At 60.6% G+C, this 57272-nt stretch carries 50 protein-coding genes, 1 pseudogene and 1 riboswitch; of the genes and pseudogenes, 20 read left to right on the top strand and 31 right to left on the bottom strand.

From position 1 onward, the window contains the following. Positions 1–59 precede the first annotated feature (59 nt). Entirely contained in the window at positions 60–1610 is a 1551-nt protein-coding gene (locus tag OKC27_RS13795) for a sensor domain-containing diguanylate cyclase (RefSeq protein WP_270806399.1), read from the top strand. 34 nt (positions 1611–1644) lie between these two features. Beyond that, the gene (locus OKC27_RS13790; RefSeq protein WP_270806398.1) at positions 1645–2514 is read left to right on the top strand and encodes a patatin-like phospholipase family protein; all 870 of its coding nucleotides are present in this window, start codon (positions 1645–1647) and stop codon (positions 2512–2514) included. 72 nt (positions 2515–2586) lie between these two features. On the opposite strand, the gene OKC27_RS13785 is transcribed toward OKC27_RS13790, so the two are convergent. Then, positions 2587–3948 (bottom strand): sodium-dependent transporter, encoded by a 1362-nt coding sequence (locus tag OKC27_RS13785; protein ID WP_201932530.1) that lies wholly within the window; start codon positions 3946–3948, stop codon positions 2587–2589. Between the two features lie 200 nt (positions 3949–4148). Then, positions 4149–4415: a helix-turn-helix domain-containing protein gene (locus OKC27_RS13780; RefSeq protein ID WP_040094449.1), complete on the bottom strand. Its 267-nt coding sequence runs from the start codon at positions 4413–4415 to the stop codon at positions 4149–4151. Between the two features lie 257 nt (positions 4416–4672). On the opposite strand from OKC27_RS13780, the gene OKC27_RS13775 reads away from it, so the two are divergent. The 4 genes and pseudogenes from OKC27_RS13775 to OKC27_RS13760 all read left to right on the top strand — a co-directional run bounded on the left by OKC27_RS13775 (position 4673) and on the right by OKC27_RS13760 (position 9172). After that, entirely contained in the window at positions 4673–5269 is a 597-nt protein-coding gene (locus OKC27_RS13775; protein WP_270806397.1) for a hypothetical protein, read from the top strand. A gap of 308 nt (positions 5270–5577) precedes the next feature. Next, on the top strand, positions 5578–6600 hold the full coding sequence (gene ompA / locus OKC27_RS13770; RefSeq protein WP_270806396.1) for a porin OmpA: 1023 nt from the start codon (positions 5578–5580) through the stop codon (positions 6598–6600). Between the two features lie 307 nt (positions 6601–6907). Next, positions 6908–7906: pseudogene (ompA, locus tag OKC27_RS13765) on the top strand (porin OmpA). Between the two features lie 228 nt (positions 7907–8134). After that, positions 8135–9172, top strand: a complete 1038-nt coding sequence (locus OKC27_RS13760; RefSeq protein WP_270806395.1) for an OmpA family protein — start codon at positions 8135–8137, stop codon at positions 9170–9172. An 85-nt stretch (positions 9173–9257) separates the two neighbouring features. Here the strand turns inward: OKC27_RS13760 and OKC27_RS13755 are convergent, their stop codons facing one another. After that, a complete protein-coding gene (locus OKC27_RS13755) occupies positions 9258–10952 on the bottom strand; it encodes an NAD-dependent malic enzyme (protein WP_042058867.1) in 1695 nt (564 codons plus the stop codon). A gap of 69 nt (positions 10953–11021) precedes the next feature. Then, a complete protein-coding gene (locus OKC27_RS13750; protein WP_270806394.1) occupies positions 11022–11879 on the bottom strand; it encodes a helix-turn-helix transcriptional regulator in 858 nt (285 codons plus the stop codon). Positions 11880–11999: 120 nt separating this feature from the next. On the opposite strand from OKC27_RS13750, the gene OKC27_RS13745 reads away from it, so the two are divergent. Both OKC27_RS13745 and OKC27_RS13740 read left to right on the top strand, forming a co-directional pair. Beyond that, a complete protein-coding gene (locus OKC27_RS13745; RefSeq protein WP_042058872.1) occupies positions 12000–13379 on the top strand; it encodes an MATE family efflux transporter in 1380 nt (459 codons plus the stop codon). 123 nt (positions 13380–13502) lie between these two features. Next, positions 13503–13751, top strand: coding sequence for a YciN family protein (locus OKC27_RS13740; RefSeq protein ID WP_042058875.1), 249 nt, complete (start codon positions 13503–13505; stop codon positions 13749–13751). Positions 13752–13784: 33 nt separating this feature from the next. Here the strand turns inward: OKC27_RS13740 and OKC27_RS13735 are convergent, their stop codons facing one another. Further along, complete coding sequence (locus OKC27_RS13735; RefSeq protein WP_201932553.1) at positions 13785–14906, bottom strand: GGDEF domain-containing protein; 1122 nt, start codon at positions 14904–14906, stop codon at positions 13785–13787. A 235-nt stretch (positions 14907–15141) separates the two neighbouring features. Here OKC27_RS13735 and OKC27_RS13730 point away from each other — a divergent pair, with 235 nt between their 5' ends. Both OKC27_RS13730 and OKC27_RS13725 read left to right on the top strand, forming a co-directional pair. Further along, a complete protein-coding gene (locus OKC27_RS13730; protein WP_234602003.1) occupies positions 15142–16539 on the top strand; it encodes a nucleobase:cation symporter-2 family protein in 1398 nt (465 codons plus the stop codon). A gap of 101 nt (positions 16540–16640) precedes the next feature. Beyond that, positions 16641–17357, top strand: a complete 717-nt coding sequence (locus tag OKC27_RS13725; RefSeq protein WP_201932559.1) for a lipoyl protein ligase domain-containing protein — start codon at positions 16641–16643, stop codon at positions 17355–17357. A gap of 115 nt (positions 17358–17472) precedes the next feature. Here OKC27_RS13725 and OKC27_RS13720 read toward each other — a convergent pair whose 3' ends face one another. Next, the gene (locus OKC27_RS13720; protein ID WP_270806393.1) at positions 17473–18849 is read right to left on the bottom strand and encodes an alanine/glycine:cation symporter family protein; all 1377 of its coding nucleotides are present in this window, start codon (positions 18847–18849) and stop codon (positions 17473–17475) included. A 250-nt stretch (positions 18850–19099) separates the two neighbouring features. After that, positions 19100–19215, bottom strand: a riboswitch (glycine riboswitch). A 507-nt stretch (positions 19216–19722) separates the two neighbouring features. Between OKC27_RS13720 and OKC27_RS13715 the strand changes: the two genes are divergently transcribed. Further along, positions 19723–20889: a type III PLP-dependent enzyme gene (locus OKC27_RS13715; protein ID WP_270806392.1), complete on the top strand. Its 1167-nt coding sequence runs from the start codon at positions 19723–19725 to the stop codon at positions 20887–20889. A gap of 89 nt (positions 20890–20978) precedes the next feature. Here OKC27_RS13715 and OKC27_RS13710 read toward each other — a convergent pair whose 3' ends face one another. Both OKC27_RS13710 and OKC27_RS13705 read right to left on the bottom strand, forming a co-directional pair. Next, positions 20979–21947, bottom strand: coding sequence for a calcium/sodium antiporter (locus OKC27_RS13710; protein ID WP_042058886.1), 969 nt, complete (start codon positions 21945–21947; stop codon positions 20979–20981). 126 nt (positions 21948–22073) lie between these two features. Next, complete coding sequence (locus tag OKC27_RS13705; RefSeq protein WP_201932565.1) at positions 22074–22547, bottom strand: peroxiredoxin; 474 nt, start codon at positions 22545–22547, stop codon at positions 22074–22076. 156 nt (positions 22548–22703) lie between these two features. On the opposite strand from OKC27_RS13705, the gene OKC27_RS13700 reads away from it, so the two are divergent. Continuing rightward, the gene (locus OKC27_RS13700; RefSeq protein ID WP_197929161.1) at positions 22704–23630 is read left to right on the top strand and encodes a phenylacetate--CoA ligase family protein; all 927 of its coding nucleotides are present in this window, start codon (positions 22704–22706) and stop codon (positions 23628–23630) included. A 91-nt stretch (positions 23631–23721) separates the two neighbouring features. Here the strand turns inward: OKC27_RS13700 and yfcD are convergent, their stop codons facing one another. After that, on the bottom strand, positions 23722–24204 hold the full coding sequence (yfcD, locus tag OKC27_RS13695) for an NUDIX hydrolase YfcD (RefSeq protein WP_075113410.1): 483 nt from the start codon (positions 24202–24204) through the stop codon (positions 23722–23724). Positions 24205–24409: 205 nt separating this feature from the next. Between yfcD and OKC27_RS13690 the strand changes: the two genes are divergently transcribed. Beyond that, positions 24410–24628, top strand: coding sequence for a DUF1107 family protein (locus OKC27_RS13690; RefSeq protein ID WP_111805429.1), 219 nt, complete (start codon positions 24410–24412; stop codon positions 24626–24628). A 52-nt stretch (positions 24629–24680) separates the two neighbouring features. Here the strand turns inward: OKC27_RS13690 and OKC27_RS13685 are convergent, their stop codons facing one another. The 11 genes from OKC27_RS13685 to OKC27_RS13630 form a co-directional block, all read right to left on the bottom strand. After that, positions 24681–24995 carry a DUF2845 domain-containing protein gene (locus tag OKC27_RS13685; protein WP_005343911.1) on the bottom strand — a complete coding sequence of 105 codons (315 nt, stop codon included), beginning with the start codon at positions 24993–24995 and terminating at the stop codon, positions 24681–24683. Between the two features lie 188 nt (positions 24996–25183). Then, positions 25184–25795, bottom strand: a complete 612-nt coding sequence (locus OKC27_RS13680) for an FKBP-type peptidyl-prolyl cis-trans isomerase (protein ID WP_139708705.1) — start codon at positions 25793–25795, stop codon at positions 25184–25186. 278 nt (positions 25796–26073) lie between these two features. Then, positions 26074–26799: a copper homeostasis protein CutC gene (locus OKC27_RS13670; protein ID WP_075113412.1), complete on the bottom strand. Its 726-nt coding sequence runs from the start codon at positions 26797–26799 to the stop codon at positions 26074–26076. Between the two features lie 41 nt (positions 26800–26840). Beyond that, positions 26841–27743 (bottom strand): ROK family protein, encoded by a 903-nt coding sequence (locus OKC27_RS13665; RefSeq protein WP_005338407.1) that lies wholly within the window; start codon positions 27741–27743, stop codon positions 26841–26843. 107 nt (positions 27744–27850) lie between these two features. Beyond that, positions 27851–28357 (bottom strand): GNAT family N-acetyltransferase, encoded by a 507-nt coding sequence (locus OKC27_RS13660; RefSeq protein ID WP_234601480.1) that lies wholly within the window; start codon positions 28355–28357, stop codon positions 27851–27853. Beyond that, positions 28345–29151 (bottom strand): M48 family metallopeptidase, encoded by an 807-nt coding sequence (locus OKC27_RS13655; protein ID WP_234601481.1) that lies wholly within the window; start codon positions 29149–29151, stop codon positions 28345–28347. Before OKC27_RS13655 ends, OKC27_RS13660 begins: the two co-directional genes overlap by 13 nt. A 180-nt stretch (positions 29152–29331) precedes the next feature. After that, on the bottom strand, positions 29332–30306 hold the full coding sequence (locus tag OKC27_RS13650) for a PstS family phosphate ABC transporter substrate-binding protein (protein WP_075113414.1): 975 nt from the start codon (positions 30304–30306) through the stop codon (positions 29332–29334). A 342-nt stretch (positions 30307–30648) separates the two neighbouring features. Further along, positions 30649–31944, bottom strand: a complete 1296-nt coding sequence (gene phoR / locus OKC27_RS13645; protein WP_270806391.1) for a phosphate regulon sensor histidine kinase PhoR — start codon at positions 31942–31944, stop codon at positions 30649–30651. An 8-nt stretch (positions 31945–31952) separates the two neighbouring features. Then, positions 31953–32642, bottom strand: coding sequence for a phosphate regulon transcriptional regulator PhoB (gene phoB, locus OKC27_RS13640; RefSeq protein ID WP_005338414.1), 690 nt, complete (start codon positions 32640–32642; stop codon positions 31953–31955). Between the two features lie 101 nt (positions 32643–32743). Beyond that, the gene (locus tag OKC27_RS13635; protein ID WP_182969531.1) at positions 32744–33154 is read right to left on the bottom strand and encodes a VOC family protein; all 411 of its coding nucleotides are present in this window, start codon (positions 33152–33154) and stop codon (positions 32744–32746) included. A 62-nt stretch (positions 33155–33216) separates the two neighbouring features. Next, positions 33217–34014 (bottom strand): AraC family transcriptional regulator, encoded by a 798-nt coding sequence (locus OKC27_RS13630; RefSeq protein ID WP_182969532.1) that lies wholly within the window; start codon positions 34012–34014, stop codon positions 33217–33219. A 98-nt stretch (positions 34015–34112) separates the two neighbouring features. On the opposite strand from OKC27_RS13630, the gene OKC27_RS13625 reads away from it, so the two are divergent. Next, positions 34113–35012 carry a DMT family transporter gene (locus tag OKC27_RS13625; protein WP_270806390.1) on the top strand — a complete coding sequence of 300 codons (900 nt, stop codon included), beginning with the start codon at positions 34113–34115 and terminating at the stop codon, positions 35010–35012. A gap of 76 nt (positions 35013–35088) precedes the next feature. On the opposite strand, the gene OKC27_RS13620 is transcribed toward OKC27_RS13625, so the two are convergent. From OKC27_RS13620 to OKC27_RS13605, 4 genes are read right to left on the bottom strand one after another with little or no spacing between them, the layout of a single operon-like run. Next, entirely contained in the window at positions 35089–35784 is a 696-nt protein-coding gene (locus tag OKC27_RS13620) for a response regulator (RefSeq protein WP_042058521.1), read from the bottom strand. 3 nt (positions 35785–35787) lie between these two features. After that, on the bottom strand, positions 35788–37356 hold the full coding sequence (locus tag OKC27_RS13615; protein ID WP_270806389.1) for an ATP-binding protein: 1569 nt from the start codon (positions 37354–37356) through the stop codon (positions 35788–35790). Positions 37357–37373: 17 nt separating this feature from the next. Continuing rightward, on the bottom strand, positions 37374–38924 hold the full coding sequence (locus OKC27_RS13610; protein ID WP_182939116.1) for an NAD-dependent malic enzyme: 1551 nt from the start codon (positions 38922–38924) through the stop codon (positions 37374–37376). Between the two features lie 24 nt (positions 38925–38948). Beyond that, on the bottom strand, positions 38949–40265 hold the full coding sequence (locus OKC27_RS13605) for a 2-hydroxycarboxylate transporter family protein (protein ID WP_058052769.1): 1317 nt from the start codon (positions 40263–40265) through the stop codon (positions 38949–38951). A gap of 986 nt (positions 40266–41251) precedes the next feature. Between OKC27_RS13605 and OKC27_RS13600 the strand changes: the two genes are divergently transcribed. From OKC27_RS13600 to OKC27_RS13580, 5 genes are all read left to right on the top strand, one after another. Then, a complete protein-coding gene (locus OKC27_RS13600) occupies positions 41252–41764 on the top strand; it encodes a MarR family transcriptional regulator (protein WP_270806388.1) in 513 nt (170 codons plus the stop codon). A gap of 1 nt (position 41765) precedes the next feature. Beyond that, positions 41766–42821, top strand: a complete 1056-nt coding sequence (locus OKC27_RS13595; protein ID WP_270806387.1) for an HlyD family secretion protein — start codon at positions 41766–41768, stop codon at positions 42819–42821. Next, complete coding sequence (locus OKC27_RS13590; protein WP_270806386.1) at positions 42811–43902, top strand: DUF2955 domain-containing protein; 1092 nt, start codon at positions 42811–42813, stop codon at positions 43900–43902. Before OKC27_RS13595 ends, OKC27_RS13590 begins: the two co-directional genes overlap by 11 nt. A gap of 163 nt (positions 43903–44065) precedes the next feature. Further along, positions 44066–44824 carry a substrate-binding periplasmic protein gene (locus OKC27_RS13585; RefSeq protein ID WP_270806385.1) on the top strand — a complete coding sequence of 253 codons (759 nt, stop codon included), beginning with the start codon at positions 44066–44068 and terminating at the stop codon, positions 44822–44824. A 147-nt stretch (positions 44825–44971) separates the two neighbouring features. Further along, a complete protein-coding gene (locus OKC27_RS13580) occupies positions 44972–45328 on the top strand; it encodes an MliC family protein (RefSeq protein ID WP_270806384.1) in 357 nt (118 codons plus the stop codon). Positions 45329–45384: 56 nt separating this feature from the next. Here OKC27_RS13580 and OKC27_RS13575 read toward each other — a convergent pair whose 3' ends face one another. The 4 genes from OKC27_RS13575 to nrdD form a co-directional block, all read right to left on the bottom strand. Continuing rightward, on the bottom strand, positions 45385–45777 hold the full coding sequence (locus OKC27_RS13575) for an energy transducer TonB (protein ID WP_234601488.1): 393 nt from the start codon (positions 45775–45777) through the stop codon (positions 45385–45387). Positions 45778–45954: 177 nt separating this feature from the next. Continuing rightward, entirely contained in the window at positions 45955–46125 is a 171-nt protein-coding gene (locus OKC27_RS13570) for a YqaE/Pmp3 family membrane protein (RefSeq protein ID WP_005338440.1), read from the bottom strand. A gap of 64 nt (positions 46126–46189) precedes the next feature. Next, positions 46190–46699: an anaerobic ribonucleoside-triphosphate reductase-activating protein gene (nrdG, locus tag OKC27_RS13565; protein ID WP_270806383.1), complete on the bottom strand. Its 510-nt coding sequence runs from the start codon at positions 46697–46699 to the stop codon at positions 46190–46192. Positions 46700–46799: 100 nt separating this feature from the next. Continuing rightward, complete coding sequence (gene nrdD / locus OKC27_RS13560) at positions 46800–48917, bottom strand: anaerobic ribonucleoside-triphosphate reductase (protein WP_270806382.1); 2118 nt, start codon at positions 48915–48917, stop codon at positions 46800–46802. Between the two features lie 445 nt (positions 48918–49362). Between nrdD and OKC27_RS13555 the strand changes: the two genes are divergently transcribed. Beyond that, positions 49363–50337 (top strand): ABC transporter substrate-binding protein, encoded by a 975-nt coding sequence (locus OKC27_RS13555; protein ID WP_270806381.1) that lies wholly within the window; start codon positions 49363–49365, stop codon positions 50335–50337. 87 nt (positions 50338–50424) lie between these two features. Here the strand turns inward: OKC27_RS13555 and ligA are convergent, their stop codons facing one another. The 3 genes from ligA to OKC27_RS13540 form a co-directional block, all read right to left on the bottom strand. Further along, positions 50425–52431 carry an NAD-dependent DNA ligase LigA gene (ligA, locus tag OKC27_RS13550; protein ID WP_270806380.1) on the bottom strand — a complete coding sequence of 669 codons (2007 nt, stop codon included), beginning with the start codon at positions 52429–52431 and terminating at the stop codon, positions 50425–50427. A 99-nt stretch (positions 52432–52530) separates the two neighbouring features. Beyond that, on the bottom strand, positions 52531–53700 hold the full coding sequence (zipA, locus tag OKC27_RS13545) for a cell division protein ZipA (protein WP_270806379.1): 1170 nt from the start codon (positions 53698–53700) through the stop codon (positions 52531–52533). A 15-nt stretch (positions 53701–53715) separates the two neighbouring features. After that, complete coding sequence (locus OKC27_RS13540) at positions 53716–57090, bottom strand: AAA family ATPase (protein ID WP_270806378.1); 3375 nt, start codon at positions 57088–57090, stop codon at positions 53716–53718. Between the last annotated feature and the right edge of the window lie 182 nt (positions 57091–57272).

Here is a 57272-nt window from a genome sequence, read left to right as displayed (position 1 = left end):
TTTCCCGCCCTCTTCGCTTACACTCACGACTCTCTCTTTTCCATGCCCGATCGTTGCCTATGCCCAATGTGTCAGCCACCCCTTTTCTCACCCGCCTGACCTGGCTGCTGTTTGCTCTGGTCATCCTGCTGGTTGGTCTGACCCTGCGGCAAAGCCTGAAACAGATAGAACGCCTCTACCAGAGCGATACCCTCAACAGCGCCATCTACCTGCGGGATCAGTTCAAGCAGATTGAGGTCTTTCTGGAGGCGATGCGCGGTCAGGCCGAGGAGCGACTGCGCAGCGACCCCCAGTCGGTGCTGACCCGCCAACTCTATGGCCACATCGAGGCACTGCGGGATGGACTGGCGCTGGACACGCTCCCCGCAAACCTGCCCGCAGGGCTGGCAGGCAACCTAACCGGTACGGGGCCAATGCCGCCCCCGGGCAGCGAGCGGGAGGCGCGCATGCATCTGGCCCTGAGTCTCTCCCCCCTGCTGGCTACCGCCAGCGAACACCTGGCAAAGGAGATCGCCTGGGTTTACTTCATCGGGGTGGACAACTTTATCTACCTCTACCCCTGGCAGCCCTCCAGCCGGTTTCGCTTCTACCCCGCCCTTTACCAGAAGTACTTCTGGCAAGATGCGCTGACGACCCGCACGCCGGACAAGGGAACGGTTCTCTCCCGCCCTTACGAAGACTTTCTCGGACTCGGCACCATGATCACCATGTCGCAACCCCTCTACAAGGACGGCACCCTGGTGGGGATGATCAGCATGGATGTGCTGCTCGCCCGCCTGCAACAGCAGCTCAATCAGCTGACGCCGGCGTTGGGGGAGTATCTGCTGCTCAATCAGTATCATCAGGTGCTGGCCAGCAGTGCGCGCCAACCGGTGATCCCGCAAGACCCCGCGCCCACCGGTGAGTACCGCTGGCGACAGGGGCGATTGCAACTGACGATGGCGATCCCCGATACCCCGTTGCGACTGGTACACAACGTCACTCTGCTACCGCTGGCGTGGGCCATGCTCTGCCAATCCGCACCGACCCTGCTCGCCATCCTCTTTATGCTGCTGGCGGCCCTCTCCAACCTGAGGTCCCACCGTCTCAACCTGCGACTCAACTACCTCTCCTGTCACGATGCCCTCACCGGCGCTTTCAATCGCCACTATCTGGAGCGCCTGGAGCAAGGGGGCGAGCTGGCGCGACTGCAAGCCGGGATCCTGATGTTCGATGCGGATCACTTCAAACGGGTCAACGACACCTTCGGCCATGCCGTTGGCGATATGGTGCTGATCCGGCTGGTGCAGCTCTGCCAGCAGCAGCTCGGCCCGTCGGACAAATTAATCCGCTGGGGTGGCGAGGAGTTTCTGCTGCTGATTGGCCACAGTGATGCCTCCCGCCTCGGCGAGCTGGCAGAGCAAATCCGACTCGCCGTAGCCGATCATCACTGGGCCGCTATCGAGCCCGATCTGGTGGTCACCATCAGCCTCGGCTATCACCCCCACGAGGCGGGTATCCCGCTCCATGAAGCGGTGCGCCGTGCCGATGTGGCGCTCTATCAGGCCAAAGCCAACGGGCGCAACCGCAGCGAAAGATGGCAGGGTGACGCATCCGGACTTGCGGAGTAAGCTGGTCGCTCCAACCCCTTTTTGGAGGAACGTCGTGCCACGTAAACCCCGCGTAGGGCTCGCTCTCGGGAGCGGTGCCGCCAGAGGATGGGCCCATATCGGCGTCATCCGCGCCCTTGAACGACTGGGCATCAAGCCCGACCTCATCGCCGGCTGCTCCATCGGCAGCTTTGTTGGCGCCGCCTATGCCGCCGGTGAGCTGGACCGGCTGGAGTCGTGGGTGCGCGGCTTTACCCGCCTGCAGGTGGTCAGCCTGCTCGACCCGGCCCTCTCCGGCGGTCTGTTTCGTGGCGAGAAGGTGTTTGGCCTCGCCGCCAACCACCTGGGCAATCCTGAGCTGGAGAGCCTGCCCATCCCCTTCGCCTGTGTCGCCACCGAACTCGATACCGGCCGCGAAATCTGGCTGCAACAGGGGCCGCTGCGCCAATCGGTGCGCGCTTCCTGTGGCATGCCGGGGATCCTCACGCCGACCCGGGTCAACGATCGCTGGCTGGTCGATGGCGCCGTGGTCAATCCGGTGCCCATCTCGCTGGCCCGCGCCATGGGGGCCGAGGTGGTGATCGCCGTCAACCTCAATACCGACTTGCACCAGCCCTGGACCGACGAGCCGGATCAACCGGGCAACATGGGCCTGCTCAGCCAGTGGCTCAATCGCGGTGAATCCGCGCCTGCCACCCCGGGTCTGTGGAGCGTGATGAGCGGCTCCATCAACATCATGCAGGAGCGCATTACCCGCGCCCGGATGGCGGGCGATCCGCCGGAAATCCAGCTCTGCCCGCGCCTTGGCAGCTTCTCCATTATGGATTTTCATCGCGCCAGCGACGCCATCAACGAGGGGGAAGCCTGCGTCGAGCGCAACCTCGATCAACTCAAGGATGAACTGTCTCGTCTTGGCTTGTTGTAACTCCGCCATCGTTGCCGACACCAACAAAAAGAGCGCCTTGCGGCTCTCTTTTGCTATCACAAAACCCTCGGCTTAGAACAGCCCCAGCCCCTTGAGCATCACGATCAGGATCAGCAGCGGTGAGACATAGCGGATGATGAAGAACAGTGGCTTGAGAATGGGCAGAACCAGCTCGCCGCCATTGGTCAGGGCATCGCGCATCTTCTCCTCGCCCCATACCCAGCCTACAAACAGGCAGAGGAAGATACCGCCGAGCGGCATCAGGATGTTGGAGGAGAGGTAGTCGAACAGATCGAAGAAGGTCTTGCCCGCAATCTGCACATCCGCCATGGCGCTGTTGGAGAGCGCGCAGGTGGAACCCACAGCCCCCAGCACCAGCAGGTTGATCAGGGTCGCCTTGGGGCGGCTCATCTTGAAGCGCTCGGAGAGCACCGAGACCGGCACTTCCAGAATGGAGAGCATGGCACCGGTGGCCGCGATAGCCGACAGCACGAAGAAGAGCACCATGAAAACATGGCCAAACGGGATGCTGGCAAACACTGCCGGAATGGTGATGAACAGCAGCGAAGGACCGGCGGTCGGCTCGAACCCGAAGGCAAACACCGCCGGGAAGATGGCGATACCGGCCAGCATGGAGACGAACAGGTCGGCGCACATCACCCGAAATGCGGTGAGCGGAATGTTCTGGTCATCACGGAAGTAGCTGCCGTAGGTCATCATGCAGCCCATACCGATGGAGAGCTTGAAGAAGGCCAGCCCCATGGCGGTCAGCACCACGGCCCCGGTGATCTTGGAGAAATCTGGCGAGAAGAGGAAGGAGAGACCTTCACTCGCCCCAGGCAACGTCAGACTGCGGATACCGATCACCAGCAGCAGGATAAAGAGCACCGGCATCAGCTTCTTGGTGACCGCTTCGATCCCCTTTGAGACCCCCATCAGCAGGATGCCCCCCATCAGGGCCAGCACCAGCCACTGCCACAGCAGGCTCTGCAGCGGGTTGCTGATCAGCGCGCCAAATGCCGCACCGGTCACCTCGGGATCGGTGGAGAGAATGGAGCCGTCGATCGCCTTGAAGATATAGGCAAACACCCAGGCCGCCACTTCCGAGTAGAAGGACATGATCAGGAAGGCCGCCAGCACCCCCATCACCGCAATCAGCCACCAGGGTTGCCCTTTCGGAGCGAGATTGCTCAGGGTGGTGACCGCATCGGTTTTGCTTTTGCGGCCCAGCATGATCTCGGAAATCATCACCGGCAAACCGACCAGCAGGGTGGCGATCACATAGACCAGCAGAAAGCCGGCACCACCGTTTTCACCGGTCAGGTAGGGGAATTTCCAGATATTGCCGAGGCCGACGGCTGAACCAAGGGTGGCGGCAAGGACGCCGAACTTACTGGTAAAGCCGTCGCGGGCCTTGGGGGAGGTTTGACTCATGCTTGTCTCACTTATTTCGCATCATGCGAGATGAACCGGGTTTTGAGGGTCGGAATTTTCTGAGGTTTATGGTGGTTTGCCAAGATGTTTTGAGCAAAAGCCCTATATAGAGCACAGATAAGAAAAAAGCGGCAACCAGGGCTCTGATTTGCAGGCAAAAAAATACCGCCCGAAGGCGGCATTTCTATTCACATCGATGATCACACCTTGGCGAGATCATCCGGTCCAATCTGACCGATTTCGGCGACTTTTTTGTCTGCCAGCAGCCAGAGGGTGAACTTGTGCAGATCCGGGTGGTGCGCCAGGGCAACCAGGAAGGCGCCCCCGACTTCACGGTAACCCAGCTCGTAGTTTTTCAGTGTGGTGGGAGGAACACCGAGCAAATCTGCAAACTTCGGACGGCTCAAACCGACCGCTTCACGGATCTGACGGATCTTCTTGCCAACAGTGACGATATTTGAATTCATAATGTTCCATACTCCGTTCGGCGGATTTACTCCGCCTTTATTTTTCGCGACGACTCGTAGTCAAGTGTATCAGTTTTGTACGGACTCGTTATGGTCGAGCCTCTATCTTTATGAGCGCCTTTCGGCGACAACCCTTACTTTCATCGGGGATGGTAATCGCTCAGCCGTCTCAGGTAAACAGTCTCGAAAAGAAACCTTTATTGTTGCCGCCAGAATAACTCGTATAATTCGCCGGCTACCCAATAAGAGGAATAAGTATGGCGTTTCCCGGCATTATCTCTCGCCTGCACCCCGTTTCCAGCCCTGCAGAACTGGCACAACAGCGCCTGCAAGGTGAACAATATCGCGCCGAAGCATTCTGGCTTCCGGCATCGATGCACAGCCATGCCAGCGAGATCCTGGCCGCCCTGCCGGACAGCTGCAGCCTGTTTCTTGAACAGGAAGTCGCGGGCCTGGCCCTGCGCAGCCACGATGGTACCCTGCATAACAATGAACAGCTCATCACGGTAAACGGGCAGACCATTACCCTGGCCACGACACCGGGCGATGGCGGTCTGGTACCCGAATCCGGCTTGTGCAAGATGGCTGACTGGCTGGACGCCGGACACCGCCATTTCATCTGTTCAGCTGCGGTTCAGCCTGTGGCGCGGGCCATCCTCAATATCTGGCCACTTGACCCCTATCTGGCCCGACATTTCTTGATGACATTTACCCCCCTGTTGGAGCATGTAACCGAGGCAGATTACCTCGCGGTCTTTGCCGCTAGAGCAAATCCTGCCAACCCGCATTCCGACTGGGTTCAGGCCTATATGAAACTTGAAAAGAAACTGCACAGGGCCTATCTGGATCACTAATTAATCTGGATAAACAGCCATTTAACGACACGACACAATTTGCCATAAGGCTCATTTGTGAGCTTGATCATGTTTTAAAATCGGCATAGAGTGCGCCTCGTCATCGGAATGACATCAGTTGCCTGGCAGTGGTTTCTCACGCATTGCGTGCCATGCCAGCGCACTCGACACACCAGGAGAGTGTGCAACCCGGTTCTGCCGGGTCATCTGCCAGACTCGACGCCAGCCGTACGGCGGAGCCTGCAGCTTACATAAATTACAAAGTGTGAAGCACGTAAATAACGTGCGATCTCAACGAGGATTTTTTTATGATGAAAATGGCTCCTTCCATGATCGCCATCGCCATGGCTGCTCTGGGTGCTACCGCTGCTCACGCCGCTGACGACATCTACTTCGGTGCCGGTGTCGGTGCTGCTCACTTCAACGGTCTGAACAAGATCGAAAGCACCAACGTAGGTCAAGAAGATGCAGCTGCAGCCAACGCCTTCGTTGGTTACAACTTCACCGAAAACTTCGGTACCGAATTCGGTTACCAATATGCCGGTCGTGGTAACACCGACGGCAACCGTTACGAAAACCAGGGTGCCACCCTGTCCGCTATCGCTCGTCTGCCGGTTGGCAACGACTTCTCCCTGTTCGCTGAAGGCGGCGCCTACTGGGCTCACACCGACGGTCTGGGTGTAAGCGACACTAAAGTTTCCCCGCTGGCCGGTGCCGGTGTGACTTACAAAGTAAGTGACGCGCTGGATCTGCAAGCTCGCTACCGCTACATGTGGGACGTGGCTGACCTGCACGCCGACAACGGTGACCGTTACAAGTCCAACCAGAGCGTTGCTACTCTGGAAGCGGTATACCACCCGTTCCGTACTTCCTACGTAGCTCCGGTAGCTGCTCCGGTTGTTGAAGAAGCTCCGGCTCCTGCTCCGCAAGTGGTAGAGAAGAACTTCGCCCTAAACTCAGACGTGCTGTTTGCCTTCGGCAAAGACACCCTGAAGCCGGAAGGCGTTGCAGCCCTGAACGGTCTGTATCAGCAAATCGTTGAATTCCAGCCGAAAGATGGCAACGCTGTTGTTGTTGGTTACACCGACCGTATCGGTTCCGACGCTTACAACCAGAAGCTGTCTGAAGCCCGTGCCCGTACCGTTGCCAACTTCCTGGTGAGCAAAGGTATGGCTGCCAGCAAAGTTGCCATCGAAGGTCGTGGCGAAGCCAACCCGGTTACCGGCACCAAGTGCAACGGCGTAACCGCTAAAGCTCAACTGATCTCCTGCCTGGCTCCGGATCGTCGCGTAGAAGTTCGCGTATCTGGCGTACAAGAAGTTCAGCAATAATCTGACCTCGTTCAGATAGTGCGAAAAAAAGGGATGCTGCGGCATCCCTTTTTGTTTGTTTCATTCTCGCTTGCATCCCTCAGTTCCCCCTCCCTGCGCTTGCCTGCCCCGCCCCGAAAGCATAAAGTAGTTGCGCCTGTAAGGTATTGGATAAGCACTAAAAAGCGCTTCTTGTCCGGTCTGTTGTCCATGACGCCACTGCATCATGAGAGTCCCAAGCCTTCGCTATCCACTTTGCTGGCGATTTTTCGCAGCAATAAAAACAAGTGCATTGCCCGACCCGGGCTAACACAACGAGGATAAACCGATGAAACTCAAAATGGCTCCTACCCTGATTGCACTGGCGCTGGCCGCCGCAGGCACCACAGCACAAGCCGCCGATGACTGGTACACCGGTATCGGTGCTGGCTGAGCCTATGCCCACAATCTGGATGATTTTGGCAAAGACACTGACAAAGACGCCACCGCACTGAGTCTGTTCGGCGGTTACAACTTCAACGACTACTACTCAGCCGAACTGGGCTACCTCTACGCCGGTAAAGCGGGCGTTGACGGTGCCGATTTCAAAACCCAGGGTGCAACCCTCTCCGGTATCGCCCGTCTGCCGCTGGGCGACATCTTCTCGGTGTTTGCTGAAGGTGGTGCCTACTTCAATCACGTCAACGGCAATGGCAACAGCGACAACGGCACCGCGCCGCTAGCCGGTCTGGGCCTGACTGCCAAGATCTCCGACCTTATTGATGTGCAAGCCCGCTACCGCTATCTGTGGAATCTGGGTGATGAGCAGAAAACCTGGGAGAGCGACATGAGCGTCGCGACCCTGGAGCTGGTGATGCACCCGAATCGCACCTCCTATGTAGCCCCGGTTGCCGCCCCCGCCCCTGAGCCGATTCCCGAGCCGGTACTGGTCGACAAGAACTTCGCCCTGAGCTCTGACGTGCTGTTTGCCTTTGGCAAATCCACCCTCAAGCCAGAAGGTGTCGCAGCGCTCAACACCCTGTATCAGCAGATCGTTGACGTTCAGCCGAAAGATGGCAGCGCCGTGGTGGTCGGTTACACCGACCGTATCGGCTCTGACGCCTACAACCAGAAACTCTCCGAAGCGCGCGCCCGTACCGTAGCCGACTTCCTGGTTGGCAAAGGTCTGCCAGCTGGCAAGGTTGCCATCGAAGGTCGCGGTGAAGCCAATCCGGTCACCGGCACCCAGTGCAACAGCGTCAAGGGCAAGGCTCAGCTGATCTCCTGCCTGGCGCCGGATCGTCGCGTCGAAGTACGTGTCACCGGCGTGCAGCAAGTCACACAGTAATCCTGCGGTCCGACATAACAAGGAGGCCACCTGGCCTCCTTTTTTTGGCTCTTTTGTCACTCACCGCAAACCACCTTCCTCCTTCCCGCATCGTTTCAGTGACATGGGTTCACTTATTGCCACTATCCATACCTCCCGGGTGGTTAAAAACAGCCCGTCACCTATAAATAAGTGTGGGGTTTTACTAACAAAAATCCCCACTACACCAAACATCGACGAGGATACGCGATGAACATAAGAGTAAAACCTGTGTGGATTGCACTGGCATTGGCGAGCACAGGCGCACAAGCGGTACCGGTTCACGACTGGTATGCCGGGGTCGGCGGTGGCTGGGCCATTGCGCACGATTTGAATGACTTCAGTCAGGATGTCAGCAAGGATGCGACTGCGCTCTCCCTGTTTGGCGGCTACAACTTCACGGAAAATCTGGGAGCCGAGATTGGCTATCTCTCCACCGGAGACTGGGATATCAGCGGTCATGACTTCAACAGCAAGGGGGCAACCCTGTCAGTGATTGGCCGCTTGCCGCTCAGCGAGATGTTCTCGGTGTTTGCCGAGGGCGGTGGCTATATCTATCACGTCGAATCAGTCAACGGCGGGGACGACAACCTGGCACCGCTGGCAGGCCTGGGCCTGACGGCGCGGCTCCATGACTGGGTCGATCTGCAGGCGCGCTACCGCTACATAGTACGCGTTGGCGATGATCCGGATAATGGCAAAGCCAACAGCGGTACCCAGCGCTGGGTCAGCGATGTCAGCACCGCCACCCTGGAGTTGGTGATCCACCCTAACCGCAGCCAACCTGCCGAGCCCGCCCCCACCCCGGCGCCGGTCGTGGTCCCCCCGCCACCGGCCGAACCGGAAGTGGTGGATCAGACCTTCAACCTCAGCTCCGATGTGTTGTTCGCCTTTGGCAAAGCAGATCTCAAGCAGGAGGGGATGAGCGCGCTGGACGATCTCTACCAGCAGATCGTCGATGTGCAGCCCAAGGATGGCAGTGCAGTCGTGATGGGGTATACCGACCGTATCGGCTCGGATGCCAACAATCAGACCCTCTCGGAAGCTCGCGCAAAAACAGTCGCCGACTTCCTGATCGGCAAGGGGCTGCCCGCCGACAAGGTGAGCATTCAGGGCAATGGCGAGAGCAACCCGGTCACCGGCAACCAGTGTGATGCCATCAAGGCCAAAGCCGCGCTGATCGACTGCCTTGGACCTGATCGCCGGGTAGAAGTGCGAGTCACCGGTGTACAGGGCACCAGCGAGTAGTTCATCTTGAGGCGATAACCATGTCAGACGTGCAGTAAAAAGGGATGCCGAGGCATCCCTTTTGCTTTGCGTCTTTTTGCAGAAATCAGAACGAAGTGCGGCGGTAGCGACGATATTCCGGATGCCAGAAGTTCGCTTCGATGGCCTGATCGATTACCTCGTCCGGGGTCTGCACCGCCTTGCCCTGCAGCATGGCCGTCTTGGCCACCATCTTGGCGATGTAGCGGGAGACCTGATGGATATCCGCCAGATCCGGCAGCAGTGAGCCCTCCTCCCCTTTAACCAGCGGCGAACACTCCGCCAACGCGCGGCTGGCTGACATCAGCATGGCGTCGGTCACCCGGGTGGCGCCGGAGGCGATAACGCCAAGGCCAATCCCCGGGAAGATGAAGGAGTTGTTGCACTGGGCGATGACGTAGCGCTTGCCCTTGTGCTCCACCGGTGCAAACGGACTGCCGGTTGCCACCAGCGCCTGACCGTCGGTCCAGCGGATCAAATCCGCAGGCGTTGCCTCGACTCGGGAGGTAGGATTGGAGAGCGGGAAGATGATAGGGCGGGCACAGTGCTTGTGCATGGTCTTGACCACCTCTTCGGTGAACAGACCCGGCTGGCCGGAAACCCCGATGAGGATATCCGGGCGACCGTGCTCCATCACCTCCAGCAGGGAGATATTGTCGCCCACCGGCCAATCTTTGATCCGCTCCACCGGCTGGGAGAGACGGCGCTGGAAGTCGAGCTGGTTGGGGATCTTGTCGGTGATAAGACCGAAACGGTCCACCATAAAGACCCGACCACGAGCCTGTGCATCGGTCAGCCCTTCGGCCTTCATCTGCGCCACGATCTGCTCGGCAATGCCGCAACCGGCGCTGCCCGCGCCGAGGAAGGCCACCCGCTTCTCGGAGAGCTTGGCGCCGGAGGCCTTGCAGGCGGCGATCAGGCTGCCCAGCGTCACCGCCGCAGTGCCCTGAATATCGTCGTTGAAGCAGCAGAGCTCATTCTTGTAGCGGTTGAGCAGCGGCATGGCGTTGTTTTGGGCAAAATCCTCGAACTGCAGCAGGATATCTGGCCAGCGGCGCTTGACCGCCTGAATGAAGGCATCGACAAACTCCGCATACTCTTCACCGGAGATACGCGGATTGCGCCACCCCATATAGAAGGGGTCATTCAGCAGTTGCTGGTTGTTGGTGCCGACATCCAGCACCACCGGCAGACAGTAAGCCGGCGAGATGCCACCACAGGCGGTGTAGAGGGAGAGCTTGCCGATGGGAATGCCCATGCCGCCGATCCCCTGATCGCCCAGACCCAGGATCCGCTCGCCATCGGTCACTACGATCACCTTGACGTTCTGCTTGGTGGCGTTTTGCAGCATGTCATCGATCCTGTCCTTGTCCGGATAGGAGATAAACAGGCCACGGGCACGGCGATAGATGTTGGAGAACTCTTCACACGCCTTGCCCACGGTCGGGGTATAGATGACCGGCAGCATCTCGGTCAGGTGGTTGTGCAGCAGACGGTAGAACAGTGTCTCGTTGGTATCCTGGATGTTGCGCAGATAGATGTGCTTGTCCATGTCGTTGCCAAACGCCATGAACTGGCGATAGGCACGCTCGGCCTGCTCTTCGATGGTCTCGATATTCTGGGGCAGCAAGCCTTCGAGGTTGAAGTTGCTGCGCTCTTCGCTGGTGAAGGCGCTGCCCTTGTTGAGCAAGGGGGTCTCCAGCAGGGCGGGACCGGCGTAGGGAATGTAGAGGGGACGTTTCTGGTTATTATCTTCAAACATGGATCTTGGTACCTAAACGGTTAGCTAGACGCAGGAACCCGCCGATCCTAGGGGCTTGTGTCATTAATTTCAAAGAGTTTGCATATCCGTTGCAAAAGGTTTGCGACCGAGTCGACGAAATGCCCCCGGGGTCTGACCAGTCAGACGACGAAAGCGGTTGGCAAAGTTGGCCCCATCGCTGTAACCGACCCGTGCCGCCAGCTCGCCAAGTGGCCAGTTGGTATAGAGCAGCAGCTGGCGCGCCTTGTTCATTCTGAGCTCGGTTACCTTGGCCATGGGCCCCATGCCAAACGCCTGCTGACAGAGCCGGTGCAGATGGGGCACGGAGCAGGCCATTTGTTCGGCCAGCAGGGCGACACTCCAAGGTTCGTCCAGGCGCGCCTCCACCCGGCGAAACAGCGCCTGCAATCTGAGTTCAGGGGTGCCGCGCACCTCCCCTTGCAGGGTGCGCTCCAGCAGCGCCAGCAACAGGCTGAGCAGTTGGGGCTGCAGCGGGGAGCGAACCCCCTCCCCCTGCATCAGGCTGAGCAGGTGGTAGAGCTGATCGCCACCATCCCCTTGCCAGATACGGTGACCGAGGCGGTGCAGGTGCTGCCAGCACGGCACGTCATCGAGCAAAATCCAGCTGATCTGCCAGCGCTCACCAATCAGCTTGAGACCGCCGGGCACGGCGGCGGGCAGGAAAATCAGCGACCCGGCCGGAATGGCTTGCTCCCCCTCGTCGGTGAGCAGCGCTCCCCCTTCGTCATGACTCACCATCAGGATGTGAAACTCGGGGCGATTGCGGCGGATCAGGTAGTGATCGCGGATCTTCGAAAGCCCGCTAAGGAAGATCCCCGCCTCGCCGAGCAGGGGCAGCCCTTCACGTCCCAGCATCTGCTCTTCACAGGCTGGTGCTATCTCCAGACACTCGCTGGCAAATGGCATAACACCTCAACAGGATAGTTTTGCACAAGAAAACCGAGAGGCACTCACAGTGAGAACGCCCCGACATGCCCCTATCATACCCATGACAAACCTTGCTTTTCTCAAACCCGGTTAACACTAATGAATTATTGGCAAGCGATTTTAAAACAAACCACCGATCGCGAGTTCATGACCCGACTGTGGCGACTGGCCCTGCCTGTCTCGCTGCAGTCCATGATGTTCTCCCTGCTCGGCCTCATCGATATCATGATGGTGAGCCAGCTTGGCACCACGGCAGTGGCGGCGGTCGGCTTGGGTAACCGGGTCTTCTTTTTCAATCTGCTGGTGATAGCGGGCCTCGCGGGCGGGGTCTCGGTATTGGCAGCACAATACTTCGGGCGCGGGGAGATGGCCGGGGTGCGCCGCTCCCTGGCGCTGGCCATAGTGGGCGCCCTGCTGGTCACCCTGCCCTTTGCCTTCATCTATGTGTTATCACCGGGCAGCGTGCTGGGTTTTGCCAGTCAGGATCCGGCACTGCGGGCACTGGCGGATCAATTCTTGATGATCACCGGCGCCACCATCCTCTGCACCGCCATCGTGGTGCCGCTGGAGTCAGCCCTGCGCTCGGTCGGCAATGCCGCCGCACCAACCCGCATCGGCATTATCGCCATCATCGCCAACGTCATCCTCAACTACGCCCTCATCTTCGGTCACTTCGGCTTCGAGGCGATGGGGGTGGCTGGCTCGGCCTGGGGCACCACCCTTTCACGGCTGTTGCAAACGACCCTGCTGCTGATCTACGTGAGACGCTACGAGGCGCGCCTGATCCCGCGAAAAAATGACTGGCTGGCCGCCTTCAAACGCAAGGAGGTGGTGCGCTTTACCCTGATCGCCCTGCCGCTGCTGTTCCATGACGGGCTCTGGGCCTTCGGCATGCTGATTTACGGCTTTCTCTACGCCCATCTTGGCACCGATTCGCTGGCCATCATGACCACCCTCGGCACCCTGGAGAGCATCCTTATCTCCCTCTTCTTCGGGCTGGCGGTGGCCTGCTCCACCCTGCTCGGCCACCGGCTCGGGGCCGAGGAGTACGAGGTAGCCTGGCAGCACTCCCAGCTGTTCCTGCTGCTGGCACCGATTGGCGCGCTGCTGGTGGGGATTGCGGTCTGGCTGCTGCAAGCCAACCTGCTGCAATGGGTCGGCAACCTGCCCCCCGAGCTGATGACAGAAGCGGGACAGGTGCTCGGCATCATGTGTCTGGGGATGCTGCTCAAGGTGTTCAACATGGTGGGGATCATCGGGGTGCTGCGCTCCGGCGGCGATGTGAACTACAGCATCTTCATCGATATCGTCGGCATGTGGTGCATCGGCATCCCGCTCGCCTGGGTGGCCGTTACTGTGCTCGGCTGGCCCCTCTCCTGGGTGGTGGCGGTGGTGCTGCTGGAGGAGTTCAGCAAGGTGCTGCTGGTGCAGCGCCGCATTCGCCAGCGCCGCTGGCTGAAGAATCTGGTGATCGGATAAACAGCCACAAATCGGGGTCATATCAATGACAGAAAAACCCTGTTTGCAGTATGCTGGGCGCCTCTTCAATCAGAGGCAGGGATCCACGGTTTCCCTGTCCAGTAGTCGTTTAAGGAGACGAGCATGCAACCACAAAAAGAGCTGATCACCGAGACTGCCCTGCTTGAGATGGCCAACAAGATCATCAAGAGCCACGAAGACTTCATCCACGGTATGCGCGCCGATTCGGTGGAGCAGAAGGGGGATATTCTGGTGTTCAAGGGGGAATATTTCCTGGCCGAAGATGGCACCCCGACCGGCAAGACCATGGCGGTCTTCAACATGTTCAAGTTGCTGGCCCAGCAGCTCTCCGGCAAGTACAAGCTGGCCTGATGTCACCAGCACCTTGCCAACAGGATGCCGCCCTCAGGCGGCATCTGTCTTTCCGCTGTTCTGCCCCTCGACCACCACGCAGTTGCGTCCCGCCATCTTGGCCTGATAGAGACACTCGTCGGCGCGGTTGATCAGAATATCGATGGTGTCTCCGGCACGGGCCATGGCAATGCCGATACTCACCGTCACCTCCAGCAGTTCATCCGAGGTGGGGCTCTTCACCAGCCGGGCCTCGACCGCAATCCGCAGCCGTTCCGCCACCCGACTCGCCTGTACCGGATCACCGCAGTTGTGCATCAGGATGGCAAACTCTTCGCCGCCATAACGCCCCAGCACCATGTCAGGCTCCAGCTGCTCGCCCAGGGTGGTAGCCACCTCCTTGAGCACCGCATCCCCCGCCAGATGGCCGTAGATATCGTTGATCCGCTTGAAGCGATCGAGATCCAGCAACATAACAGCAAAGGGCTTCTTTTTGGCTTTCAGCTTCTCTCTGGCCTGCTCCAGCTGCTTCATCAGCAAGCGGCGGTTCATCATGCCGGTCAGCTCGTCGGTAGTGGATTCCCGATAGAGCCGCAGCAGCATGTTGAGCTGGCCGCACTGCACCCAGCAGCTGGCCATGGTAAACATGCCGAGCACCCACACCTGATTCAGGGTGGCCTGACTCCAGATACTCTGGCCCACCAACAGCCAGTGGCCCAGCAGCATGGTCACCAGCACCACACCTGCCAGTTGCAAACCGAGGGAGAGGGGGATGGGGAAGATGGCAAACAGGGTGATCAGCAGATAGGGAAAGGCCACATAGCCCGCCTGCAGCTCCTGCTCTGCGCCAAAGCTGTGCAGGCAGAAGAGGGAGAAGAGCATCATCACGGCCATCAGGTAGCCCAGGGCCAGCTTCATCCGTTCCCGTTTGAAATGAATAAGATAAGAGAGCGGAATGAGCGGCGACAACGCCAGAGTGCAGAAGATCCTGGCCTGGAACAGCTGCTCGAAATGGATGGCGGGCAAGGTGACCCAATCCACCACCGCCCAGGCCGGCAAACCGATCATCAACAGACAGGTAAGCAGGCGCAAACGCACCGTCATAAATCCCATGCGGGTACGAGTAAAGTCTTCGGAGTGAACCTTGGCACTCCAGAACTCCGCCAATTTCAGCACCAGAATCTCCACACAACTACAGAGGGCTCATTCTACACCGAGGCGGGGGGGGGCAAGGGGAAATTAAACCGTGAGACAGGTCACACAAACCGACAGATGATAATCGCCACGCGCAAACGTTTCAACCCATCAAAAAATAAACCTTTTTTCGCATAATTAGCGCTGGTCAGCGCCATTTCAATCTCTACAATAGCGCCCAATTTTCTCCCCCCTCCCCACACAATTCGAGGTACTTATGGAACAGGCTGCTGCCAAACGCATCACCCCGGAGGCACATCCCCCCAGGCGAGCCCATAGCGAACTGGTCTACGGCATAGACGATGTACCGCCCCTGCCCCAAACCCTGTTCGCCGCCCTGCAGCATATGCTCGCCATGTTTGTCGCCATCATTACCCCGCCCCTGATTATCGCCAATGCCCTCGGCCTCCCTGCCGCCGACACCCGTTATATCGTCTCCATGTCGCTGGTCATGTCCGGCATCGCCTCCTTCATCCAGACCCGCCGCTTCGGCCCCATCGGTTCCGGCCTGCTCTCGGTACAGGGCACCAGCTTCAACTTCCTCGGCCCCATCATCGCCTCCGGTCTCGCCCTCAAACAGGCTGCCATGCCCACCGAGGATCTGCTGGGCACCCTGTTCGGCACCATGCTGGCCGCCGCTCTGACCATCGTAGTGATGAGTCGCTTCCTCCATCTGGTGAAACGGATCATCACCCCGCTGGTCACCGGCATCGTGGTGCTGTTGATCGGCCTGACCCTGATCAAGGTGGGGCTGATCAGCATGGGCGGCGGTTATGCGGCCCTCTCTGATGGCAGCTTCGCCAGCCACACCAACCTCTTCCTCTCCCTGCTGGTGCTCGGCCTCATCGTGTTGCTGCAACGCAGCCGCAACCCCTGGCTGCGCCTCTCCGCCATCATGATCGCCATGCTGGCAGGCTATGCCGCGGCGCTGCTGCTGGGCAAAGTGAGCCCCCCCACCTTCGATGGTCCGCTGGTGATGGTGCCCATTCCGCTCCACTACGGTCTCGGCTTTGACTGGCAGCTGTTCGTGCCGCTCGCCATCATCTTCGTGGTGACGGCGCTCGAAGCGATCGGCGACATGACCGCCACCTCGGATATCTCCGGCGAGCCGCTGGAAGGGCCTGTCTATATGGAACGGATCAAGGGTGGCGTGCTGGCCGATGGTGCCAACTCCATGCTGGCGGCGGTCTTCTCCACCTTCCCCATGTCCACCTTCGCCCAGAACAACGGCGTCATTCAGCTGACCGGCGTCGCCAGCCGTCACGTCGGGCTCTTTATCGCCGCCATGCTGGCGCTGCTCGGCCTATTCCCGGCGGTCGCCAGTCTGGTACAGCAGATCCCCGAGCCCGTGCTGGGCGGCGCCACTATCGTGATGTTCGGCACCATCGCCGCCGCCGGGGTGCGCATCATCGCCCGCGAGGAACTGGATCGCCGCGCCCTGATGATCCTGGCGGTATCGCTCGCCATGGGACTGGGGGTCGCACAGGTGCCGGAAGTGCTGCAACACCTGCCGGAGCTGGCCAGAAGCGTACTCTCCTACGGCGTCGCCACCGGTGGCATCACCGCCATCGTGCTCAACCTGCTGCTGCCAAAGCGCGAAGCGCGTCACTCCTGAGACATCGCCCACCGCCAGCAAATCCAAGCCCCGCACTGCGGGGCTTTACCTTGTCAGTCGCCACGGGTAGTGTGCTGGGCAGCCTTTTTGAGGATGCTGCCATGCCCTACCGCCTGCTCTCCCCCCTCCCCGATACCGCTTCACCCGCACAGATACTGGCGCAAGAGCAGTGCTGGCTGCGCGACTGTGCCCATGACGGCCAGCCCCGCGCTCACCTCTGGCAGGCACCCCAATGCCTGATTGTCACTCGCAAGGATACCCGGCTCCCCCATTACGAAGCCGCCTGCAAGCAGCTAGCCGCTGAAGGTTGGCCGGTGCATGTGCGCGATAGCGGTGGCACCGCCGTGCCCCACGGTGCGGGCATTCTCAACCTCTCCCTGCTACTGCCCCGCACCACCACAGATCTCGCCCACTACTACCGGCTGCTGGGGGCGCCGCTACTGACCCTGTTGGCGGAATACGGTCTTGCGGGAAGCTACGACTTCGTGCCCGGCTCCTTTTGCGATGGCCAGTACAATCTGGTGATCGGGGGACGCAAGATCACCGGCACCGCCCAGCGCTGGCTGGCGCCGGGGCAGGATCACCAGGGTGCCGTGCTGGCACAAGCCATGCTACTGGTGGCCGGTGATGTGGATGAAGGTACCAAGATGGCGAGCCGCTTCTACGAACTGGCGGGCGGCGAACTGCGCTTTATGACGGGAACCTCCACCACGCTGGCAAGCTGCATCGATTGGCGCGGTAGCGATCAGGCACTGGTAGAGAAAGTGCGAGCACGTCTGGATAGCCTGCTGAGCGAGGGGCTATCCTCCTCATCCTGACCTTATCCCGAAGGGAGAGGGAAAGTAACCATCCATAGACACGGCGCACAAAAAAAGCCACGACCGGAGTCGTGGCTTGTTCTTTTCAATGGACACGTGAAACGGGTTGAGGCGCTCAAGCCGTCTGCGGCTCCGGCTCGGCTTCGCTATCCAGATCCCGGCTAAAGTAGGCGCGGGTCTCGGCGATCACCACATGGCGCAGGCCAATCAGGCCGATGAGGTTGGGCACCGCCATCAGGCCGTTAACGATATCGGCCAGGAGCCAAATCATGTCCAGATGGAGGAAAGCACCGCTCGCCACCAGCGCCAGATAGACCAGACGATAGGGCTTGATTGCCTTCACCCCGAACAGATATTCGGTGCAGCGCTCGCCGTAGTAGTTCCAGCCAAGGATGGTGGTAAAGGCGAAGAACAGCAGGCCAATGCTCACCAGATACTGGCCGACATGAGCATCGAGCCCCTGGGCAAAGGCCAGACTGGTCATGGCCGCACCGCTTGCATCGCCGCTCCACACGCCTGTGACCACCAGGGTCAGGCCGGTCATGGTGCAGATGATGATGGTGTCGATGAAGGTACCTGTCATGGAGACCAGCCCCTGCTCCACGCACGAATCGGTTTTGGCCGCCGCCGCCGCGATGGGTGCAGAGCCCAACCCTGACTCGTTGGAGAAGACACCGCGCGCCACCCCGGACTGAATGGCCAACATGATGCTGGCACCGACGAAGCCGCCGGTCGCCGCATGGCCAGTAAAGGCACTCTCGATCACCAGCATAACGGCATCGGGCAGGGCGCTGGCGTTGTTCACCAGCACGCCGAGGCAGGCGACGATGTAGAAGATGGCCATGAAGGGCACGACTTTGCTCGACACGCTGGAGATGGACTTGATCCCCCCCAGAGTCACCAGCGCCACGATCAGGGTCAGCACCACGGCGGTCGCTTCACGGGGCACCGAGAAGGAGAGGCTCATGGCGTCGGAGATGGCATTGACCTGTGGGAAGGTACCGATGCCGAGGAAGGCCACGCCGATACCGAACAGGGCAAACAGCTTGGCGAGCGGCTTGGAACCGAGCCCCTTCTCCAGATAGTACATGGGGCCACCAGCCATCTGGCCGTTGGCATCCTGCTCGCGGTATTTGACCGCCAGCAGGCACTCGGCGTACTTGGTGGCCATGCCGAACAGCGCCGCCATCCACATCCAGAACAGGGCACCGGGGCCGCCGAGCTTGATGGCGGTGGCAACCCCGACGATGTTGCCGGTACCAATGGTGGCAGAGAGGGCGGTGCAGAGGGCACCGAAGCTGGAGACATCCCCCTGCTTGCCATGCCCCTGATCGCGACCGAAGACCAGCCTCAGGGCGAGCGGCAAGCGCACAATCTGCAGCAGACCCAGACGCAGGGTGAGATAGATACCGGTCCCGACCAGCAGGATCAGCAGGGGTGGACCCCAGATAAAACTATCGATGGCGGTTAACGCCGATTGAATTGATGACATGCATCCTCCTTAAAAAACAAAGATTAAGGAGGAGAAGGATGATCTTCCCATAGGTGTCGCGATCGGCCAGAGGCGATCGGATGCAGGCCAAGAACGTGTTCACACTCTTACTGCGAGGCCGTGATCAAGGCTCATGCGCTGCTCGGAAGCCTCATGTATTTACATACACTCCGGTTCTTGCGCTGCTCTTTACCTTGCTGACGACCTCTCGTTACAGATCGTGAACAGTTCCAAGCTCAGGTACAACCATCCCATCCCCTCTGTCCTTTTGCCTGAGAGTTTCCGGCGCCAGCCTGCCCTTGCGGGTCGTCATGGTGCCTTGCTCCTTCGGCGCCCGATTTAACGGGTCTCTCCAGAGTATCGTCCAGTAGCAGTCCACACCGGTTGCCCGGTACCTGAAAGATTCACTTCTTCGGTGGATGGTCCCCCATCGCTCTCCTGCTACCTTCATCCGAACTAGTTTGGATTAGGAAGCTGGCATGTTAATCCAAAAAATGTGAGCTGTCTCGCACTTGGCCATCCCCGTTTGTACTTTTTTTGTTGCCACCGGAACATCGGTGATGATGTTAAATGTTAGTTAACTATCAACAAGTTAGGCGCTCGCAGATGACATGCGGCCCAAACGGAAAAAGTACCGGATAGAGAACAGTGCTCCCTCTCGTTTCGCCAAGAAATTCTTGCCAACATATCCAATCAAAATGCTTGCACACAGAATCAATAAGCCGATAATCCGGCGCATAACCAAGCACTTTGCCATCAATTTATGCACTGTGTTCGGTTGGTCCCACCGGACCGCTCGCCTGACCCGGCCGTCGCCGGTTCAATCGCATATGGCTTGGGCATATCACGCCCCCTAAGGATGACCAAAAGAGAATGAACGAGACCCTGGTTGCAAAAGATGTGGTCGCACAAGATTACCGTCAGCTGGTTGAACAATTCGGCTCCCCCCTGCTGCTGCTCGACAAGGCAGCCGTCCGCAAACAGTATCGGGCGCTGGCCGCCGCCCTGCCCGATGTACGATTGCACTATGCACTCAAGCCCCTGCCCCACGAGGCCGTGGTCTCTGTCTTGAAGGAAGAGGGGGCCTGTTTCGATCTGGCCACCAATGGCGAAGTGGATCTGGTGCGCAGTCAGGGGGTTCGCCCGGGACGTTGCATTCATACCCATCCCATCAAGCGCGACAGCGATATCCGCTATGCGCTGGAGTTCGGCTGCACTGTGTTTGTCTATGACAACCCGCTGGAGCTGGAGAAGTTCATTCCCTACAAGGACGAAGTGAAACTGCTGCTGCGGGTCAGCTTCCCGAACCCCGAGACCAAGGTCGATCTCTCCAAGAAATTCGGCTGCACCCCGGAGCAGGCGCTGCCGCTGCTGCAACTGGCGCACGCCAAGGGGATCAAGGTAATGGGGCTGTCGTTCCACGTCGGCTCCCAGGTGCCGCACGCCCGCCGCCATGTGCAAGCCATCGACGCCTGCCGCGAGATCATGGAGCAGGCCTGGGCGCTTGGGCTCAAGCCCTGGGTGCTGGATATCGGCGGCGGTTTCCCGGTCGACTATGAGGACGGCGAGTTCGATATCGACGGCTTCTGCGCGCCGATCCGCGAGGCGCTGGCCAAGTTGCCCGCCACCGTGCAGAAAATTGCCGAACCGGGCCGCTTTATCAGCGCACCGGCCATGACCTCGGTCGCCAGCGTGATGGGCAAGGCCCACCGTGGCGACAAGATCTGGTACTACCTGGATGACGGCCTCTACGGCAGCTACAACGGCCAACTCTATGACCACGTCACCTATCCGGTGAGCACCCCCTATGCCAGCGGCGAGCAGCATAACTCGGTGCTCTCCGGCCCCACCTGCGACAGCGTGGACGTAATCCGCGAAGGGATCATGCTGCCGGATCTGGCTATCGGCGAGCTGGTGGTGGGCAAGGTGATGGGGGCCTACACCTGGGCCTCGGCCTCCACCTTCAACTTCTTCCCCAAGGCGAGCATCCTCATTCTGGACAGCAGCCAGAAGGGGCAAAAGCTGGTGGCAGTGGCCTGAGCACACCGCTCACCAGCCAACAGGCTCACGGAGCAAAAACAAGAGGGGGAAGCTCAAGCTTCCCCCTCTCTCATTTCACCAACGCCAATTCAGATAAACTGGCTGGTCAGCAACCAACCGGTATAGGCGACGAAGCAGGCCAGCAGCACGCCCCCCTCCAGCCGGTTGATCCGCCCCCGCCCCTTGCGGCCCAGACACATTACCAGCAGCAACAGGGTCAGCCCCATCATGATGCTCCAGTCACGGGTGAGCACCTCGGACGCCACGTCGAGCGGGTGAATCGCTGCCGCAATCCCCACCACCGCCAGGGTGTTGAACAGGTTGGAGCCAATCACGTTGCCGAGCGCCAGATCATGCTCATTCTTGCGAATCGCGATCAGCGATGACGCCAGCTCAGGCAGCGAGGTCCCGACCGCCACAATGGTGAGGCCAATCACCAGATCGCTGATGCCGAGCGCCTGAGCGATGGTCACCGCCCCCCACACCAGCAAGCGGGATGCGCCGATCAGCAACACCAGCCCGACAACCAACCAGATAATGGCGCTCTTGAGGGACATCCCCTCACTCTCGATATCCTCGGCGGTCTCGCTATCCAGCGCATCTCCCTTGCCATTCATGCCAGCCCGGATGGACCAGCCCATCAGGGCAACGAAGACGACGCCGAGAATAGCCGCATCCATCCGACCCAGATGACCATCCATCAGCAGGGCGCCGGAGAGCAGGGTAATGCCGAGCAGGATCGGGATCTCCTTGCGCACCACCTGAGAGGCCACCGCGATAGGGCTAATCAGGGCGGTCAGACCCAGGATCAGCGCGATATTGGTGATGTTGGAGCCATAGGCGTTGCCGAGCGCCAAGCCGGGATTGCCCTGGGAGGCCGCCAGCGCCGAGACCACCATCTCCGGTGCCGACGTGCCAAAACCGATGATCACCATGCCGATCAGCAGCGGCGGCATCCCCGCATAACGGGCGGTGGCGGCGGCACCATCGACAAACTTGTCAGCACTCCAGACCAGCAGCGCCAGTCCGGCAATCAGGGCAACAAAAGCCAGGGTCATAGGATCTTCATCTCTTCGTCAGCAAACAGGAGCGCCAGCAAACCCTGCCGGCACCATGGGAAAGTGGCGCCCAGTGTAGCGATGCCATTTCCCAATTCAAGGGGAAATCAAACCGTGATTAACATTTCACAACGCGGCCAGCAGGCTCGCGGCATCGGAGACTTCGAACTTGCCGGGCACCTCCACAAACAGCTGCTCGACCACGCCATCGTTGGCGATCAACGCAAAGCGCTGGGCGCGGATGCCGCCAAAGGCGCCGGTATCCTTGGCCAGACCCAGCGCCTGGCTCCAGCGGCCATCACCATCCGCCAGCATGGTGATGGCCTCAGCATTCTGGGCCGTCTGCCAGGCCCGCATCACGAAGGCGTCGTTGACCGACAGACAGCAGATGGCATCCACCCCTTTGGCCATGAACTGATCGGCCAGCACCACGTAACCAGGCAGATGGGCATTGGAACAGGTGGGAGTAAAAGCGCCAGGCACCGCAAACAGCACCACTTTTTTACCAGCGAACAGCGTGTGGCTATCCCGCAGCTGCTTGCCCTCCGGGGTAATAAAGGTAAATTCGCCCGCAGGCAGGGGTTGTCCGACAGCAATCATGGCTTCTCATCCTGAGTCGTGGTGGAAAGTCGCCAGTTTAACCCGATGTGATGAGCCATCCCAACCGGAACCGTGAGCCGGATCACCGATGGCGGACGGGCATTTTCCGCTCGGGCAGACTACTCTTGAGCAGGTTTCACGGCGCCAGGAGGCCCCATGCAACACTACTACGATGGTCTGGAAATTCGTCCCCCCGCCCTGCGCGAACAACAGCAACTGGACCAGCTCAATCATCAGCTTACCCATGTCAGTCAATACTGCGCCGGTTACTCCAGCGCCTATCGCCAATGTCACCTCGAGGATCTGTCAGAGCTGGCCACCCTGCCGCTGCTCGACACCACAGAGCTGTTTGCTGCCCAGCAGGCTCACCCCCCCTTCGCCGGTCTCACCGGCCGTCCGGCCAGTCAGGCGCTGCGGGTCTTCTCCTGTCCGGGCCAGCTGGCCATCCCCGAGTATGCCGGGGCAGACTGGTGGGGCGCCGCCCGGGCGCTGTTTGCCGCCGGTTTCAAGGCAGGGGAAGTGATGCTCAACGGCCACGACTATCACGCCGGCCCCACCGCCTTTATCTTCGATAACGGCGCCCGCCAGCTGGGCGCCCCCGTGGTGCCCTGCGGGCCACACGATACCCAGCGCCAGCTGGAGGCGCTGCTGCGCTATCAACCTACCGGCTACGTTGGTCCGTTGGTGACCCTGCTCGACCTGCTGGAAGCTGCCGAGGCGGCGGAGATCCCCACCGACTCGCTGCGCCGCGCCCTGCTGTGCGAAGCCACCCATCCTGAAACCGCACCACTGCGCGCCGTTCACGGCATTGCGGCCCTCAACTGTCTGGTGTGGCAGGATGTGGGGGTAGTGGCCTACGAGAGCCAGCCCGGTCAGGGTTTTATCGTCAACGAGAGCTGCATCGTCGAAATCATCGATCCCGCCAGCGGCAATCCCGTGAGTGGCGATGAAACAGGCCAGCTGGTGGTGACCCGGCTCGATCTGGAGTATCCGCTGCTGCGGCTGGTCACCGACTGGCAAGGTCACTGGCTCGCCAAGCACAGCGCGTGCGGACGCACCAACCGGCGCCTCAAGCTGGTGTAGCCACCTAGACAAATGCACAAATGTACAAATGCAAACGGGCAGCCATCAGGCTGCCCGTTTTGTCTCTGGCGAGAAAAATGTCTGACGCTTGTCAGCGTCTCGCCTGCCAGGTGGCGATGGCGAGCAGGGAATCGGGGGTAAATTCGCTGGCGCGCTCGGCAATCTCGGCAAGGCTCATCCAGTGTACCGCGCTCACCTCTTCGGCCTGCAACTGCAGCGGCCCCTGATAGCGGCAACTGAAGAGACCGCCCCAGACCCGATAGCCCTCCCCTTCGGCATAAAAGCTGCCAAAGCCCTGCAGGGGGACATCGGCAATGCCCAACTCCTCGGCCAGCTCGCGGCGGGCGGAGGGCTCCATCTCCTCACCGGTGGTGACCACACCACCGGCGCAGGCATCCAGCATGCCAGGGCAGAAATCCTTGCTGAGGGTGCGTCGCTGCACCAGGATCCGATCCGCGTCGTCGAGCACCAGAATATAGCTGGCGCGATGGCAGAGATTCTCCCGCCGCACCTTGGCTCGCTCGGCCACGCCAATCACCCGGTTATTCCCGTCCACCACATCAACCCATTCCACGCCCAGGCCCTTTCGTTTGTTCCATTCAAGCCCGCAGTATATCGGTGCTGCTCGTTGTCATGGCACTACTTTTTCTGCCGTGGCGGCCCTTTTTATGGTGCCCTTCGCCAGAATGAGGATTCATGCAAATCTTTATAAACCGTCATCTCGGTGTCATCGACCGACACCATAGTGTGCCCTGTCCCGGCAATCAGGAAACCATGTGATGAAGGTGTTCAAGCAGTTATCCCCACGACAGATCGCTCGCTACATCAAGAGCTTTCACCGAGGCTATTTTGCCATCGAGTCGCTGGGGACATTTGAATTCAACGCAGGCAGGATCAGCCTCCATGGCTTGACCTGCCGCCAGCGGCTGAGGCTGGCCCGCCAGATCAATCAGGCCGTCAGCCAGCTTCGTCACAACGAACCCTTGCCGGACATGTGAGTCAAAGGGTCTTGCCCTACTGTCTGTTGTGCATCCATGCTTTGCCCGCCGGCTAGTCGCCGCGCGGGCCGTTTTCGATGTCGGTGATGATACCGTTGCGCACCGTGACGAAGCGCATGAACTCGTTCTTGCCGAAGTTGTAGGTCCAGCGTTCGCCATATTTGACCTGCACCAGGTTGCCAAACTGGTTCTCCTCGTTGCGGTTGAGCTCTTCGCGCAGCATAGGCTCACCGCACTTGAGCAGCATCTCGGCGGTGGTGTCGCCCTCGGTAATAAGCGCATTCTTGCAGCGCATGGCATCGGCACTGGCCGGAATGCTCAGCAGCAACAGGGCCAGCCCCGCTACCTTATTCATCTTCTTGCTCATCGGGTTCTCCTCTCCGGTCGCATGAGTCGCAGTATGCCTGTTCCCGTTGCTGAATAAACCAGTCAATGGCGCAAAAGAGTCGCCATTTTCTGCTCCACAGCCCGTTGGCTGCGACACATACTGGCTATCAGATCGCACCAAAAACAAACGGCGACCCGAGGGTCGCCGTTTGCATCAAACCAGCAGGATCACAGGATGTCCAGCAGCTCGACTTCAAATACCAGTGCAGAGTAAGGCGGGATGGAACCCGCGCCACGAGCACCGTAGGCCAGATCGTGGGGGATGTAGAGCTTCCACTTGGAACCAACCGGCATCATCTGCAGTGCTTCAACCCAACCAGCGATCACGCCGGTTACCGGGAACTCGGCCGGCTGGCCACGGGCGACGGAGCTGTCGAATACACCACCGTGGGTGAAGGTACCGTGGTAGTGCACGCGAACTGACTGACCGGCTACCGGAACGGCACCGTTGCCTTCGACCAGCACTTCGTACTGCAGACCGGAATCGGTCACGTTTACGTCGTCGCGCTTGGCGTTGTCAGCCAGGAAGGCTTCGCCGTCAGCAGCTGCGGCCTTGGCAACGGCTTCCTGCTCTTCTTGCATACGCGCAGTGATCACCTGGAAGGCATCATTGATATCGTCACGGCTGACCGCGAACTCCAGACCATTCAGGGCATCTGCCAGGCCTTGTTGCAGGGCCGGGATATCCAGACCGGCGAAAGCTTGCTGCGCCAGCTGATCACCCATGTTGCGGCCGATGCCATAGCTGGCCTTCTGTTCGATAGAGTCGTATTGGGACATTGAGATGTTGCTCCAGATCCATGTAGTAAAGAGGCGGGATAATATCAGACTTTTGGCCGGGGTGCTGCCGGAGGCCCCCCTGATTTCCCCGTCAGTGGGAGGAACTTCACACAAGAAGCGGATGAACGCCGCCCAACGGCGGCGAACTGCTTAACCGCGATCCAGCAAGGCTCTGACAGCTGCGACCTTGGCGCCATCGGTGATATTGACCCGACCGTCGTCCGAGGTGCCCATGTTGACGCCATACGGAGGGACACCATGCCACCGCGCTGCGTTCCTCACGCCTTGTCGAGCAAAGCACGCACCGCGGCCACTTTGGCACCCTCGGTGATATTGACCCGGCCATCGTCCGAGGTGCCCATATTGACACCATGGGGCACCATGCCCCCGCGCCAGCCCATGCCGGACATATGCACTTCGCTCACTCCGGTGAACTCGATGATGGTGCGCACGTTGTCGGCATTGACCCCGGCGCCCGGCATCAGGCTGGCACGGCCCGCCAACACCTGATGCATCTCCTGCAGGGTTTCCAGCCCGGCCAGCGCAGTGGCCGCATGACCGGAACTCAGAATGCGCTCGCAACCGGCGGCGACTATGGTCTCCAGATCGAGGCGCCAGTCGGAGGAGAGGTCGATGGCGCGATGGAAGGTGACCCCCAACGGGCCGGCTGCATCCACCAGCTGTTTGAGCTTGGCGGCAGGCACCCGCCCCTCCTCATCCAACAAACCGACCACCACCCCTTGCAGGCCCGCAGCGCGCGCCGCGGCGATATCCAGCAGCATCATCTCGAACTCGCCGTCGTTGAAGCAAAAATCTCCGGCGCGCGGGCGGATCATGGCGTACACCGGCACAGTGGCGTGGCGGGCAGCCAGCTGCATAAAGCCATAGGAGGGGGTCAGGCCACCCAGACCCAGCGCAGAGCAGAGCTCGATGCGATCCGCCCCGGATTGCTGGGCGGTGAAGAGGGATTCCAGGTTGTCGATACAGATTTCAAGACGGGTCATGAGGACTCCTTTTTCGGGGAGATCAGACCCCACATCTGATCTCATAGATTGAGCAAGGCTGCGCCGCGCACACCACCGGCGCCGCCGAAGCGGGCCTGACGGATCTCGGGCAGGGCGACCCCGGGCAGCAAGTGACCGGGCAGACGCAGCGGCAACTGTTCATAGAGGGCGGGCAGGCCGCTCAGGCCGCCCCCCAACACCACCACCTCGGGATCAATCACCGAAATGGCAGTAGCAAGCCCGGCAGCCATGATCTCCAGCCAGCAGTCGACGGTCTCGACTGCGTGGGGCTCATGGGCCTCGAAGCGTCCCACAATCTGGTGACCCGTGGCGCGCTGGCCATGGAAATGGTGATAGAGACGCTCCAGACCGGTGCCGGATGCATAGGTTTCAAAACAGACCAGACGGCCGCAGCCGCAACGGGGACGGGGCAACTCGGGGTACTTCATCAGCATGGTCGCAGGCAAGGGGTAGTGACCAATCTCGCCAGCCAGCCAGTTACGCCCCTGAATAAGCTTGCCCGCCAGATAGACGGCGCCGCCGATACCGGTGCCGATGGTGACGCCGAGCGCACTGCCTGCGCCGTCGGCGGCGCCCTGATGCACTTCGGACCAGAGGAAGCAGTTGGCGTCGTTATCCACCTTGACCGGCCGTTCCAGCAGCTCGGCCAGATCGGCGCCCAGATGGCGACCATTGATGGAGGGCAGGTTGGCCGCCACTATGCTGTGATCGTGGCTGTTGATGACGCCGGGGAAACCGATGCCGACCGAGCCCCGTGCGCCGAAGCGGGCATCTGCCTGCTCAACCCGGGAGCGGATCAACTGCTGCAACCCCTCGTAATCGTTGCCGGGGGTGCTCATGCGCTCCTCATGGCAGAGGTTCAATGCACCGTCATAGACCGCGAAGGCGATCTTGGTACCACCGATATCAAAGCCGTAATACATGCCCGCACTCCCTTGTCAGCCCGTGTTTATTCCACTCTGTTCTGGGGGGACATTGTATTAATTCGCAAAAAAAATAAAGTGACCGGAGGCGAAAAACGGGAGAGTGATCAGAGCAAACGGCTCATTTGTCGCTGCAGGCAGGGCTGCCCGAGGCTTATCAGGGTGCGCTCCTCGCCGTCAAAGACGAAGCCGCGGCGCAGATAAAACCCCTCGCCAATGTGGTTGCCATCGAGCAGCCACAATTTGACGCTATGGCAACCGGCGCGGCGCATCTGCATCGCCACCGCCTGCCACAGCCGTTTGCCATAGCCTTGTCGCCAGTGATCGGGATGGAGATAAAACGCGCGGATCAGGGCGCTGCTCTGCCCCGCTTCCTGCTGGGGTTGCCAGTAGAGCAGGCCGATCACCACCTCATCAAGGCAAAGCAGCATGGGCCTTGGGCCCGCTTCGGCCAGACGGCTCTGCCAGATCTGCAGATGGGCGGTGACATCGAGCTGTGCCAGCATGTCGGCACCGAGCACCTGGCCATAGGCAGCGAGCCAGCTGGCTCGCTGCATCACCGTCATGGCGGCGGCATCGTCGCTGCGCGCCATGCGCAGGCTTATGCCTTGCATTGGGGCACCAGACCGTTGGCGCGGGCCTGCTCATAGAGCGGCAGCACTTGCGCCTGTTGCGCCTGCAACTCGGCAATCCGGTTCTCGTTGCTGGGGTGGGTAGAGAGCAATTGCGGCGGGGTGTTGCCACCGGCGGCGGCACTCATGTTTTGCCACAGGGGAACGGCTTCGGCCGGATTGAAACCGGCGCGCGCCATCAGCTCCAGTCCCAGTCTGTCCGCTTCGCTCTCTTGGGTGCGGCCATAGGGCAGCATCACCCCGACCTCGACCCCGAGGCCAAGGGCCGCCATGGTGGCGCCGCGATACTCGCTGGTGCCCATGGCGATGTCGGCGGCCGCCAGACCGATCCCTGCCAGCTGGCTGCGCGAGAGTCGCTCGTTGGAGTGCTGGGCCAGCACGTGAGTCAGCTCGTGACCGATGACGGTCGCCAGCTGATCCTGATTCTTGGCCACCTTGAGCAGGCCGCTGTATACCCCGATCTTACCACCGGGCAGGGCGAAGGCGTTGACCTGTTTGGAGTCAAACACCACCACTTCCCAGTTGGTGATGCCATAGCTGGCCGGCACCTGAGCGGTTACCGCCTTGGCGACACAGGAGACATAGGCGTTGAGTTTGGCATCCTGGCTCACCTTCTCCTGCTTCTTCATCTGCTCGAAGGAGTCGGCGCCCAGCTGACTCATCTGCTGGGGAGAGTAGAGCAGCATCTGGCTGCGGCCGGTCGGTGACTGGGCGCAGGCGACCAGCAGGGAACTGCAGAGGGCTACCAGGCCAAACTTGGTGAGAGACGCAATCATGAAGGGATCCTTTGCCGTGACGTTGCCCTATTCTCGGAAATGCCGCCCTGCGACGCAAGGGAGCCAGCGCCCGGCTGGCGGAAAAATATCCATCCTGCGCTATTAACAAAACGGACAGCCGCCAAAAACAAAACGAGCCCGCTTGGGCTCGTTTTATCAGGGCATACTGACTGCAGGCAGTTATATGATACCCAGCTTTTTCAGGTCAGCCTGTACTACCTTGGCCGGCACCGGCACGTAGCCATCTTTGGCAACGATGCTTTGACCCGCTTTGGAGAGCATCATCTTGACGAACTCTTGCTCCATCGGGGAGAGCGGCTTGTTCGGATGCTTGTTCACGTAAACATACAGGAAGCGCGACAGCGGATACTTGCCGGTGATGGCGTTGTCGGCATTGGCTTCGATGAAGGTCTTGCCATCCTTGGAGAGCGGAACGGCACGCACGCCGGAGGTGACATAACCGATACCGGAGTAGCCGATGCCGTTCAGGGAGGCAGAGACAGACTGCACCACGGAGGCAGAACCCGGCTGCTCGTTCACGCCGCTCTTGAAGTCGCCGTTACACAGGGCGTGCTCCTTGAAGTAACCGTAGGTGCCGGATACCGAGTTGCGACCGAACAGTTGCAGATCCTTAGCGGACCAGTTGCCGTCCAGACCCAGATCAGACCACTTGGTGGCCGCCTTGGCTTCGCCGCACTTGAGGGTGCTGGAGAAGATGGCGTCGATCTGCGGCATGGTCAGCCCCTTGATGGGGTTGTCCTTATTGACGAACACCGCCAGCGCATCGACTGCAACGCGAATGGCAGTCGGCTTGTAGCCGTAACGCTTCTCGAATGCTTCCTCTTCACCGGCCTTCATGGCGCGGCTCATCGGGCCAAACTGGGCAACACCTTCGGTCAGAGCAGTCGGCGCGGTAGAAGAACCGGCGGCCTGGATCTGCACGTTGACGTTGGGGTACATGCGCTTAAATTCTTCGGCCCACAAGGTCATCATGTTGGCCAGGGTATCCGAGCCGACAGAGGACAGGTTGCCCGAAATGCCGCTGGTCGGGGTGTAATCTGGCAGATTCTTGTCAAGGCCATAAGCCAGGGTGCTGGCGGAAAATAGAGTCGCTGCGGTAAATCCGATTACACCAGCCAGTTTGTTGAGTTTCATCCAATCTCTCCAAGGTTGCAGAACGCAGTCCATAAACACGGTGTTAACTTTGCTCAACGCCGATCTCGCCGACCAGTTTGTTGAGTTACATTCCATGCCCTCACCACTGTGGCAAAAGGTCATCGTCAATTGGCAGTCCGTTACTTTGGCCGTCGCTCGGTGGCGTTATCTGGTCAAAGTTACCGAAGGTCCGTTCTTAAGACGGCGCCAGTATCTGACCTGGCAGTGACAAATTTATGGATTTAATGTGACACTTTAATGACATGGCGAGGCGATGGACCAAATGAAAAGAGGGCCGCTGTCGCCGCCCTCTCTCCTTCGCTAACCCATTGCCATAAAAGACTATTTAATCACCACCATGCGGGCTGGAATGAGAAAGCTGAAGCGGCTGCCAAGGCCGACCCGGCTCTCGATATCGAGCTGGCAGTCGTGGTGACTGAGGGCATGCTTGACGATGGCAAGGCCGAGCCCTGAGCCGCCGGTGTGGCGGGAACGGGCCTTGTCGACCCGATAGAACCGCTCGGTCAGCCGCGCCAGATGCTCGGGGGCAATCCCCTCCCCCTCGTCGCTCACGGCAAACAGCGCCATCGCCCCCTGCTTGCGCCACTCCACGCTGATCTTGCGCCCCGCCGGGGTGTAGTGGATGGCGTTGTAGACCAGATTGGAGACCGCGCTACGCAACTGCTCCTGATCGCCACGCACCAAGAGGTTAGGCTGCACCATGAATTCGATCTGGTGGGCCCGATCGCCCGAGAGTGCCCGCGCCTCCTGCTCCAGCAACCCCAGCATGGCGGGCATGTCCACCAGATGGGAAAGATCCACCGAGGGGGCCGCCTCGATACGCGACAGGGTGAGCAGCTGATTGACCAGATTGTCCATGCGGATGGTCTGCTCCATCATCACCTTGTGCGCCTTGGCCCACATGGCGGGCGGGGGCGGCTCTTCGGTCATCTCCAGATAGCCCTTGAGCACGGTCAGCGGGGTGCGCAGCTCGTGGGAAACGTTGGAAACGAAGTGTTTGCGGGTCTTCTCGAGACTGCGCAGGCGGGTGACATCCCGCACCACCAGCATCGCCTGATCCGAGGCGTAGGGCATGATGCGAAACTCGAGAAACTTCTCCTCGTTGACCGGGGAGCTCATCTCCAGCGGCTCGTCATACGCCCCCTTGCCCAGATAGGCGTTAAAGGCCGGATTGCGAATGAGGTTGCCAATATGCTGACCGGCATCCTCCGGCCAGCGAAAACCGAGCAGCTGCTCCGCCAACCGGTTGCACCAGAGGATACTGCCGTCGGTGCGAAACACCACAGCGGCATCGGGCAGCGCTTCGGCCCCCTCCCGAAAGCGGCGGATCAGCCCCGCCAGCTCGCGGCGGCGGGCCCGGTGACGCTGCTGCAACTTGTAGATACCGTTGAAGATGTACTCCCAGCTGCCACTGCCGCTGGGGGGCACCAGGCTGCGATCGTGCCACAGCCAGTCCGACAGCCGCTTCTGGAAGCGATAGTGCCAGCCCAGATGACACACAGCCGCCACCAACAGGCAGAGGGGGAGATGATCAATCAGCCAACCGAACAGAGCGAAAGGCAAATAGAAAAACGCCATTCGACACAACTGTCGCCGCCAGGCGTAAGGTTGCAACATAACTGCCTCTAGAGACGGGTTGAGAAGCGGTATCCGGCTCCACGCACCGTCTGGATCAATCTGTCGTGCCCAGTCTCTTCGATCGCCTTGCGCAGGCGGCGAATATGCACATCCACGGTTCTGTCCTCGACGTACACATTGGTACCCCAGACATTGTTGAGCAGCTGTTCACGGCTGTAGACCCGCTCGGGGTGAGTCATAAAGAAGTGCAGCAGCTTGAATTCGGTCGGTCCCATGTCGAGCGCCTTCTCTTCGGCACTGACCCGGTGGGAGACAGGATCGAGTTTCAGCCCCTGCACCTCGATCACCTCATCCACCGAGGTGGGCGATACGCGGCGCATCACCGCATGGAGGCGAGCGGTCAGCTCCTTGGGCGAGAACGGCTTGGTGATGTAGTCATCGGCACCAGCCTCCAGACCACGTACCTTGTCCTCCTCTTCACCGCGGGCGGTGAGCATCACCACCGGGATCTGGCGCGTTACCTCATCCTGCTTGAGCTGCTTGATAAACTGGATGCCACTGCCGCCCGGCATCATCCAGTCCAGCACGATGAGTTCGGGGTAGGGTTCGCGCACCTTCGCCAGTCCATCGGCGTAATCTTCCGCTTCAATCGTCTCATATCCCTTCTGCTCCAGCACGAAGCAGAGCATTTCGCGGATCGGTGCTTCGTCCTCGACCACCAGAATTCGCTTAGCCATTCCCTTCTCTCTCCTCTGTGAAGATGGGTGCGCCAATTATTAGAACTTTCTGTGACACTTTTATGACTTTATGACAGGCGGGATGATAAACGTTTTCAGATTCAGTTGGCAGCAGCGCGTTGCAGCAAGTCCCAGCGGTTGCCACTGATGTCCTCGAACACCACAACGGTGCCGTAAGGCTCGTCGCGGGGCTGTTCACAAAAATGCACACCGTACGCCAGCATGCGCTGGTAATCCCCCCAGAAGTCATCGGTCTCGAGAAACAGGAACACCCGACCGCCGCCCTGCTGGCCGATGGCGGCCTGCTGCTGCGCATTGGCCGCTTGCGCCAGCAGCAGCGCGGAACCGGGGGCACCTTTGGGGGCAACCCGCACCCAGCGCTTGCCCGGTTTGCCCGGTTCATCTAGCCGGGTATCTTCCAAGAGCGCGAAGCCAAGTCCCTCGGTAAAAAAGCGAATGGCCTGATCGTAATCGGCGACCAGCAGGGTCAATGCACCTATGTGTTGTGACATGGCAGAAAACTCCTCAATAGTTGGATCTACAGGGCGCCCGCAGGCGCCCTCATCATTTTGAATCACAGCCCCTTTTTACTCCCGAGCTGCTGGCGATAACGCTGGGGGGAACAGCCCAGCTCCCGGTTGAACATGGCGATAAAGGCCGAAGTGGAGCCATAACCGAGCCGCCAGCTGATCTCCTGAATGGGCAGGTCGCCCTTGAGCCAGGCCAGCGCCTTGAGCAGCCGCAACCGCGCCCGCCACTGGCCAAAGTTCATCCCCAGCTCCCGCAGGCAGCGGCGTGCCAGGGTGCGCTCGGTGGTATGAAGTTGCCCGGCCCACTGGGCCAAGGTGCGGGGATCGGCCGGGTCATGATGCAGCACCGCCAGCATGGGGGCCAGCAGCTTGTCCTGACTCATCGGCAGGTAGCTCTCCTGACAGCGGGTACGCGCCAGTCGCGCCACCAGTAGTTCGGCCTGCCGTTGATCCCACTCATCCATCATATGACCTACCCGCCGTTCGCAAAAATCGCTCAGCAGGGCGCGGATCAGCGGGGTCATCAGCAGCAATCTCGGCTCTGGCGGCAATCTGGCCGACCATTCGTGGCTAACGTAGATCGAGGTGTAATCGAGGGCCTGTTCGTTGTAGGCGGTGTGATCGAGATCCGCCGGCACCCAGATTAGGTAGTCGGCGGGCGCCACCAACCGCTGTGCCCCCAGCTCCATCTCCATCACCCCCAGGCTGATCATGCTGAGCTGCCCCCAGGGATGGGAGTGAAGCGAGGTGATGCTGTCGGCTCGCAACTGCTGATAACGAAAATAGAGCGGATTGGGGGCTGGCAGCTCGCTATCGGTGGAATGGTAGTGGTGAGCCACCATGACAGGTTGTCCTTTCTGCGGGATCATCTGTCTTTTTTACGCTACTTGCCAATAGAAAGACAAGGGTAGACTTGCCAGCCTGACAATAAGGATCTCTGATGCGAATCTTTTCCCCCCTGCTCTTTCCGCTGATGGCGGTGCTGATCTGGGCTACCAATACCGTGGTCTCCAAGGCAGCGGCCAGCGTACTCGACCCGGCGGCCATCTCCTTCTATCGCTGGGTCATTGCCGCGCTGGCACTGACTCCCTTCTGCCTGCCCCAGTTGTGGCGCCGCCGCAGCGAGATCCGCCCCTGGTTTGGCAAGCTGCTGGTGCTGGCGGCACTGGGCATGGTGCTGTTCCAGTGTCTGGCCTATTACGCCGCCCACAGTACCTCGGCCACCAACATGGGGGTGATCGGCTCGCTGATCCCGATGCTGACCCTGCTGCTCGGCGCCATCTTCTTCGCTCAGCGTCCCGGCAAACAGGCGCTGGCGGGCATGAGCATCTCGCTGTTCGGGGTGTTCTGGCTGCTTGGCAAGGGCGAACCGCTCGCCCTGCTCCATAACGGCATCAACCCCGGTGATGGCATGATGCTGCTGGGCTCTGTCAGCTATGCCCTCTACGGGCTGCTGATCCGCCGCTGGCAACTGCCGTTCGGCCCCTGGCTCAACCTCTATATGCAGATCCTGCTGGCAGTCTTGCTGCTGGTGCCAGTTGCTCTGAGTGCCGATTCGCTGGCAGTGCCCGCCGAAGGGTGGGGACTGGTGCTGTTTGCCGGGCTCGCGTCGTCCCTGCTGGCGGCCTACTGCTGGATGCGCGGCCTCGCTTGCATGGGGGCCGAGCGCACCTCGGTCTTTATGAACCTGCTGCCGCTCTGTACGGCGCTGATCGCCGTCATCAGTCTGGGGGAGCCGATCCACGGCTATCACCTGCTGGGCGGGGGTCTTATCCTGGGCGGAGTGATGGCCTCCCAACTGAAGAGGCGTGCGCCGGTGGCCGAACGGGAAGCCGCGTGAGAACCAACAACGTCCAGAAACAACAAGGGAGCCGCTGGCTCCCTTGTTGTTTCTGCAATGCACTCCTGTGACCGTCTTAACCGGCCCGGCGCCAGCGATAGCGCCGCTCCGGTCGCCCCCGCTGACCGTAGTTGAGATCCACATCAACCCTGTCTTCCGACTCCAGATACTCCAGATAGCGGCGCGCCGTGGTACGGCTGAGCGACAAGCGCAGCGCCACCGTGTCGGTGGAGAAGACGTTCTCCGGCTCACCCGCCAGCAGATCCAGCACCTGACGCAGGGTAATGCTGTCGATCCCCTTGGGGGTGACACGCATCTCCTTGATCTGGGACCGCCCCCCCTTGCCCAGCAGCTTGTCGAGATCGTCCTGCTCCAGCCGTCCCCGCTCGCACAGCCTGCTGTGCAGTTGCAGGATCTCGTCCAGACTCTGCTGGATGCGAAACAACCTCAGTGGTTTGATGACGTAGTCATGGACCCCCAGATTGAGGGCCTGCTGGATGGTCTCCACATCGCGCGAGGCGGTGACCATGATGACGTAAGCCTCGCGATTGTGACTGCGCAGGCGGCTCACCCACTCGAGACCCGAGCCATCGGGCAGAGAGACATCCACCAGCAGCAGTTGGGGCACCACACCGGCCATCATGGCATCGGCCTGGGCCAGGGTGCCGGCCCGCCCCAGCAGGGAGAAACCGGATGTTGCCGCTACCAGCTCTGACAAGATGGCACCGATCCGATCGTCATCTTCAATAACAAGCGTGATTATTGGGTCCATGGCTCACATTAATTGGTTTTTATTCAAGTAGATACCAAACAGTGTGGTCTGCTCGGCAGTTCGCCGCCATTCTATCACACCCTCGCGCCGCGCCACGGTCTCCTTGACCAGGAACAGGCCGACCCCGTGATCACCGCTCTGGCGACTCACCCCGTAATCGAACAGGTGATCGGCCAGCGCCTCGTCGACCCCCTCGCCGCTATCCTCCACCTCGATCACCAGTCGCCGCCCCACATCACACAGAGAGAGCAGCACCCGCGGCGGCCGCTGCTGACGGTTGCGCCAGGCCGCCTGCAGGCCGTTATCCAGCAGGTTGCCAATCAGCGTGATGAGATCGGCAGAGACCGGGGCCGGATACTCCGCCAGCGCCGAGTCGGGATCGAGTTCCAGAGTCACCCCCAGCTCGCGGGCCCGGCTGAACTTGCCGAGGATCAGCCCCGCCACCGGCTTGTTGTCGATCAGCCGCAGCAGCTCCTGCAACATGGTCTGGCACGCTTCGTTCTCCTGCTGGATCAACTCCACTGCCTGATCCACATGACCCAGCTGCAACAGGCCGGAGAGGCTGCTCAGCTTGTTGGCAAACTCGTGGCTCTGCATCCGCAGCATCTCGGCGTACTGGCGCAGGTGGGTTACCTGCACCCCCAGACTGGCGGCCACCTCCGGACGGCTGAAGATCAGCAGCCGCCCCGGCGCCTTGCCCTGCACCGCCTGCCAGCGGCCGACGAAGGACTCCCCCTGAATGGTGAAGCTCACCTCCCCCGCCTCCTGCTCCAGACAGGTGCGCAGCGGCGGCACCAGCTCCGCCAGCGACTGCCCCAGCAGGGCGTGACGCCCGGTACCTGGCAGCCGCAGCTGATAACTGGCGGTGCTGTTGATCATGTTGATGTTGCCGCTGCTATCGAGCGCGATCACCCCCTCGGTGATGTGCTCCAGCACCAGATCCTGCAGGGTGAAGCGACGCACGATCGCCTCCGGCTCCAGATCGAGCAGGGTCTTGCGCAGCAGATATTGCACCCAGAGCGCCAGCAGCAGGCCGCATCCCAGCACCGCCACGATAGCGCAGACGAGCAGGGCCACCCGCTCCATGTAGATGCCCTCCACCTGCTGCATCAGGTAGCCCACCACCACGGCCCCCATGACGCGCCCGTCACCGCCCACCACCGGGGAGAAGCAGCGGATCGCCGGCCCCATGGTACCCCGATCCTTGGAGCAGTAGCTGCGCCGATCCTGCAGCGCGGGCCAGATATCCTCACCACGGAACTTCTGTCCCACCAGCTCGGGGTTGGGGTGGCTAAGACGGCGACCATGTTCGTCGGTCACCACCATATAGGTGGCATCGGTGCGATTGCAGACCGCCTCCATGTAGTCGCGCAAGGTAGGGTCACTGCCCTGACGCAGGGCCTCTACCACCCGGGTATCGGCCGCCATGACCCGCGCCAGATCGCTCCCCTTATCCTGCAGATTGCTCTCCAGCAGATGACGGATAAAGAGGGCCAGCAGGCTGCCCAGAATGAGGATCAGCAGCAGGGATAGCCCAAGAGAGAGGGTGACCAGCTGATGGCGAAGTTTCATGCACATACCTTAAATCGTCAGGACGCAGCCCAATAGTGCGGATGCCACCAGGTCTGGTCAATCAAAGGAGCCGGATCGCCGGCAAAATCGGCCAGGCCCTCCTCGCGGGCACAGAGCGCCACCGCTCTGGCCACGGCGCGGGCCACCTCTCCCACCTGTTCAATCGGGGGCAGCAGTCGGCCCGCCACCAGCGGATAGGCGCCGACCGCCCGCACTGCGGCCAGCAACATGCCGTCGCTGATGCGGCGCGCCTTGACCGCGCAGGCCCCCAGACCAATCCCCGGGAAGACATAGACGTTGTTGCACTGGGAGACCACCCGCCGCTCACCGGCCACCGTCACTGGCGCAAAGGGGCTGCCGGTCGCCAGCAGGGCGCGGCCACCCGTGGCCGCCCACACCTGCTCGGGCGTCGCTTCGGCGCTGCGGGTCGGGTTGGAGAGCGGCAGGATCACCGGCTGCTCGCACACCTCCCCCATCGCCTGCAACACCTCGCCAGTAAAGAGGCCACCCTGACCGCTCACCCCGATCAACACCGCCGGGCGCACCTGGCGAATGGTCTCCAGCAGCGAACTGTTGCCCTCGTTCACGGCGCGGGCAAACGGCTGCTGGGCACGAGTCAGCGTGGAGCGATCGCTGCAGACCACCCCGTCCTGATCAAACAGCCAGACCCCCTCACTGCCCCCCGCCAGCTGGGCCAGCATGGCGGCGATGCCGCAACCGGCAGAACCGGCGCCGACGATCAGCACCGGAGCATCGCACAGGGCGGTGCCCGCCTGCTGCAGACCGGCCAGCACACAGGCGGAGGCGACCGCCGCCGTGCCCTGAATATCGTCGTTGAACATGCAGAGCTCGTCCCGATAGCGGGTCAGCAGGTTGGCGGCGTGCTTGCCGGCAAAATCCTCAAACTGCAGCACCACCTGCGGCCAGCGCTTGCGAATGGCGGCCACCACCTTGTCCATGAAGTGGTAGTAGCTCTCGCCATCGATCCGCTGGGCCTGCCAGCCGAGGTAGGAGTCATCCTCCAGCAGCTCGGGGTTGTTGGTGCCCACATCGACACAGAGCGGCAGGGTGCGCGCCGGGTTGATGCCGCCCGCGGCTGAATAGAGCGCCAGCTTGCCGATGCAGATCCCCATGCCACCGATGCCGAGATCGCCAAGCCCCAGCACCCGCTCGCCATCGGAGATGACGATCACGTCCACCTCCTGCTCCACCGACTCGAGGATGTCGTCGAGATCGTCCCGGTCGTGCCAGGAGAGATAAAGCCCGTGGCTGCGCAGATAGAGATCGCTGTGGCGCTGGCATGCCTCCCCCACCACCGGGGTGTAGATGATCGGCAGCAGCTCCGGCAGGTGGTGGCGCACCAGATCGTAGAACAGCACCGGATTGTCCTCCTGCAACTGGCGCAGCAGCAGATGCTGATCAAACGGGCTCTGCATGGCGCTGACCAAGCGGTAGATCCGGCGCCGCTGTTGGGAGAGTGACTCCTCCTTGTGGGGCATTCGACCCCGCACGCCCTGACGCTTGCGTTCTGCATAGGGCAGGCTGGTGCCCATCATGATGTCGTTCATCTTATGTGTTCCTCAATCCGGTATTCAGGCAAGCAGGGAGATAAGGGCAGTGGCCAAGATCAGCATCACGGCGCCGCCGAGGCGAGAGGAGATCTGGGCAAAGGGCATCAGCTTCATCCGCTGGGCCGCCGAGAGCACGGCCACATCGCCGGTGCCACCCATGTTGGCCATGCAGAGTCCGCCGGTAATGGCCGCCTCGATGGGATAGAAACCGATCATCCGGCCTACCAGCGCCGCGCCGAGGGCGCCACCGATCACGGTGACCATGACCAGCACGAAGTAGCTGATGGAGAAGGCGCTGATCAGCTCGGGAATACTGGTGTAGGCGACACCGATCCCCACCAGCAGGGAGGGAGTGAGGTTGCTCACCACAAACTGATACCAGTCAGCTGCCGCCTGCTCATAACGGCGTGGCAGCACGCCACTCACCTTGATAAAGGCGACCGCCAGAATCATCAGGGCGAAGGGGTGCATGGGGATAAAATTGCCGAGCAGGGAGCCCAGCACAAACATGCTGGAGCTGATAAAGAGCCCCATGCCCAGACTCTGCAGGGTCGGTGCTTCAACCTGCTCTTCGGCGATGCTCTGGCTACTTTCCTTGACCATCAGCTTGCCGTTACCGGTCAGGGAGGGGTAACGGCGACCAAGCCGTGCCAGCAGGGAGCCCACCAGAATGGCCAGGGTATTGGCGATCACTACCGCCGGCACCATGCGCGACAGCAGGTCGGCGCTGGACATCTGCATCGGGCCGGAGAGGATCTCCACCAGGGGCACGGCACCTGCGCCCATGCCACCGCCCATGATGGGCAGGCCGATCAGCAGCACCGCATTCTTGAAGCCGTAACCCATCAGAGAGCCGACGAAGCCGACGCTCAGCAGTGCCAGCGCCACGCCGCCGAGGATCACCGGCAGATAGCGCATGGCGGCATTTTTCAGCAACGCACTGCTCATGCCAAACACCGAACCGGTCACCAGACTGGCGATAAAGAAGTTGAGAAAGCCCCCCTCCTTCATGAAGTTGGTGATGACCTGCCCCGCCTGCACCGGCAGCAGCTGGTATTCGAACAGGGCGGCGCCGCCAAAGATGGCGAGGATGGTGCCGCCCCCCAGATATTCACGGATCGGCATGATCCGCTCCCCCAGCTCGGTCAGCAGAGTGCCCAGCACAAACATCAGCGCCAGCGCACCGACCATGCCCAGCGGCAGCGAACCGTTCCAGCCGGAAAAGAGAACACAGGTCGCCAGTCCCAGAAATATAAAGAGCGGCATACCGGCAATTTGTTGGCCGCCCATCAAGGCGGCCTTTTCTTGTGTGGTTTGTAGGGTAGAGAGGTTTTTCATTGTTATGTACTCTGCGTGTGATTGTGGCCGCTACTTTATTGATCCCCCTCGCCCCTGTCGGTTAGCCAGACTGCAAAGCCATATAAAAACATTAAAAACTTAAACATCATGGTGTCGCCAAACTGCGCGACTCAATAGATCACCACGCCATCGATACCTGGCCCGACAAGGAAACAAGCAGATAAAATGAGCGACACGCATGGCGCGTTATTTAGGTGATCAGCAGTAATAGCAACGTGATGATCGCTCGCCTTTGGGGAAATAACAGAGCCAGATGAAAAACCCTGCAATCATTTATCTCCACAGATCCTGTGAGCGATAATCTGCGGGCAATATCATCCCGATGGCGCAGTCATCACGGCAGGCGGTATCAGGGATTGCGCGCACATTCGTGCAGCCAGCGAGATGAAAAATGGCGAGAGAAGAGGCGCAAGGAAGAGCGTTGAAATTGTGATGAGTCAAGCCAGCGAATACCAGGGCACTGGCTTGAACTCACAAGGATCACACACGGTCAGGTCTATTCTGCCAACAATAATGGAATATTGGCGGGGTCAAAATCATGACTGATATCGGCACTTCTGACAGCGCCATCCCGATTCACGCCATGATGTGACTCTGCACCATATTCCCCATCACTCAACAGAGTTTCAATTGCCAGATACACACATCCACTGTCATATCCATCCACAACCCGTTTCCCCCTTGTTTTATAACCCCATCAATATTAGCGGATAAAAAAAGCGCCGCTTGCCGGACCTGAAAATTTCATGAAAATATCCGCCTAATATCCTCCATTCACGGCCCCCTATCCGGATCGGTAAAAGAGCCCCGAGTGGATCAGTGCTGCAAACAATATCAGGGGCCCGAATGCTACTCATCCGACCCCGATGAAAGATCCGACCAGAAACATGATCGTCATCACACTATTTACTTAGCCTGCTAAATAAGTAGAATACTTAGCAGGCTAAGTACATTGGGATAAGAAGATGACGGATCTGGAAAGGTTGCGCGAGCTGTCGCTCGCCGAGCAGATAGCGCGGATGCACCGGCTATGGCGTACTGTCGCCGATCTGGAGTTGGCCCCCCTTGGCCTCACCCATCCCCGCTGGACCGCACTGTGGAAACTCTCCCGCATGGGGAACCATGTCAGCCAGAAGACCCTGGCTGAAGCCCTCGAGATAGAGCTCGCCTCCCTGATGCGCACCCTGGGCCAGCTGGAAGAGCAAGGGCTGATTGAGCGCCACTGCTGCAGTCAGGACAAGCGGGCCCGTATCGTCTGCGTGACCCCGGCTGGCCAGACCCTGCTCGATCAGATCGCCGACCGCATCATGAATATCCGCCGCGAGCTGCTAGGGGGCATCGACGAGCAGACCCTGCAACTGTTTGAAGCCACGGTGCAGCGGATCTCGGCCAACGCCCTCAGCAAGATTGAACAGCACCACGACCGACAGGCAGGAGGCGATACAAGCCCTCCCGATGCCAGCACAGAGAGAGAATAAGATGACACCGGATCAACAATTTACCCGCTGGATCAAATGGTCCATGGCTGGCTTTGCCGCCCTCTTCGCCTATTTTCTGGTAGCCGATCTGCTGATGCCCCTCACGCCGCAGGCGATGGCGACCCGGGTGGTCACCAAGCTTGCCCCGCAAGTGAGCGGCAAGGTGGTCGAGGTTGCCGTTCACAACAACCAGCAAGTCAAGAAAGGGGACCTGCTGTTTACCCTGGATCCCGAGCCCTTCGCTCTGGCGGTAGAGCAGGCCCGCCTGGCCTTGGCTCAGGCCGAACAACAGAACCGTGAACTGGACGCCGAACTGACCGCTGCCGCCGCCGATATCAGCGCCAAAGAGACGCTGGCCAGCCAGAAATGGCGGGACGCGGAGCGGACCGATGCGCTGTTCCAGCGCCACATGGTCTCAGTGCAACAAAAAGATGAGGCGGACAGCGCCCTGCGCAGCGCTCAGGCCAACCTGCGCGCCAGTCAGGCCAAACTGGCCCAGATCAAGGCCAGCCGTGGCGTGACCGGTGAGGACAATCTGTTGCTGCGCCAGGCCCGCAACAAGCTGGCGCAAGCGGAGCTGGCGCTCGCCTATAGCCGGGTGCATGCGGATCAGGATGGCACCATCACCAACCTGCAGCTCAAACCGGGCAGTATCGCCAGCGCGGGTAGCCCGCTGCTGGCGCTGGTGTCGGAGCAGGTCGATGTGATCGCCGATTTTCGCGAGAAGAGCCTGCGCCATGTCGGCGAGCAAACCCGTGCACTGGTCGCCTTCGATGGCGAGCCGGGCCAGCTCTATCCTGCCCGGGTGAGCAGTCTGGATGCCGGGGTGAGTGCCGGTCAGTTTGATGCCAACGGTCGGCTGGCGGCGCCAGTGGAGTCGGATCGCTGGGTTCGGGATGCCCAACGGATGCGGCTGCACCTCGAGCTGGAGCAGTTACCCGACCATCTGCCAGCCGGGGCGCGAGCCACGGTGCAACTGCTGCCAGACAATGCCCTGACCGCCATGCTGGCACAGGGCCAGATCCACCTGCTCAGCCTGCTGCATTATGTCTATTAATCAGGTATCTACTAATCCCGTAGCTACCGATACCGTGCCTGCTCATCACGCCGCGCACCTCTGGCATCGGCCCCTTACCGGCAACGAGCTGCGTCAGTGTTTGCGTATCGCCTTTGGCTGCACAACGGGCTTTCTGCTCTGCAAGCTGTTTGGCTGGGGTTACGGGGTCTTCTACACGGTCACACCGGTGCTGCTGCTGGGGATGGTGCCGGTGATGAATGGCCATGCCGCCCGCCAGCTTATCGCTTCGGCGGTGGTCTGTGGTGTGGAGGTCGGGTTGCTGGGGGGGCTGTTTGGCAGCCATCCGGCGCTGATGACCTCCATCGCCTTTCTGCTGTTTCTCTACCGCTTCGCTGCCATGTCGCGCGGCAGCCTGTTTCTGTTCGGGGCCAACGGGGTGCTGAGCCTCAGCATCATGCTGCACTTTGCCAGCTATCCACAGACCGATCTTAACGATCTGATTTTCAACAATATCTGGGCGAACATCCTGTCGGTGCTGATCGCCTATCTGATGACGGCGCTGATCCCCGACCTGGAGGCACGACCGAAACCGGCCCCCTCCCCCAAGGCGCCGCACCGGATGCGCCACGAGGCGCTGCTGGGGGCCACAGTAGCCACCCTGTCATTCCTGACCTTTCAGCTGTTTGACCTGCGTGACTCCATGTCGGCCCAGGCCACCACCCTGCTGGTGCTGTTCCCCATGCACTGGAACGGCGCCCTCAGTTATGCCCGCAAACGGGCGATGGGCACCTTGCTGGGGGTCACCTTTGGCCTGCTCGGCCAGCTGGTGCTCTATGACTGGTCAGGGCAACTGCTGCTGGTCGCCCCGCTGCTGTGGCTCGGCGCCATGCTGTTCAGCCATGCCCACGTCAAGGAGGCAGGCGGCTCGGGGGTTGGCTTCGGCGCCCTCACCACCCTCGGTATCCTGTTTGGCCAATACCTCACCCCGGGCAACGATCTGGTGTTCAGCGCCCTCTACCGGGTCAGCAGCATCCTGTTTGCCATCGTGGTCACCCTGCTGGCCTGCTACCTCATCCACCGGTTGCTCAACCGCGTCGAGGCGACCCGCTTCGGTTATTGATTTCCTGTTGTAAACACTGTTGTCAGCCCATGGATGAGCTCTCTTTCGCCCCGTCGCCTGCCGGGGCGTTTTTTTGTTTCTCCTATTTGCCTCCCTCCTGCCGCCACGGATCAGCGCAGAAGTGTGGCTATGCTTGTAAGGCTGCTGTCGATGAGGTGTATCTATGGTTCCATGGTTAAAAAAATGGCTGGTTTGTCTGGTGCTGCTGGCCACCAGTTCGCTCGGGGCCGCCCCGCTGATCATTGGCGCCGAGGATGACTGGGCGCCCTACTGCGAGCGCGACAAGGAGGATGGCCAGCCTCGCGGGCTGGCGCCGGAGCTGGTCAAGGCAGTGTTCGCCGCCGAAGGGATCGAGATTGTGTTTCGCCCCCTCCCCTTCGCCCGCTGCATGCACGATGCGAAAAGCGGCAAACTTGCGGGGTGCTTCAACGCCACCATCACCGAAGAGAACCGTTACCAATACCATTGGCACGATACCCCCATGTTCGAGGAGGATCTCGCCATCTTCGCCCTCGCCAGCGAACCACAACGGGATCTCAAGCTCACTTCGCTGGAAGGCAAGCGGGTGGGCATCACGCTCGGTTACACCTACCCCACCGATTTTATGGAGAACCCCAGGATCACCCGCTTTCAGGCCAAATCTGATGCGCAGATCCTCGAGATGCTGGTACGCGGCCGGGTCGACTACATCCTGATGAACGGCATGCCGGGCTACCTGAAGATCCAGCAGAAGCAGCTGACCGGCAAGGTGGTCAAAGTTGGCAAACTCTCCACCGATGGCTTCTGGCTCGCCTTCTCCCGCAACGCCCCGCAAGGGGAAGCGCTGGCCAAGCGGTTCGAGCAGGGGCTGCAGAAGATCAAGAACAACGGCACCTATGAGACTCTGATCCGCCAGTTTGAAACCCGACTCGGCTTGCACTGATGGCGGGTACCTTGCTAACGCCGATCCCCCCCTCACACTCGCGACGGTATGCCGGACAGCCAGCGACGCACCGAATGGCCGCGATGATTGCACAATAACGGCAACCTGTTAGGCTCACGCCCGTATGACACCAATGGAGCTGTAATCATGAATAAAGTACATGTGATGGCCGCTGGTGCGCTGGCCCTCGGCCTGCTCGCTGGCTGCAATCAGGGCAATACCCTCTCCGTCACCGGTGGCGAGCCGGTCAGTTACCAGTGCGAGCAGGGCAAGAAGGTGCAGGTGCGCTACTTCTCTCTCTCCGACGAGAGCCTCAGCTTTATCAAGCTGTCGCTGCCGGATGGCAAGGATTACACCCTGCCACAGGCCATTTCGGCCTCCGGTGCCCGCTATACGGACGAGCACGAGGCTGTCTGGTGGAACAAGGGGAACGAGGGTTTTGTCGAGCTGCGGGATCAGGCTGGCGAGTGGCAGACCGCCTACAACGACTGCAAACAGCAATAAACGTGACCCCGGCCTGGCCGGGGTCTCTGTTTCTCTGGCATCGAAGTGGTGGGGGGTCAGTTGATCTCGATCTCGAAGCGGTTGATCACCTCGACCGGAATGGCATCCGGGTTGCCCTCTGCCGGGCTGTAGCGGATCCGCGAAAGGGTCGCCAGCGCACTCTGCTCCAGCTCGCCGGGGGGCTCGGCCGCCACCACTTCCGGTTTGACCGGCGTGCCGCTGGCGTCGATTTGATAGCGTACTTCCACATACCCCTTGACCGGTTTGGCCGGCAAGGCGGGCTCGTCATTGCCAAGCCATGACCACTGCGTCTCCTGAACCCAGTAGCTGGACAACTGCTCGAGAGGGATAGCGATCGGAGCGCGTTCGTGCGCCACCTCCTGACGGGATGAGCACCCCAACAACAGTGTCACTGCCAGACCTGACCATACTGCGACTTTCCACTTCATGTAACGCTCCTTGTTCTCTGCCGGTGCTTGTTGCCGGACTGCGGGGCGCTCAACACGCGCCCCCTTGGTCAGTCATCCATCCTAACGAAAAAGTATTCGTATGAACATGAACAAAAGGGCCAACCCCGAGAGGTTGGCCCTTTTATCGTCAATGAGCTCACTAACCAGCCGAAGGCATCAGCCGCGCTTGTCGCTCACCACCAGCCAGAGCGCATGCACCATGCCCGGCAGACCGCCCATCAGGGTCAGCACAATGTTGATTAAAAAGTGCAGGCTAAAACCCACCTGGATAAAAGCGCACACCGGGGGCAGGAAAATGGCCAGCAGGATCTTGAGCAGATTGTTCATCTCGGCTCTCCTCTTCATGAATGTCGTCAGGATTGGAATGGGCTAACCATAAACATCCCGGACTTCAACTGCAAACCAGACAGGAAATTCGCTCACCCCTTTCACGCCAGGCGTTGAGGTCGTGGATCTGCTGATTGCTGCTGCCACGCCAGAGCAGGCCCGGGTCTGCCAGCTCCTTTTCAAACTTGCCATCCACCAGCACATCCAGCAGGGCAACCAGCTCGCGCTGGGCATCTGAGAGCTCGCCGAGCAAATAGCCGGTCCAGCACCAGATATCCTTGCCCGGACACTCGGTGCGCACCCGTTTCACCAGCGCCAGCACCTGGGGTACGTTGGCGGGGTGGAGCGGATCGCCGCCGGAGAGCGACAGACCTCGCCGTTTGATGCGGCTGTCGTTGAGGTCGCTAATGACGCGATCGCTCATTACCTTATCGAAAGGCTGGCCGCCATCGAGCCGCCAGGTGCTCTGGTTGTAGCAACCCTGGCACTGGTGCTCGCAACCGGAGACAAACAGGGTGGCGCGGGTGCCGGGGCCATTGATCACATCGACCGGGTAGTATTGGTGGTAGTGCATCACTTGTTTCCTGCCTCGTTCACGGGAATACGGCATGACTGCCGCCCTCCAATGAAAATGGCCCCTTGAGTCAGGGGCCAGCTCTTCATCGCTTGTGCGCTTACATATGTTTGACGCGGCGCTTCACTTCTTCCTGCTTGCCCGCATTGAAGGGGCGCGCATCCGGGCTACCGAGGTAACCGCAGACACGGCGGGTCACCGACACCTTGGCGGGGTCGTGGTTGCCGCAGCGCGGGCAGGTGAAGCCCTTGGAGGTGCACTCGAACTCGCCGGTGAAGCCGCAGTCGTAGCACTCGTCGATGGGGGTGTTTGTACCGTAATAAGGCACCTTGTCATAGCTGTAATCCCAGACGTTTTCGAGCGCTTCCAGGTTGTGCTGGATATTGGGGTACTCGCCGTAGCAGATGAAGCCGCCGCTGGCGATGGGCGGATAGGGCGCCTCGAAGTCCAGCTTGTCGTACGGGTTGACCTGCTTCTCCACGTCGAGGTGGAAGCTGTTGGTGTAGTAGCCCTTGTCGGTCACGCCGGATACCACGCCAAACTCCTTGGCATCGATGCGGCAGAAACGGGTGCAGAGGTTCTCGCTCGGGGTGGAGTAGAGGCTGAAGCCGTAGCCAGTCTCCTCTTTCCACTCGTCGATGGCCGCCTTGAGGCGGGCAATGATGGCGATGGCCTTCTGTTGCAGCTCGGCGCTGTCAAACAGGTGCACCTTGTCGCCAAACAGGGCGTTGATGGTCTCGTGAACCCCAATATAACCGAGGGAAATGGAGGCACGACCGTTCTTGAAGATCTCGCTGACGTTGTCGTCCGCCTTCAAGCGCACGCCGCAGGCCCCTTCCATATAGAGGATCGGTGCAACCCGCGCCTTCACCCCGTCCAGACGGCTGATGCGGTACATCAGCGCCTTCTTGGCGACCCGCAGGGAGGCATCCAGACGATCCCAGAAATCCGCTTCATCACGGGATTTCAGCGCAATGCGCGGCAGGTTGAGGCTCACCACACCCAGGTTGTTGCGACCTTCATGGATCAGCTCGCCATTCTCCTCGTAGGCACCGAGGAAGGAGCGGCAACCCATGGGGGTCTTGAAGGAGCCGGTCACCTTCACTACCTGGTCGTAGTTGAGGATATCCGGATACATCCGCTTGGAGGCACACTCCAGCGCCAGCTGCTTGATGTCGTAGTTGGGATCACCCTGCTTGTGGTTGAGGCCATCCTTGATGGCGAACACCAGTTTCGGGAACACGGCGGTCTTCTTGTTCTTGCCAAGGCCAGCGATGCGATTGCTGAGGATGGCGCGCTGGATCATCCGCGACTCCCAACTGTCCCCCAGACCAAAGCCGAAGGTAACAAACGGCGTCTGACCGTTGGCGGTGTGCAGGGTGTTGACTTCGTACTCCAGCGACTGGAAGGCGTCGTAGCACTCTTTCTCGGTGCGGGCCATGGCGTAGGCTTCCACATCGGCAATGCCCCACTCTTCGGCCACTTCACGGTGCTTCTGCCAGCTGATGGTCACATAGGGGGCCAGCACTTCGTCGATGCGGTTGATGGTGGTGCCGCCATAGATATGGCTCGCCACCTGGGCGATGATCTGGGCGGTTACGGCGGTGGCAGTGCTGATCGATTTCGGAGTATCGATCTCCGCATTGCCCATCTTGAAGCCATGGGTCAGCATCCCTTTCAGATCGATCAACATGCAGTTGAACATCGGGAAGAAGGGGGAGTAGTCGAGATCGTGGAAGTGCAGATCACCACTCTCGTGAGCCTGAACCACATCACGGGGCAGCATGTGGCTGGTGGCATAGTGCTTGGCGACGATACCGGCCAGCAGGTCGCGCTGGGTCGGGATCACTTTGGAGTCTTTGTTGGCGTTCTCGTTGAGCAGGGCGGCATTGGTCTGCTCGACCAGACCACGGATCTCCTGCGCCAGACGGCCACGCGCCTCGCGAGCCTGATCCCGATCGTGGCGATATTCGATATAGGCACGGGCGATGGCCTTGTCGTCGGAAGCCATCAGGTGGTTTTCAACCCGGTTCTGGATCTCGTGGATATCAACTTCACCACGCCCTTCCAGCTCCTGGCTGACCGCGCTTGAGATGCGCAGTGCCAGCGCCGGATTGGCCTGATTGACCGCTTCCGCCGCTCGGCTGACCGCCTCTGCAATCAGCTGGGCATTGAATGGTGCGCGACATCCGTCACGTTTGATCACAACCGGTTTCATGGATTTTCCCCGTTAAAAGGCCAGGCATTTGCCTCTGGCTCACCCTTGTTGGGCCCCCCTCCCGGCATCTCGTCCTGGACGCAAATAAATTCAGCCGAGGCTTGACAAGCCTGGGCTGAAGATAGGAAGGGAACAGCTTATACACAGCTTAATAACACAACATATAGGGATTAAAAACGAATGCGTCCCTATATGTGGTGTCTATTAGGCACCAAAGCGCAGCCTCATTTCTTGATCCAGAACAGGTTTTTCAGCGAGCGGGACAGTTCACGACCAACCACAAAAAGATCCAATCAAATCCAATCTCAAGCGTGGTGCGGGCTGGCGTCCGATCCGCCCAGCCGAAAAAAAATCGCCCCCCACCACACCGGTTTCGAGATGACAGCACCAACCAAAACCACCCATACTGAGTAAGTACACTCTTCCGCTCGACAAGGGATAACCCATGCGCACCTCCCTGCTGTTGCTACTGCTTGCCACCCTCGCCCTGCCGCTCCGGGCAGCCCACATTCTGGTGATCAGCAGCTACCATCCCGAATACCTGTGGGACCAAAGCTATAACGAAGGGCTGCTCAATGGTTTGCAGGGAGAACACAAGATCTCTCACTTCTATATGGATACCAAGCGTCACCCGCGGGAGGCGTTTGACGACATTGCCCAGCAGGCCATCGCCTTCTATCTCAAGAGCAAACCGGATCTGGTGGTGCTGGGCGATGACAATGCCATCAACTATCTGGCCAACGAGATCGCTTCGCTGGGCACCCCGGTGGTGTTTCTTGGCATGAACGAGAACCCGCGCCTCAAGGGGTTTGTCGGCCACCCCAAGATCACCGGCGTGCTGGAGCGGCCGCTGCTCAAACGCAACATCAGCGAAATGAGCCTGCTGATGGGGGGACTCGACAAAGCGCTGGTGCTGTTTGATTCCAGCAACGTGGCGCTCACCGCCATCGAGGATGAATTCAAGACCCAGACCGAACTGCGGGTCGGCAAGACCCGGGTCAACAGCCAGTTGCTTGGTGACTACAGCCTGTGGCAGGAGGCGGTGCTCAACGCCAGGAAGAGTGGCTATCAGGCGATCTTCCTCGGCCTCTACCACACGCTCATCGACGAGCAGGGCAAGCATGTGAGCGAACAGACTGTGCTGGAGTGGACCAGTGCCAACAGTCCGGTACCCGTTTTCTGCTTTTGGGAGTTTACCGTCGGCAAGGGGATGGCCATCGGCGGGCTGGTTCTGGACGGCCACGATCAGGGGCTGCAAGCGGCTTCCCTGATCAACACCATACTGGCGGGCACCCTGCCCCGCAAAATCTCCCCGCGCGCGGCACTGCGCGGCGAGTATGTCTTCAGCAAGAGCGAGCTGGCCCGCTGGCAGCTCACCGTGCCCGACAAATGGCGCCACAAGATCCTCTGGCGCGAGTGAGTAACTGCCCAACAACAAAAAGAGAACCCGGCCATGCCGGGTTCTCTTTTATCGGGTCCCGCGGTTAGCAGGTCTAACGAGGACGACTCAGCCCTGCAACGCCTGTTGCAGCTCCTCTTCGGTCCAGATAGTGATGCCGAGCTCCTGCGCCTTGGTCAGCTTGGAACCCGCCGCTTCCCCCGCCACCAGCACATCGGTCTTGGCAGATACCGACCCCGCCACCTTGGCACCCAGTGCCTGCAGCGCCGCCTTGGCATCGTTGCGCGACAAGGTAGTCAGCGTACCGGTCAGCACGAAGGTCTTGCCGGCAAAGGGTTGATCGCTTGCTTCCTTCTTCTCGATGGCTGGCCAGTGGATACCGGCGGCCAGCAGGGCCTCCAGCACCTCCACGTTGTGCGGCTGGCGCAGGAAGTAGTAGACATGCTTGGCCACTACCTCGCCCACATCGGCCACCGTCAGCAGTTGCTCCACCGAGGCGGCGCGCAGGGCATCCAGCGTGAGGAAGTGGTTGGCCAGATTGAGGGCGGTCGCCTCCCCGACTTCGCGGATCCCCAAGGCAAACAGGAAGCGCGGCAGGGTGGTGCTGCGGGCCGCATCGATGGCAGCCACCAGATTGAGGGCCGATTTTTGCCCCATCCGCTCAAGACCGACCAGCTGGATGGCGTTGAGGCTGAACAGATCGGCCGGGGTCTTCACCAGTCCCTTGTCCACCAGTTGCTCGACAATCTTGTCGCCAAGGCCATCCACATCCATGGCGCGACGGGCGGCGAAATGCTTGATCGCCTCCTTGCGCTGCGCCTCGCAGAACAGGCCACCGGAGCAGCGGGCAACCGCTTCCCCTTCCAGCCGCTCAACCGCAGAGCCACAGACCGGACACTCGGTCGGGAAGAGGATCGCACGAGCGTCGCTTGGGCGCTGCGCCTCCACCACGGCGACGATCTGCGGGATCACATCACCGGCACGACGCACGATCACCGTATCGCCGATCATCACGCCGAGACGCTCAATCTCGTCGGCATTGTGCAAGGTGGCGTTGGAGACGGTAACGCCGCCGACAAACACCGGTTTAAGCTTGGCCACCGGAGTCACGGCGCCGGTGCGGCCGACCTGAAACTCGACGTTCTCAAGCTCCGTCATCTCCTCCTGAGCCGGGAACTTGTGGGCAGTCGCCCAGCGCGGTGCGCGGGCCACAAAGCCCAGCTCCTCTTGCAGAGCGATAGCATCGACCTTGTAGACCACGCCATCGATCTCGTAAGGAAGCTCGCCACGGCGGGCCAGAATGTCGTCGTGGAACGCCTGACAACCGGCAGCCCCCTCTTTGAGCTTCACCTCGGGACTGAGCGGCAGCCCCCACTCTTTGAGCTGATGAAGGCGACCAAAGTGGGAGTCGCCCAGTTGCTCGCCCCCCACTCCCACGCCATAGGCATAAAAGCTCAGGGGACGGCTGGCGGTGATGCGTGAATCGAGCTGACGCAAGCTGCCTGCGGCGGCGTTGCGCGGGTTGACGAATACCTTCTCGCCCGCGGCCAGCGCCCTGGCGTTCATCGCCTCAAACCCGGCTTTGGGCATAAAGACTTCACCACGCACCTCTAGCCGGGCAGGCCAACCCGTGCCACGCAGCGCGAGCGGAATGGCCTTGATGGTACGCACGTTCTCGGTGATCTCCTCACCGGTGGCGCCATCGCCACGGGTGGCCGCCTGCACCAGCTGGCCATCCACATAGAGCAGGCTCACCGCCAGACCATCGAGCTTGGGCTCGCAACAGAAAGTGAAACGCACCTCACGCTTGAGGCGATCGCTCATCCGCTGCTCGAACGCCTGCAGCTCTTCGCTGCTAAAGACGTTATCCAGACTGAGCATGGGGATCTCGTGGCGCACCTGACTGAACGCCGTCAGCGGCTGGCCGCCGACCCGCACGCTGGGGGACGCCGGGGTTTTCAGCTCGGGATGCTCGGCTTCCAGCGCAATCAGCTCGCGCATCAGGCGATCGTATTCGGCATCCGGCACTGTGGGGTTATCTAGCACATAGTACTGATGACCATATTCGGTAAGCAGTTCACACAATTGACGGTGGCGGGAGAGGGTGTCGCTCATGAAAAAGTCTCGAAGTGTGATTGAACATCCGGCCGGGGTAGAAACAAAAATGCGGTACCAGGGTACCGCACTTTTTCTTCACTCGACCCGCATGGCGTATTAGTCGCGACTGGCCTCGTAGGCAGCCAGCTCGTGACGGTAACGGGCAATGGTCTCGTCGCTCAGCGGGCTGCGATCCATATCTGTCAGCATGGCATCGAGATCGCTGGCCAGCTGATCGGCAGCCTGCAGCATGTCCTCGAAGGCAAACGCGGCATTGCTGCGCAGCGGCAGTTGCATGAACAGGGAGACACCCGGTGTGGTGAACTGTTCCATCCGGTACGGGTTGAAGGTGCCCGGTTTGACCATGTTGATCATGGAGAAGAGCACTTCACCCTTGCCATTGGGATCTTCGTGACGGTGGAAAATATCCATCTCGCCAAACTTGAAGCCCAGCGCCATCAGGGACGAGAGCAGGGTTGCACCTTGCAAGTCGTGACCCGGACGGCCCATCAGGTTGATGACATAAACGTCCTGCCAGATCTTCTCGACCGGTTGGGGCGCCATGCGCGGCTCTTCAACCACAGGAGCAGGTGCCACATAGACCGGCTCTTCATAAACAGGCTCGGGGGCCACATGACGGGGCTGCGGCTGATATTCCGGCTCGGGAGCGCGCATCGGCTCGGCACGAACGGTGTCAGCGGTACGGGCTGTCTCGGCACGGGCACCGAAGGTCGGGGCGGTCGCGTAGGCGGGCTCGACCAGCGGCTCGTCGTCCAGCGACTGCATCATCGGCTCGCGCTGGGCACGGGAACGGTAGACCGGGGTACGACGATTGACCTGTGCAGGCTTGCGCACCGGTGCGGCAGGTGCCTCGTCGATCTCCTCGGGCTGCGGTTCGTCAAACGCTTCCTCTTCTTCATAGACAGGAGGCGGCGGAACCGGGCGGGCAGCAGGCTTGCGCACTACGGGCGGCGGCAGATCGTCCTCGTCATCTTCATCATCAAAGGCGGGTACGGCGGGGCGACGAGCGAGTTCCGGCTGGCGGCTCTCTTCGCTACGCAGCTTGGGCTCGGCACGACGGCCACCACTGACCACGCGCACCTGGCCGATGCCATCGCTGTCGAAGGCGTCGTTATCACGATCCCGCGACTTGGAGTCCATCCGTCCAATCGGTTTCTCTTTGATCGCTGCCTGACGATTTTTTCTGTTGCTCCACAACCCGTGAATGAGCAATGCCGCAATAGCAATACCGCCCAGGGCAACCAAGATGTAACGCAATTCCTGCATTAGCTGCTTCTCTTTCTAGTTTTGCTCAGCCAAAGCGACGGCTTCACCGATATCGACCGACACAATGCGAGAAACCCCGGGCTCTTGCATCGTGACGCCAACCAGCTGCTCAGCCATCTCCATGGAGACCTTATTATGACTGATGTAAACGAACTGTACTGTGCTCGACATCTCTTTGACAAGAGAACAGAAGCGACCGACGTTCACTTCATCGAGCGGTGCATCCACCTCATCCAGCAGACAAAAAGGTGCTGGGTTGAGTCTGAAGATGGCAAAAACCAGCGCAAGCGCGGTTAACGCCTTCTCCCCCCCGGAAAGCAGGGCAATGGTAGCATTCTTCTTACCCGGAGGTCTCGCCATGATGCTCACTCCGGCCTCCAAAAGATCATCGGAGGTCAACTCAAGCCAGGCACTGCCCCCACCGAACACTTTTGGAAACAGGGATTTTAAATCTTCGTTGACCTTATCGAAAGTGTCCCGGAACCGTATTTGTGTCTCTTTATCAATTCTTTTAATGGCTTGGCTCAAGGTTTCCAGTGCTTGCTCGAGATCCTGACACTGATTTTCGAGATAGGTTGACCGGGTTTTCGCCTCTTCATACTCCTCCAGCGCAGCCAGGTTGATGGCGCCGAGCGCTTCCACTTGCGCCTCCAGGGTCTGGATCTCCTGACGCAACTTGCCGCGATCGGCGGCGATCAACACCGCCTGATCAAGATCCACCAGCCTCACCCCCAGCTCTTCGAACTGCTCATGCAGCCCCTGTCGACGGGTGAGGTTGCGTTCGCGCTCAAGGCGCAGGGTTGCCAGCTTCTCCTGCAATACGACCAGTTGCTTGTGATCGGCGCTTCTGGCCTGATCCAGCTCGCTCAATTGGCGCTCCAGCTCGGTCAGCCGTTGATGGCAGGCGAGTTGCTGCGCCTCCAGATTGCGCTGCTCGGCCAGCAGGGGGGCCAGATCCGGCACCGCCTCGCTATCCGGCCCTTTCAGCCCGGCTAGCTCCAGTCCGAGCCTCGCCAGCTCCTCTTCACCCAGGGTAATGAGTTGGCGCAGATTGCCCAGCTCCAGTTGCAAACGCTGGCAGGCTGCTTGCTGCTGCTCGCGGCGCAAACGGGCCTCGTCGACCGCCCGCTCGCAGCGGGTCAGCTGATCCTGAGCGACCTGCAGCGCTTGTGTCAGCGGCTCCCCCTGCTCCTGCAACTCGGCAAGGCGCGCCTCATCGAGTTCCAGTTGCTCACGGGCGCTGGCCAGCCGCTCTGCCTCTTCGGCCTGCTCCTGATCGAGCCGGATCAGCTCTTCGCCGAGCTGACCGAGCCGCTGCAACCGCTCCTGCCGCTGACCCTGCTGCAGGCTCCAGGCTTCGCGCAGTTGTTGCCATTTCTGCTCCTGCTCGCGCAAGGTTCGCTGCGACAACTCCTGCGCGCTGGCAAGCTGGGCGCGCCGGGCATCGACTGCAACAAGTTGCTCGTTCAGCTGTGCCAGCCCCGCGGCAACCTTCTCCTGCTCGGTATGCAACCGCTCACGCTCACCGAGCAGCGCCATGGTGCCGAGCGCCGCGCCCTGCCCCAGATCGGCCCAGTTTGGCCCCAGCCAGTCGCCAGCAGGTGTCAGTACCGACTCACCGGCCGCAAGGCTCGGTTGGCGGGCCAAGGCAGCCTCCCGGCTCTCCACCAGCCAGATGGCATTGAGGAAGGCAGGAATGTGCTCGCCGCCCAGCTGCGCCGCCAGGGTACCGGCAACCGCCGGTTGCGCCGGGCCAATCCAGAGACCCTCTTGAGCCAGATTGCACTCGTCCGCCGGCGTTGCGGTGAGCCAGCGACCCAGCACTTTGTCGAGTGCCTGTGCCCATTCGGGAGCAACCTGCAATCGATCCGCCAGGGTCGCCCCCTCCATCTGCTCGCCGAGGATCTGATCCAGCGTCGCCAGCCGCGCCTCCAGCTCCCGCTGCAGGCTCAGCTGCTGGCCATGCTGCTGCTTGAGTTGTTCATGGGCGTCGACCGCCAGTGCCAGCTGCTCGGTCAGCTCGCCGGTGGCGGCCCGCGTCAGCTCCAGCTGGCCACTCAAATCATCGAGGGCCGGTTGCAGATCGTCAGCTTCTGCGCCGAGGGGGCCCGCGCGCTCATCTTCCAGTTTGAGACGGGCCAGCCGGGTCTTGGCTTGCAGCTCCTGCAAGCCACCCAAGCGGGTGCGTGTCTGGTTGAGCTGCCCCTGCAACCCGGCCAACTGTTGTTGCCACTGTTGCTGGCGCAAACGGGCCTGCTCCACCCCCTCGCTGGCCTGCTGGCGGGCCTCCTGCTGCTCGGTGAGCAACTGCTCACACTGCTCCAGCCGGGCGCTCTCCTGCTCGGCGCGCAATACCCCTTCAGTCAGCTGATCCTGCTGGCTGGCAAGCTGCGCCTTGCGGGTAGCAATCCGCTCGCCCAGCGCCTCTGCACGGGCCTGCCAGTCGCGCCCCAGTTCACTCTGGTGCAGCTGTTGCTGTTCGAGACGGGCGATGGCCTGCCCGCCGAGAAAAATCTGTTGCTGGCGGCTCGCCTGCTCGGCTTGCGCCTCTTGTCTGGCGACCGACAGGGTGACGTGGCGCCCCTCATCGGCGGTGCGCTTGGCATCGAGCGCCACCAGCGCCTGCTCGGCCTGCGCCAGCTCGCTTTTGGCCTCGCCAAGGCGCGTCTCCAGCGCCCACAACTCGGAGCCAATCAGCTCGGCGCGGGCGGCGCGCGAACGACTCTTGAGCTGTTTGTAACGCTCGGCGGTCTCGGCCTGGGCTTTTAGGTGGTCAAGGCGCGAGCCCAGCTCGCCGCGAATATCGCCGAGGCGCTCTAGGTTCTCCTGGGTATGGCGAATGCGCTGTTCGGTCTCGCGGCGCCGCTCCTTGTAGCGGGAAACCCCGGCCGCCTCTTCCATAAAGAGTTTGAGATCGGCCGGGCGCGACTCCACCAGTCGGCTGACGGTGCCCTGCTCGATGATGGCGTAGCTACGGGGGCCCAGACCGGTACCGAGGAAGAGATCGGTCACATCCTTGCGACGGCACTTCTGGCCGTTGATCTGATAGTGGTTGGAGCCGTCACGCAGCACTTCGCGGCGCACCGAAATCTCGGTAAAGCGGCCGAACTCGCCGGGCACCCGGTTGTGGGGATTGTCGAACACCAGCTCGACCGAGGCGCGCCCGTGCGCACTGCGGTTGATGGAGCCATTGAAAATGACATCGGTCATGTTCTCGCCGCGCAGATGGCGGGCGGAGCTCTCCCCCAGCACCCAGCGCACCGCGTCGATGACGTTGGATTTGCCACAGCCATTGGGGCCCACCACGGCAGTCATGTCTGCCGACAGTTCGATGCGGGTCGGCTCGACGAACGACTTGAAGCCGGCGAGTTTGATCAGTTTCAGACGCATGGCGACCTGTATCAGTGGCTAAATAAAGAGGAGACGGGCAGGTGACTTTACCAAATCCAGACCCGGCTTTGTTTGTAATATGCAGGCATCATCCCCATCCAGTGCCCAGGGCGAGAGCGTGAACATATTGTTAAATTGACTTCAATTCAGCCAGCCCTGAATCCAATACCTTTTCCAGATAT

Origin of the sequence: Aeromonas sp. QDB62, assembly GCF_027705695.1 — a bacterium.
GTDB classification, from domain to species: domain Bacteria; phylum Pseudomonadota; class Gammaproteobacteria; order Enterobacterales; family Aeromonadaceae; genus Aeromonas; species Aeromonas allosaccharophila.
The sequence above is the reverse complement of the archived record's forward strand: the minus strand, read 5'-3'. Positions and strand labels throughout refer to the sequence as shown.

Excerpts from the sequence above, each read along its gene's own strand:
- OKC27_RS13795 (WP_270806399.1), top strand. The coding sequence starts at position 60 with ATGCCCAATGTGTCAGCCACCCCTTTTCTCACCCGCCTGACCTGGCTG.
- OKC27_RS13785 (WP_201932530.1), bottom strand. The coding sequence starts at position 3,948 with ATGAGTCAAACCTCCCCCAAGGCCCGCGACGGCTTTACCAGTAAGTTC.
- OKC27_RS13780 (WP_040094449.1), bottom strand. The coding sequence starts at position 4,415 with ATGAATTCAAATATCGTCACTGTTGGCAAGAAGATCCGTCAGATCCGT.
- OKC27_RS13775 (WP_270806397.1), top strand. The coding sequence starts at position 4,673 with ATGGCGTTTCCCGGCATTATCTCTCGCCTGCACCCCGTTTCCAGCCCT.
- ompA (WP_270806396.1), top strand. The coding sequence starts at position 5,578 with ATGATGAAAATGGCTCCTTCCATGATCGCCATCGCCATGGCTGCTCTG.
- OKC27_RS13760 (WP_270806395.1), top strand. The coding sequence starts at position 8,135 with ATGAACATAAGAGTAAAACCTGTGTGGATTGCACTGGCATTGGCGAGC.
- OKC27_RS13755 (WP_042058867.1), bottom strand. The coding sequence starts at position 10,952 with ATGTTTGAAGATAATAACCAGAAACGTCCCCTCTACATTCCCTACGCC.
- OKC27_RS13750 (WP_270806394.1), bottom strand. The coding sequence starts at position 11,879 with ATGCCATTTGCCAGCGAGTGTCTGGAGATAGCACCAGCCTGTGAAGAG.
- OKC27_RS13745 (WP_042058872.1), top strand. The coding sequence starts at position 12,000 with ATGAATTATTGGCAAGCGATTTTAAAACAAACCACCGATCGCGAGTTC.
- OKC27_RS13740 (WP_042058875.1), top strand. The coding sequence starts at position 13,503 with ATGCAACCACAAAAAGAGCTGATCACCGAGACTGCCCTGCTTGAGATG.
- OKC27_RS13730 (WP_234602003.1), top strand. The coding sequence starts at position 15,142 with ATGGAACAGGCTGCTGCCAAACGCATCACCCCGGAGGCACATCCCCCC.
- OKC27_RS13725 (WP_201932559.1), top strand. The coding sequence starts at position 16,641 with ATGCCCTACCGCCTGCTCTCCCCCCTCCCCGATACCGCTTCACCCGCA.
- OKC27_RS13720 (WP_270806393.1), bottom strand. The coding sequence starts at position 18,849 with ATGTCATCAATTCAATCGGCGTTAACCGCCATCGATAGTTTTATCTGG.
- OKC27_RS13715 (WP_270806392.1), top strand. The coding sequence starts at position 19,723 with ATGAACGAGACCCTGGTTGCAAAAGATGTGGTCGCACAAGATTACCGT.
- OKC27_RS13710 (WP_042058886.1), bottom strand. The coding sequence starts at position 21,947 with ATGACCCTGGCTTTTGTTGCCCTGATTGCCGGACTGGCGCTGCTGGTC.
- OKC27_RS13705 (WP_201932565.1), bottom strand. The coding sequence starts at position 22,547 with ATGATTGCTGTCGGACAACCCCTGCCTGCGGGCGAATTTACCTTTATT.
- OKC27_RS13700 (WP_197929161.1), top strand. The coding sequence starts at position 22,704 with ATGCAACACTACTACGATGGTCTGGAAATTCGTCCCCCCGCCCTGCGC.
- OKC27_RS13690 (WP_111805429.1), top strand. The coding sequence starts at position 24,410 with ATGAAGGTGTTCAAGCAGTTATCCCCACGACAGATCGCTCGCTACATC.
- OKC27_RS13685 (WP_005343911.1), bottom strand. The coding sequence starts at position 24,995 with ATGAGCAAGAAGATGAATAAGGTAGCGGGGCTGGCCCTGTTGCTGCTG.
- OKC27_RS13680 (WP_139708705.1), bottom strand. The coding sequence starts at position 25,795 with ATGTCCCAATACGACTCTATCGAACAGAAGGCCAGCTATGGCATCGGC.
- OKC27_RS13670 (WP_075113412.1), bottom strand. The coding sequence starts at position 26,799 with ATGACCCGTCTTGAAATCTGTATCGACAACCTGGAATCCCTCTTCACC.
- OKC27_RS13665 (WP_005338407.1), bottom strand. The coding sequence starts at position 27,743 with ATGTATTACGGCTTTGATATCGGTGGTACCAAGATCGCCTTCGCGGTC.
- OKC27_RS13660 (WP_234601480.1), bottom strand. The coding sequence starts at position 28,357 with ATGCAAGGCATAAGCCTGCGCATGGCGCGCAGCGACGATGCCGCCGCC.
- OKC27_RS13655 (WP_234601481.1), bottom strand. The coding sequence starts at position 29,151 with ATGATTGCGTCTCTCACCAAGTTTGGCCTGGTAGCCCTCTGCAGTTCC.
- OKC27_RS13650 (WP_075113414.1), bottom strand. The coding sequence starts at position 30,306 with ATGAAACTCAACAAACTGGCTGGTGTAATCGGATTTACCGCAGCGACT.
- phoR (WP_270806391.1), bottom strand. The coding sequence starts at position 31,944 with ATGTTGCAACCTTACGCCTGGCGGCGACAGTTGTGTCGAATGGCGTTT.
- phoB (WP_005338414.1), bottom strand. The coding sequence starts at position 32,642 with ATGGCTAAGCGAATTCTGGTGGTCGAGGACGAAGCACCGATCCGCGAA.
- OKC27_RS13635 (WP_182969531.1), bottom strand. The coding sequence starts at position 33,154 with ATGTCACAACACATAGGTGCATTGACCCTGCTGGTCGCCGATTACGAT.
- OKC27_RS13630 (WP_182969532.1), bottom strand. The coding sequence starts at position 34,014 with ATGGTGGCTCACCACTACCATTCCACCGATAGCGAGCTGCCAGCCCCC.
- OKC27_RS13625 (WP_270806390.1), top strand. The coding sequence starts at position 34,113 with ATGCGAATCTTTTCCCCCCTGCTCTTTCCGCTGATGGCGGTGCTGATC.
- OKC27_RS13620 (WP_042058521.1), bottom strand. The coding sequence starts at position 35,784 with ATGGACCCAATAATCACGCTTGTTATTGAAGATGACGATCGGATCGGT.
- OKC27_RS13615 (WP_270806389.1), bottom strand. The coding sequence starts at position 37,356 with ATGAAACTTCGCCATCAGCTGGTCACCCTCTCTCTTGGGCTATCCCTG.
- OKC27_RS13610 (WP_182939116.1), bottom strand. The coding sequence starts at position 38,924 with ATGAACGACATCATGATGGGCACCAGCCTGCCCTATGCAGAACGCAAG.
- OKC27_RS13605 (WP_058052769.1), bottom strand. The coding sequence starts at position 40,265 with ATGAAAAACCTCTCTACCCTACAAACCACACAAGAAAAGGCCGCCTTG.
- OKC27_RS13600 (WP_270806388.1), top strand. The coding sequence starts at position 41,252 with ATGACGGATCTGGAAAGGTTGCGCGAGCTGTCGCTCGCCGAGCAGATA.
- OKC27_RS13595 (WP_270806387.1), top strand. The coding sequence starts at position 41,766 with ATGACACCGGATCAACAATTTACCCGCTGGATCAAATGGTCCATGGCT.
- OKC27_RS13590 (WP_270806386.1), top strand. The coding sequence starts at position 42,811 with ATGTCTATTAATCAGGTATCTACTAATCCCGTAGCTACCGATACCGTG.
- OKC27_RS13585 (WP_270806385.1), top strand. The coding sequence starts at position 44,066 with ATGGTTCCATGGTTAAAAAAATGGCTGGTTTGTCTGGTGCTGCTGGCC.
- OKC27_RS13580 (WP_270806384.1), top strand. The coding sequence starts at position 44,972 with ATGAATAAAGTACATGTGATGGCCGCTGGTGCGCTGGCCCTCGGCCTG.
- OKC27_RS13575 (WP_234601488.1), bottom strand. The coding sequence starts at position 45,777 with ATGAAGTGGAAAGTCGCAGTATGGTCAGGTCTGGCAGTGACACTGTTG.
- OKC27_RS13570 (WP_005338440.1), bottom strand. The coding sequence starts at position 46,125 with ATGAACAATCTGCTCAAGATCCTGCTGGCCATTTTCCTGCCCCCGGTG.
- nrdG (WP_270806383.1), bottom strand. The coding sequence starts at position 46,699 with ATGCACTACCACCAATACTACCCGGTCGATGTGATCAATGGCCCCGGC.
- nrdD (WP_270806382.1), bottom strand. The coding sequence starts at position 48,917 with ATGAAACCGGTTGTGATCAAACGTGACGGATGTCGCGCACCATTCAAT.
- OKC27_RS13555 (WP_270806381.1), top strand. The coding sequence starts at position 49,363 with ATGCGCACCTCCCTGCTGTTGCTACTGCTTGCCACCCTCGCCCTGCCG.
- ligA (WP_270806380.1), bottom strand. The coding sequence starts at position 52,431 with ATGAGCGACACCCTCTCCCGCCACCGTCAATTGTGTGAACTGCTTACC.
- zipA (WP_270806379.1), bottom strand. The coding sequence starts at position 53,700 with ATGCAGGAATTGCGTTACATCTTGGTTGCCCTGGGCGGTATTGCTATT.
- OKC27_RS13540 (WP_270806378.1), bottom strand. The coding sequence starts at position 57,090 with ATGCGTCTGAAACTGATCAAACTCGCCGGCTTCAAGTCGTTCGTCGAG.